The sequence below is a fragment of the Kitasatospora sp. NPDC058170 genome (assembly GCF_042883905.1).
Taxonomy (GTDB): domain Bacteria; phylum Actinomycetota; class Actinomycetes; order Streptomycetales; family Streptomycetaceae; genus Kitasatospora.
The window spans coordinates 1-49,221 of sequence record NZ_JBHVUV010000012.1 but is presented as its reverse complement, the minus strand read 5'-3'; the positions used below and the strand labels follow the sequence as shown (position 1 = coordinate 49,221).

Annotated in this window: 40 protein-coding genes and 4 pseudogenes; 18 read left to right on the top strand and 26 right to left on the bottom strand. The window is 68.2% G+C overall.

Features of this window, described 5'->3' with window-relative positions:
- The 3 genes from ACFVVX_RS15270 to ACFVVX_RS15260 form a co-directional block, all read left to right on the top strand.
- The coding region (locus ACFVVX_RS15270) for a WD40 repeat domain-containing protein (protein WP_387945487.1) at positions 1-870 on the top strand (870 nt) is incomplete at its 5' end.
- A 349-nt stretch (positions 871-1,219) separates the two neighbouring features.
- Positions 1,220-3,211 (top strand): ATP-dependent endonuclease, encoded by a 1,992-nt coding sequence (locus tag ACFVVX_RS15265; RefSeq protein WP_387945483.1) that lies wholly within the window; start codon positions 1,220-1,222, stop codon positions 3,209-3,211.
- The gene (locus ACFVVX_RS15260) at positions 3,195-5,054 is read left to right on the top strand and encodes an ATP-dependent helicase (RefSeq protein WP_387945481.1); all 1,860 of its coding nucleotides are present in this window, start codon (positions 3,195-3,197) and stop codon (positions 5,052-5,054) included. Before ACFVVX_RS15265 ends, ACFVVX_RS15260 begins: the two co-directional genes overlap by 17 nt.
- A 96-nt stretch (positions 5,055-5,150) precedes the next feature.
- Here ACFVVX_RS15260 and ACFVVX_RS15255 read toward each other — a convergent pair.
- Positions 5,151-5,357: pseudogene (locus tag ACFVVX_RS15255) on the bottom strand (DNA translocase FtsK); the annotation flags it as partial.
- Positions 5,358-5,361: 4 nt separating this feature from the next.
- Between ACFVVX_RS15255 and ACFVVX_RS15250 the strand changes: the two are divergent.
- A pseudogene (locus tag ACFVVX_RS15250) lies at positions 5,362-5,685 on the top strand (hypothetical protein); the annotation flags it as partial.
- Positions 5,686-5,739: 54 nt separating this feature from the next.
- On the opposite strand, the gene ACFVVX_RS15245 reads toward ACFVVX_RS15250, so the two are convergent.
- The 3 genes from ACFVVX_RS15245 to ACFVVX_RS15235 are packed head-to-tail and all read right to left on the bottom strand — an operon-like array spanning position 5,740 to position 9,619.
- Positions 5,740-7,680, bottom strand: a complete 1,941-nt coding sequence (locus ACFVVX_RS15245; RefSeq protein ID WP_387945479.1) for a hypothetical protein — start codon at positions 7,678-7,680, stop codon at positions 5,740-5,742.
- A complete protein-coding gene (locus tag ACFVVX_RS15240) occupies positions 7,680-8,255 on the bottom strand; it encodes a hypothetical protein (RefSeq protein WP_387945477.1) in 576 nt (191 codons plus the stop codon). Before ACFVVX_RS15240 ends, ACFVVX_RS15245 begins: the two co-directional genes overlap by 1 nt.
- Positions 8,252-9,619, bottom strand: coding sequence for a dsDNA nuclease domain-containing protein (locus ACFVVX_RS15235; RefSeq protein ID WP_387945475.1), 1,368 nt, complete (start codon positions 9,617-9,619; stop codon positions 8,252-8,254). Before ACFVVX_RS15235 ends, ACFVVX_RS15240 begins: the two co-directional genes overlap by 4 nt.
- Between ACFVVX_RS15235 and ACFVVX_RS15230 the strand changes: the two genes are divergently transcribed.
- Positions 9,551-10,651, top strand: coding sequence for an Arm DNA-binding domain-containing protein (locus tag ACFVVX_RS15230; RefSeq protein ID WP_387945473.1), 1,101 nt, complete (start codon positions 9,551-9,553; stop codon positions 10,649-10,651). The genes ACFVVX_RS15235 and ACFVVX_RS15230 overlap by 69 nt on opposite strands.
- A 574-nt stretch (positions 10,652-11,225) precedes the next feature.
- Positions 11,226-11,720, top strand: coding sequence for an NAD(P)/FAD-dependent oxidoreductase (locus ACFVVX_RS15225; RefSeq protein ID WP_387945471.1), 495 nt, complete (start codon positions 11,226-11,228; stop codon positions 11,718-11,720).
- Here the strand turns inward: ACFVVX_RS15225 and ACFVVX_RS15220 are convergent.
- The 20 genes and pseudogenes from ACFVVX_RS15220 to ACFVVX_RS15125 form a co-directional block, all read right to left on the bottom strand.
- The gene (locus ACFVVX_RS15220) at positions 11,603-12,343 is read right to left on the bottom strand and encodes a hypothetical protein (protein WP_387945838.1); all 741 of its coding nucleotides are present in this window, start codon (positions 12,341-12,343) and stop codon (positions 11,603-11,605) included. The two genes, ACFVVX_RS15225 and ACFVVX_RS15220, sit on opposite strands and share 118 nt — an antisense overlap.
- Positions 12,344-12,883: 540 nt before the next feature.
- Positions 12,884-13,960: an RICIN domain-containing protein gene (locus ACFVVX_RS15215; RefSeq protein WP_387945469.1), complete on the bottom strand. Its 1,077-nt coding sequence runs from the start codon at positions 13,958-13,960 to the stop codon at positions 12,884-12,886.
- A gap of 427 nt (positions 13,961-14,387) precedes the next feature.
- Entirely contained in the window at positions 14,388-14,528 is a 141-nt protein-coding gene (locus ACFVVX_RS15210) for a hypothetical protein (protein ID WP_387945467.1), read from the bottom strand.
- A 311-nt stretch (positions 14,529-14,839) separates the two neighbouring features.
- On the bottom strand, positions 14,840-16,291 hold the full coding sequence (locus tag ACFVVX_RS15205) for an NADH-ubiquinone oxidoreductase-F iron-sulfur binding region domain-containing protein (RefSeq protein ID WP_387945465.1): 1,452 nt from the start codon (positions 16,289-16,291) through the stop codon (positions 14,840-14,842).
- The gene (locus ACFVVX_RS15200; protein WP_387945463.1) at positions 16,288-17,112 is read right to left on the bottom strand and encodes a hypothetical protein; all 825 of its coding nucleotides are present in this window, start codon (positions 17,110-17,112) and stop codon (positions 16,288-16,290) included. Before ACFVVX_RS15200 ends, ACFVVX_RS15205 begins: the two co-directional genes overlap by 4 nt.
- Positions 17,113-17,158: 46 nt before the next feature.
- Positions 17,159-17,569 carry a hypothetical protein gene (locus ACFVVX_RS15195; protein WP_387945461.1) on the bottom strand — a complete coding sequence of 137 codons (411 nt, stop codon included), beginning with the start codon at positions 17,567-17,569 and terminating at the stop codon, positions 17,159-17,161.
- A gap of 50 nt (positions 17,570-17,619) precedes the next feature.
- Positions 17,620-18,720, bottom strand: coding sequence for a hypothetical protein (locus tag ACFVVX_RS15190; protein ID WP_387945459.1), 1,101 nt, complete (start codon positions 18,718-18,720; stop codon positions 17,620-17,622).
- Complete coding sequence (locus tag ACFVVX_RS15185; protein WP_387945457.1) at positions 18,717-19,430, bottom strand: DUF4142 domain-containing protein; 714 nt, start codon at positions 19,428-19,430, stop codon at positions 18,717-18,719. Before ACFVVX_RS15185 ends, ACFVVX_RS15190 begins: the two co-directional genes overlap by 4 nt.
- Positions 19,431-19,561: 131 nt before the next feature.
- Positions 19,562-20,440, bottom strand: coding sequence for a trypsin-like serine peptidase (locus ACFVVX_RS15180; protein ID WP_387945455.1), 879 nt, complete (start codon positions 20,438-20,440; stop codon positions 19,562-19,564).
- Between the two features lie 476 nt (positions 20,441-20,916).
- A complete protein-coding gene (locus tag ACFVVX_RS15175; RefSeq protein WP_387945453.1) occupies positions 20,917-22,314 on the bottom strand; it encodes a DUF1996 domain-containing protein in 1,398 nt (465 codons plus the stop codon).
- Between the two features lie 237 nt (positions 22,315-22,551).
- Complete coding sequence (locus ACFVVX_RS15170; protein ID WP_387945451.1) at positions 22,552-23,097, bottom strand: papain-like cysteine protease family protein; 546 nt, start codon at positions 23,095-23,097, stop codon at positions 22,552-22,554.
- 186 nt (positions 23,098-23,283) lie between these two features.
- Positions 23,284-24,474, bottom strand: a complete 1,191-nt coding sequence (locus tag ACFVVX_RS15165) for a hypothetical protein (RefSeq protein ID WP_387945449.1) — start codon at positions 24,472-24,474, stop codon at positions 23,284-23,286.
- Between the two features lie 189 nt (positions 24,475-24,663).
- Positions 24,664-25,095, bottom strand: coding sequence for an ATP-binding protein (locus ACFVVX_RS15160; protein WP_387945447.1), 432 nt, complete (start codon positions 25,093-25,095; stop codon positions 24,664-24,666).
- A 563-nt stretch (positions 25,096-25,658) separates the two neighbouring features.
- Positions 25,659-26,693, bottom strand: coding sequence for a helix-turn-helix domain-containing protein (locus ACFVVX_RS15155; RefSeq protein WP_387945445.1), 1,035 nt, complete (start codon positions 26,691-26,693; stop codon positions 25,659-25,661).
- Positions 26,694-26,982: 289 nt separating this feature from the next.
- Complete coding sequence (locus ACFVVX_RS15150; protein WP_387945443.1) at positions 26,983-27,327, bottom strand: WhiB family transcriptional regulator; 345 nt, start codon at positions 27,325-27,327, stop codon at positions 26,983-26,985.
- Between the two features lie 489 nt (positions 27,328-27,816).
- Entirely contained in the window at positions 27,817-28,872 is a 1,056-nt protein-coding gene (locus tag ACFVVX_RS15145) for a hypothetical protein (RefSeq protein WP_387945441.1), read from the bottom strand.
- Between the two features lie 527 nt (positions 28,873-29,399).
- Positions 29,400-29,900 carry a hypothetical protein gene (locus tag ACFVVX_RS15140; RefSeq protein WP_387945439.1) on the bottom strand — a complete coding sequence of 167 codons (501 nt, stop codon included), beginning with the start codon at positions 29,898-29,900 and terminating at the stop codon, positions 29,400-29,402.
- 1,047 nt (positions 29,901-30,947) lie between these two features.
- Positions 30,948-31,202 (bottom strand): annotated as a pseudogene (locus ACFVVX_RS15135) (IS982 family transposase); the annotation flags it as partial.
- Positions 31,203-31,324: 122 nt separating this feature from the next.
- Complete coding sequence (locus ACFVVX_RS15130; protein ID WP_387945437.1) at positions 31,325-32,587, bottom strand: hypothetical protein; 1,263 nt, start codon at positions 32,585-32,587, stop codon at positions 31,325-31,327.
- Between the two features lie 363 nt (positions 32,588-32,950).
- Positions 32,951-33,258, bottom strand: a pseudogene (locus ACFVVX_RS15125) (transposase); the annotation flags it as partial.
- 199 nt (positions 33,259-33,457) lie between these two features.
- On the opposite strand from ACFVVX_RS15125, the gene ACFVVX_RS15120 reads away from it, so the two are divergent.
- The 4 genes from ACFVVX_RS15120 to ACFVVX_RS15105 all read left to right on the top strand — a co-directional run bounded on the left by ACFVVX_RS15120 (position 33,458) and on the right by ACFVVX_RS15105 (position 38,336).
- Positions 33,458-35,239 carry an IS481 family transposase gene (locus ACFVVX_RS15120; RefSeq protein ID WP_387945435.1) on the top strand — a complete coding sequence of 594 codons (1,782 nt, stop codon included), beginning with the start codon at positions 33,458-33,460 and terminating at the stop codon, positions 35,237-35,239.
- A gap of 34 nt (positions 35,240-35,273) precedes the next feature.
- On the top strand, positions 35,274-35,813 hold the full coding sequence (locus tag ACFVVX_RS15115; RefSeq protein WP_387945433.1) for a hypothetical protein: 540 nt from the start codon (positions 35,274-35,276) through the stop codon (positions 35,811-35,813).
- Positions 35,814-36,540: 727 nt separating this feature from the next.
- Positions 36,541-36,726, top strand: coding sequence for a hypothetical protein (locus tag ACFVVX_RS15110; RefSeq protein WP_387945431.1), 186 nt, complete (start codon positions 36,541-36,543; stop codon positions 36,724-36,726).
- Positions 36,727-37,052: 326 nt separating this feature from the next.
- The gene (locus ACFVVX_RS15105; protein WP_387945429.1) at positions 37,053-38,336 is read left to right on the top strand and encodes a hypothetical protein; all 1,284 of its coding nucleotides are present in this window, start codon (positions 37,053-37,055) and stop codon (positions 38,334-38,336) included.
- Between the two features lie 331 nt (positions 38,337-38,667).
- Here ACFVVX_RS15105 and ACFVVX_RS15100 read toward each other — a convergent pair whose 3' ends face one another.
- Both ACFVVX_RS15100 and ACFVVX_RS15095 read right to left on the bottom strand, forming a co-directional pair.
- Positions 38,668-38,988: a hypothetical protein gene (locus ACFVVX_RS15100; RefSeq protein ID WP_387945427.1), complete on the bottom strand. Its 321-nt coding sequence runs from the start codon at positions 38,986-38,988 to the stop codon at positions 38,668-38,670.
- Positions 38,969-39,277: a hypothetical protein gene (locus ACFVVX_RS15095; RefSeq protein ID WP_387945425.1), complete on the bottom strand. Its 309-nt coding sequence runs from the start codon at positions 39,275-39,277 to the stop codon at positions 38,969-38,971. Before ACFVVX_RS15095 ends, ACFVVX_RS15100 begins: the two co-directional genes overlap by 20 nt.
- A 556-nt stretch (positions 39,278-39,833) precedes the next feature.
- Between ACFVVX_RS15095 and ACFVVX_RS15090 the strand changes: the two genes are divergently transcribed.
- The 8 genes from ACFVVX_RS15090 to ACFVVX_RS15055 all read left to right on the top strand — a co-directional run bounded on the left by ACFVVX_RS15090 (position 39,834) and on the right by ACFVVX_RS15055 (position 49,061).
- Positions 39,834-41,090: a hypothetical protein gene (locus ACFVVX_RS15090; protein ID WP_387945423.1), complete on the top strand. Its 1,257-nt coding sequence runs from the start codon at positions 39,834-39,836 to the stop codon at positions 41,088-41,090.
- Positions 41,080-42,054: a hypothetical protein gene (locus tag ACFVVX_RS15085; protein ID WP_387945421.1), complete on the top strand. Its 975-nt coding sequence runs from the start codon at positions 41,080-41,082 to the stop codon at positions 42,052-42,054. Before ACFVVX_RS15090 ends, ACFVVX_RS15085 begins: the two co-directional genes overlap by 11 nt.
- 177 nt (positions 42,055-42,231) lie before the next feature.
- Positions 42,232-42,804, top strand: coding sequence for a hypothetical protein (locus ACFVVX_RS15080; protein ID WP_387945419.1), 573 nt, complete (start codon positions 42,232-42,234; stop codon positions 42,802-42,804).
- Positions 42,805-44,375: 1,571 nt separating this feature from the next.
- A complete protein-coding gene (locus ACFVVX_RS15075) occupies positions 44,376-45,986 on the top strand; it encodes a hypothetical protein (protein WP_387945417.1) in 1,611 nt (536 codons plus the stop codon).
- A gap of 77 nt (positions 45,987-46,063) precedes the next feature.
- Entirely contained in the window at positions 46,064-47,086 is a 1,023-nt protein-coding gene (locus tag ACFVVX_RS15070; protein WP_387945415.1) for a hypothetical protein, read from the top strand.
- 451 nt (positions 47,087-47,537) lie between these two features.
- Positions 47,538-48,005: a site-specific integrase gene (locus tag ACFVVX_RS15065; protein ID WP_387945413.1), complete on the top strand. Its 468-nt coding sequence runs from the start codon at positions 47,538-47,540 to the stop codon at positions 48,003-48,005.
- A 3-nt stretch (positions 48,006-48,008) separates the two neighbouring features.
- Complete coding sequence (locus tag ACFVVX_RS15060; RefSeq protein ID WP_387945818.1) at positions 48,009-48,215, top strand: site-specific integrase; 207 nt, start codon at positions 48,009-48,011, stop codon at positions 48,213-48,215.
- Positions 48,216-48,431: 216 nt separating this feature from the next.
- Positions 48,432-49,061, top strand: coding sequence for a hypothetical protein (locus tag ACFVVX_RS15055; protein WP_387945411.1), 630 nt, complete (start codon positions 48,432-48,434; stop codon positions 49,059-49,061).
- Positions 49,062-49,221 lie beyond the last annotated feature (160 nt).

Below are 49,221 nucleotides of genomic sequence, written 5' to 3'. Positions count from 1 at the left end.
ACCGGCGACGATGGGACGGTGCGAATCTGGGACCCCGCCACCGGCACCCAGGTGGGCGAGCCCCTCACCGGCCACACCGACGAGGTGAACGCGGTGGAGGTGTTCACTGCGCCCGACGGCACCCCCCGCCTCGCCACCACCGGCGACGATGGGACGGTGCGAATCTGGGACCCCGCCACCGGCACCCAGGTGGGCGAGCCCCTCACCGGCCACACCGACGAGGTGAACGCGGTCGCAGTGTTCACCGCGCCCGACGGCACCCCCCGCCTCGCCACCGGCGGCAGCGACAGGACGGTGCGAATCTGGGACCCCGCCACCGGCACCCAGGTGGGAGAGCCCCTCACCGGCCACACCGGCCGGGTACGGGCAACGGCGGTGTTCACTGCGCCCGACGGCACCCCCCGCCTCGCCACCGGCGCCGACGGTTACGACGGGACGGTGCAGATCTGGGACCCCGCCACCGGCGCCCAGATGGGCGAGTCACCCACCGGCCACACCCGCGGGGTGTACGCGGTCGCAGTGTTCACCGCGCCCGACGGCACCCCCCGCCTCGCCACCGGCGGCAGCAACGGGACGGTGCGAATCTGGGACCCCGCCACCGGCACCCAGGTGGGAGAGCCCCTCACCGGCCACACCGGCGGGGTATACGCGGTCGCAGTGTTCACCGCGCCCGACGGCACCCCCCGCCTCGCCACCGGCGGCGACGACGGGACGGTGCGAGTTTGGAACCCGCGCACCAGGACCACACACACGCTCCTCCTGGCAGACCGAGTTCGTGCTCTAACGGAACACCGCGGACTCCTCGTCGCAGTAACCGCTTCGGGCTACCTCACGATCGACATCTCATCAGTACCCACTGACACAACATGATCGCCAGGACAGTGCCTAGTCCGGCCGCGCCGACGTCATCACGTAGGCCTGGCGTGATGCTACCCCTGCGTGGACGACCGGCCGAGCGTCTGCCTTGCGCTGCCCGGCGGATCGTAGCCGAAGTCGCTGGCGCGTCGAGCACCCGGTGCCCCACCCTCCAGCGGCCGGGGTCTTGCGGTCTTCTCCCGTTTGCCCGAGGGAGTGGGACGTCGGCAGCAGAGCACCCGCTGCTGTGCCCGGCCGCCGGGCCGATCCGAGTGAAATCGCGACCATGGAACTGACCTCAAGCCGCGCGAGTGTCTGGAATGCTGGTCCATACAGATCACGGCGGAGTCCAGCAAGGGGACGAATGGGCCTGCACATCTCGCGCATCGAGATCCAGAACTTCCGCAACTTTCGGCACCTGGTCATCGACGACTTCCCCGCCCACGCAGTGATCGTGGGAGAGAACGGGGTCGGTAAGTCGAACCTGCTGGAGGCTGTCCGGCTGGTCCTGGATCCCTCGCTCCCAGACTCACGGCGCCAGCTACGAGCCGAGGACATTTGGGAGGGGCATCCTGCGGGGCTGACCGGCGGGGCCGAAGTTACGGTCGTTGTCGACCTGCAGGGTTTCGACGACGACGTCGACGCCAAGAGTGTGCTGTCCGCCGCGACCATCGACTACAGCCCGTACACCGCGCGGCTGACATACCGTTTCGTTCGCCGCACGGAGATCGACGGCACTGCTAAGGAGATCGTTCCCGTCGATCGGCCGCTCACCGCGCAGGACTACGACTTCACGGTCTTCGGCGGCCACAACGAGAGCACCGGGGTCCGCACCATCCGCCGCGAGATCGCCCTGCGGGTTCTGCCGGCCCTGCGGGACGCAGAGGGGGACCTCCAGCAGTGGCGCCGTAACCCCCTGCGGGACCTCCTTGAGCGCCTCCCACTGGACACCGACAACCTGGAAGACACCGCGTCAGCTGTTGCCACAGCCGTGGACCAGCTAACCAAGGACGCCAACGTCGCGAAGCTTGAGCGGCACCTGACCGACCGGCTCGCCAAGATGTTCGGGCCCCGCCTGGCCATCGAGCCCACCCTCGGTTTCGCCTCCACCAGGCCGGATGAACTCATCAGGTCGATCCGGCTGTTCGTCGACGCGGCACGCCGCCGCGGAATCTCCGACACCAGCCTCGGCAGCGCCAACGTCATCTACCTCGGCCTCCTCCTGGAGGCCTTGAGTCAGCAACGGCTCGGCGAACAGTTCGTCGCGACCCTGGTGGCGGTCGAGGAGCCCGAAGCCCATCTCCACGTCAGTCTGCAGCGCCAACTCTTCGGATACCTGCTGCGCAGCGGAACAGCTCTGACCCTCACCACCCACAGCCCGCACATCGCCGCGGTCGCGCCCATCCGCTCCTTCGTCGTGCTCCGCAACACCGACGAGGGCACCGTGGGCGTCAGCACCGCGGGACTGCCGGTCACCGAGGATGAGGCGGCTGATCTGGAGCGCTACATCGATGTGAGCCGCGCCGAGGTCCTGTTCGCCTCGGCGGTCATCCTGGTCGAAGGCCTGGCCGAGCTGTACGTGCTACCCGCCTTAGCCGCTGCTGCAGAATTCGACCTCAACGCCTATGGGGCCGTCGTCGCCAGCGCGCACGGAACCGACTTCAAGCCGTACCGGGCGCTCCTCGGCCCGAGGGGCCTGGACACCCCGCACGTGATCATTACCGACGGGGACGCAGCACCGGATGCGCGTGGCGTGAGAGAGGCAGGCCTCAAGCGCGGCGCGAAGCTCAGCCCCACGGCGGCCAGTCGGAGGCCCCTGCGCACTCTGATCGATCAGCTGCCCGACGTCGACGCGGGTGACTACACCGAGCAACGCGACCCCCTGGTCGGAAGACTACGCGCTCGTGGGGTCTTCGTCGGGGCTCAGACCCTTGAGACTGACCTGTGTACCCTGTTCGGACAGCAGATCGTCGATGCCTTCAAGGAGCTGAGCAGCAGTCCCACGGCGATCAAAGAGGTGCGCGCGGGGGTCGCCAACGAGCAGGCCGCCTTCGTGGACGCCGATGCCCGCAAGAAGATGCTCACCCGCATCTCCGCCCTCGGAAAGGGCCGTTTCGCCCAACGCCTCGCCGCCCACCTCGGCGCCACGAACCTCCCCTCCGTCATTCGCCGTGCTGCGGGAGTTAGCGACCCAGCCGCCGACGTGGACGAGGCCGCTCTCGCCCGTCTCGGGACCGCCTCGTACTTGTTCCTGGCCTTGAACAAAATCTCCCACAAGGTCCGGAGCCAGCCGCTGTTCCCAGCGCAGACAGGAGACGGCGGCGAGCCGGAGGATCCTGATGCTGCAGGTCAGTGACACGCTGTTCAGCGAACTCGAAGACCTTCACCCCGACCAGCGCATTGCCGTCCTGCATCCCGGGAACGTGGTCATGCGGGCCGGCCCTGGCAGTGGCAAGACCAGGACACTCGTCGCCCGAGCCGCCTACCTCCTGGAGACTCAGGTGTCCGCTTTTCGCGGCATCGCCTGCATCACCTACACCAACCCGGCCGCCGACGAAATCCGCCGCCGAGTATTCCAGCGCGGTGTCCGCGCCGAGGGCCGCATTGTGTGCTCCACCGTGCACGCCTTCTGCCTGAACGAGATCCTGCGCCCTTTCACGGCCATCACCGGCGAGCCAGCACCGCAGGCCGGCAAGGTCCTCAGCGAGACGGCCTCGGGGAGGCTCCTGCAGCAATGCTTCGACCGGATCGGAATCGCTGAGGTTCTCGCCCAGCACCGCACGGCCGAGATCACCAGGATCCGCCGCGCTGTCGCCTGCGACGAGCCACTCGACGACTTCGACCCACGCGAGGTTCGAGCAGCCCGACTCTACGAGACGAAACTCCTTGAGCGAGGCGAGATCGACTTCGAGGCCATGGTGGTCCGGGCCCTGCGCATCGTGCGCGAGCACGGACCCGTCCGGGACCTCCTACGAGCGCGTTTCCCTCACCTGATCGTCGACGAGTACCAGGACATGGGCGGCGTCCTCCACGCCCTCGTCGTCGCCCTCCGCGACCTCGCTGGCATCTGCGTGTTCGCCGTTGGAGACACAGACCAGTCAGTTTTCGGATTCACCGGTGCGGACGCCAAGTACCTCACTGCTCTCGCCACTCGGGCCGACTTCCGCGATGTCCCCCTCGAAGTCAACTACCGGAGCGCAGAGGTGATCATCAAGGTCGCTGAAGCCGCACTCGGGATCACACGTGAACGCCGCGCACGGGAAGGAGCCCCAACGGGCGACTTCCGGGCCTGGCGCGCATTGGGCGGCCTGGACAAGCACGCGATCCAGGCGTGCGATCTCGTCCAATCCACCCTTCAGCAGGGTGTCCAACCTGAGCGCATCGCCATCCTCTACCCCAGGAAGGGGCCGCTTCTCACCGAACTCCTCGCTGAACTGGCGCGGCGCGGCCTCGACTTCCGCTTCGAGCGCGAGGACAAACTCCCCAAGGGCTCCCTATCCCAGTTCGTGCAGCGCTGCGCCAGTCGCGCCGCGACGAACTACCAGATCCACAGCGCCTCCACGTCCAAGCGGCGCAGCATGCTGGAGCGGGCCGAGGCCCCCACGCTCGCCGCCCTGGAGCAGTTCCTCAAAAAGCTGCGCGAAGAAGCCCGTCTTCCCCCGCCCGTATCGCGTCTGGCCCTCTTACGAGGTCTGCAGACCTGCCTCGACCCTGCCCCGCCCTTCCCTGCAGATGGCCCGGCCGCCGAATGGCTGGGTCGGCTGCGCGCGAGCCTCGAACTGGACCGAGTCGCCGAGACGCACCCCGACGCGGACAACCGCAGCGCGCTCGACGACCTGGCCAGCTTGTGCGACCGCAAGGATTTCGTGCTGCAGGACCTGGCGCAGGGGGAGACGCTCCTCGGCAAGGTCCTGCTCACGACCTACCACTCTGCCAAGGGTCGGGAGTTCGACACCGTGATCCTTCCCGGCCTGGTCAACGGGGTCATTCCATTCGACGTGCCCGACCGGGGCACTTGGCGTCCTCCCAACGGGAAGGAACTCGCGGAGCAGCGCCGCACGTTCTATGTCGCCGTCACCCGTGCAGAACGAGCCCTGCACTTGATCCACGGCCGCAGTCATCACACCGTGTACGGCAAGCCGCTAACAACAGGCCCGTCGGACTTTCTCAGGGAGATGGCCCAACGCCTGTCACCCTGATGCAGGCCGAGCTGCAGTAAGCCATTATGTCGGCGGAGAGCACTTATTCCTGAGCTGCTGAATTTCTCTGCTCGGTCTCGCGGGACCCGGCAATCCCGATGTGGCCTTTCCGATCATCAGGACGCCGCCCAGTTCGTCGGGCCTGATCAGCACATAGCGGTCCTTGGAGTCCTCGCTGGGGCCGACGGTGCCGCGCGACTCCATCAGGTCCATCAGTCGGCCGGCCTTGGTGAAGCCGACCCGGAGCTTGCGCTGGAGCATCGAGGTCAACCCGAACTGGTTGGTGACGACCAGCTCAGCGGCCGACCCCGACATCAAGCAGCGCACCACGCACGCCATCGCCCTCTACTGCAGCCGCGGCGCGTCCACCGAGGAGAAGCGCTCCGCGGTGATCGTGCTCGCGGGCATCTTGGAGGAGCGGCGCGACCTCATCCGCAGCGAACTCGGAAAGCCGGACGACGGGGCCCTGTTCGTGATCGCCAACAAGTTCGAGATCCGCCACAGGGACGCCTCCCAGCAGGAGGACTACGATCCGGCGTTCCTCGACTGGATCTTCTGGTGGTACCTCGCTACCGTCGAACTCACGACGACCCTCCTGAGTCGCCAGCAGGCGGAGGGCTCTCGCGTCTGACAGCAACGGTTCAGGCTTCGTTTGTCCGAGAGCGTGTCGAGGAGCTGGGCGTTGTCAGCTTTCGCGTTCGTCCTCCGCGCGGCCGGTGTGTCCGGGGCCGGGGTGGGCGACGCCGGGGACCATAGGGTTGTCGTAGTCGAGTTCGATCTTTCCGAAGGTGCTGCTGGGGACGGGAGCGGAGTCGTTGTCGGCGATGATCAGCTGGATTTGGGACCCGAAGGTCTCAGCGATCGCTTGGAGGCGGCGGTAGGTACGGCGGCCGCGTTCTTGGTCCTGTTCGTTGGTTCCCGATGCCTTGCGTGGTGAGTCGATGATCAGCAGGGACGGGACGAGGACGTCGGGGTGGGTGATGCCGAATTCCAGAAGCGTGAGGCTGTACGCGACGTTGATGCATGTCACGATGCCGCCACCGTCTGCCTGGAGAGTCTCGAATGAACCATTGTTGATCAGTGGCAGGTAGGTCGTTGAATCGATCGTTGCGGACTCGATCCACGGGGCTGGGCGGAGTTCGGCTACCATGGTGTCGAAGTTCCGGCTGAGATCGGTGACCAGCCCCTTGCGTGCGGCGAGCTCCGCGAGTCGGGCCTTTTGGTCGGCGGTGGCGCGGGTGCGGCGGGCTTTGATGTCGCGGACGGTCTGGTCGATCGCACGGGCTCTGGCCCAGGAGTCACGCAATTGGGTCACCGCGTCGATGCTCGCTCTGAGGGTGGCTCCGCGGGCACTGGCATCGGCGATCGCCTCGAAGTGCGGAGACACCATCCCCCGGGTCTGCGCGTCGAGTTGCCGGCGCAGGCTGTGCGTGAGGAATTCGGCCTGCTGAGCGCGTTCGCGGGCGGTGCGCAGGACCTCAGTGTCGGCGGCCAGGAGGGTTCGGGCCTCTTGGAGTTGCTGTTCCAAGGCGTTGCGGGTCTGCTGGACCGCGGCCGGGTCGACGTCGTCGTCGGCGGGGTCGGGCTGCAGGCACACCAGGCAGTGGCCTTCCGGCACCGGTCGTGCGTCGAGTCTCTGCATGCATCGGGGGCAGACGACGAAGTGGAAGGGCAGGAGCTTCTCGATGGCGGTGGCGGAGCGTTCCAGGCGGGATAGGTCGAGCTCGATCTGAGCGACGACCGCTTCCCGGGCTTCGATGAGTTCCTCGGCTGCCAGGAGTTCCTGCGTGGCCTTGCTCGCGTCCTCGATCGCCGTGCGGAGTTCTTGGCGGAGGACCGCGTCGGCCGCACTGCTTTCCTGCAGTTCGTGGCGCAGCGATGCGAGGGCTGTGTCGGCGCGCTGCAGCATGTCGCGCAGATCGGCTAGTTCGGCGCGGAGTTCCTCGTCGGTGCGGGGGTCGGTGGCGGCCAGAAAGCGCTGGACGCTCTCGTACTCGGCCGTCTTCGCCTTGAGTTGCTCCTTGAGCTTGCCCAGGAGTTTTCCTAGTTCCAGCACGGTGCTGTCGGTCAGTCCGAACATCAGCTTGAAGAGGTGGGTGCGCGCGGACTTGAACCAGGTGTCGAGGTGTCCGATGACCTCTTGGTCGATCCCTCGGGCGTCCCGGTAGACGTATGTGAAGAGGTCGGCGAAGGTGAGGTCGCGTTCGGTAGCTTTCCCCTCGCGGGTGGTGGCGATGCTCTCGCGGGGGAATCTCAGCGCTTCCAGGAGCAGGTCGGAGAGGGATTCTCCGCCGGCGGAGTCGCGGATGGGGAGGGTGCGGCGCAGCGTGAGGGTCTCGGGGTCGAGGATGTCGACGTGGCCGGTCCGGCTGTCGTTGATGGTTCGCTTGAGGGTCATGTGCTGCTCGCCGACGACCACCTCGGCCCGTACTGAGTGGACGTGGTTGCGGACGGCGGGGGTCAGCATGGCTTTGCCGCCGATGGCGTACTTGAGCAGCATGAGCAGGCTGGACTTGCCGGTGCCGCTGGCACCGCTGACGACAGTGGCCGGCTGGTCGAAGCGGTAGGTCTTCTCAGTGTCGGCCGTGGTGACGGTCAGGGAGATGAAGCGGAGGTGGGTTGCCATCAGATCTCCGTGCGCCAGGGCCTGTCGACCGCGTCGGGCAGGCGGTCGTAGATGAGGGTCTTCAACGCTGTCCCCGACTTGTTGAAGTGCCGCTTCAGGAGGGCGATTCGCTGGGCGACCACGGCCCATTCGTCGGTTGCCGTCAGCGCGGTGGCGGCGATCGCGCCGTTGGCGGTGATGCGGAACTCCGCGCGGTTCGCGCCGCTGTAGGTGATGAGGCCGCGGGCTGCGAGGGATCCGAGGACGCTGTAGTAGCGCTGGTCCCAGGGGCCGTACTTGTATCGGGTCATGCGGCTCTCGACGGCGAGGCGTTCGGAAGCGGTGGGCTGTGCTCCCTGCGGCCAGTGGATGTCGTCCTCTGTGAGAAGGCGGTCGAGCATGGCGGGGTATCGCAGCAGGAAGTCGAGCTTGGCGAGTTTGGTGAGCCCGTCCAAGCCCTTCTTCGCGGTGGTGAACTTGTCGATCAGCAGGAGGATGCGGGCTTCGTGGTAGCCGGCTTCGCGCATCTCCTGTCGGCGGGCCCGGTCCCTGACTCTCGCGATGGCGGCTGCGTGGTCGTCGCTTCGGCTTGTCACGACGCCTCCTCCTCGGAGGTGTCGAACGGCTCGGAGAAGTAGAAGTCGCACTGGTCGCAGAGTTCGTAGGCCAGGCCGCGCAGGTGTTGTCCGTTGACCGGGAACGCCAGGGACGACGAGAGGTTCTCGGGCAGGAGGTGCTGGGTGAGGAGCTGGTTCATGCGCCGGCCGTAGGGTGCCCCGTCGAGCGCTTCGTTCTCCGCCTGGTCGCGACTGGCGAAGGCAGCGTCGACCACTTCGAGGCTCACGTTCGCCAGGTCGGTGGTGTCGCCTGCCAGTCCTGATCGGTGTTCTTCCCAGGTCGTGTACCAGGCGGAGCGCAGACGTTCGGCGTGGGCGGCCTGGTCGGAAGGGACTCCGCCGCGCGCGAGCTTCTTGCGCAGGTTCGCCCCGCCCGGGGCTGTGATAGGGGTCTTCCCTCGGGTGAAGGTCTGCACGGCGGCGCGGCGTGAGATGAACTCGTCGCGGATCGTGCCTGGGTAGAGCGTGCGCCGGGCGATGCGCTGCTGGATTTGGACGTTGTGGCGGACCCTGCTCGGGTCTGCGATGTAGGCGGCGTACTGCGCGCGGTCGTTCTCGTCGCGGTTCGCCTTGTCAATGCGTTCGACCACAGCCAAGTAGGTGGCTTCGATGTCCACGTTCTCGCGCTGCAGGAGTTCGACCGCCGGTCGTAGGAGCCTCTGCAGGTTCACATCGGTGATGTCTCCGCGGGAGGGCAGCTCGGCGTCTATGTGGAGCACCGCGAAGAAGTCTTTGACCGTGTCGGTGAAGCCGGCCGGGATGGCGATGTCGGCGAGTTTGGATACGTCGGGGACCTTGGGGATGGTGGCGTAGGGCTGCTGCAAGCGGATCTTGAGGAAGTGCCGGCTGACCTTCTCTGCCATGGCGTCTACCCCGACGGTGGTCTTCGGGTCGGGCCCGCACATGGCGGCGAGCGCCGCTGCTCCGGTCATTCCTGTGGCGAGGCCGGCGTTCGTGGCCAGGCGCAGCCTGACGTTGCCCGCGCCGTCGCAAGCCCGCCAGCGGTCGAAGAGATGGGCCAGGCCGCCGTCCTTGCAGATCTCCTGCAGGTTCCACGGGGTTCGACTCTTCGCGCGGTGTTTGACCGAGACGAGTTCGACCGAGCCGTCCGTGTAGGCGACGACGAGGTCCTCGTGCCATTCGCAGACGACGTAGTCAATGTTGCCTGCGGTGAGCATGGCGATGCATGTCTGGGCAGTGACCTCGGTCTGGTAACGGTAGTTGCGCAGCGTGTCGGACCCGCTGTCCTCCTTCGGCGCCATCCGGAAAATCGGATGGACGAACTCTTCCTTGCCGGCTTCATCAGGTCCGTCGGCGGTCTCGGCCACGACCAGATCAACCACTGCCGCCTCCTGTCCCAGCGACCGCGCGCGACTGTAAACGGCCACGGCGCGGAGGATTCCCACAACTACCACACGGATTGCGCACCTCGTAACCGGTTGATCACATCCGTTATCGGAACGCCGCGGCCGACGGATGCCGAGCTGCACGCCTCCGACTGGAGCGGTCGCTGGAGCACAGACAGACAGCGCGTCTACCGGCGCTGCGGCTGCCGCGACGCCGCCGGACGCCAGTACGGCGCACGCTGCCCGATGTTGAACACCCAGTCCGACCACGGCCGTTGGGCCTACGCCGTCGACCTTCCCGCCACCTCCGGCAAGCGCGAGACCCGCCGCCGCAGCGGCTTCCCCGACGAGAACGCGGCCCTGACCGCCCTGCAGCGATTCCTGGCAGCCGAGCGCACCGGCATCGCACTGGACGAGACCCTGACCGTCGCCGACTACCTGACCGAGTGGCTGCTCCGTCCCAAGCGTGGTCAGGTGTACCGCAGGTGCGGGTGCAAGGACGGGAGCAGTGGGAAGCAGTTGGGTTCATGGTGTCCGCGATTGGCCGCCGACAGCGCGCATGGCCAGTGGACGTACACGGTGGACCTGGCGCCGGAGGACGGCAAGCGCCGGACTCGGCGGCGGGGTGGGTTCGCCAGCCGTGCGGAGGCGGCCCGGGAGATGGCGCGGGTGCTGGATGCCGAGTACCGGGGTGTGTACGAGGACCGCACGTTGCGCGTCGGGTTGTTCCTGTACGAGTCGTTCCGGCTGGTCACGCAGCCACCGCAGAGACTGTCGATGGACACCCTTGCCGCGTTGTGTGGATCCTGGACTGCTCGCCGGCAGACCTCATCCAGGTCCGGGAGGTACGCCGGCAGGTCGCGAAGCCGACCGCGTCGGGCGACCTGGACGGTCTGGCCGTCGCACCGCCGGCGAGGCGGGTGCGCGTTCGGCGTCCGGAGGGCCTGTGACCGGCCGGGCGGCCCCGCCGCCGGAGTGGGTGGAACTCGCCGTCCGCATCAACGCGTTCCTCCCCGAGCTGCCAGCTGAGGACGCGGCCCGGATCGTCGGCGGCATGACCCCGCCCGCCCGGACCTGGATCCGCGACCACCTGCGTCGCCGTCCCGACGCCCTGGTCAGCGGGGCCTCCGACGCACCGCGCTCGGTCCAGGCACTCATCATGTCCCTGGCGGCGGCCGGGATCATCGGGGTGAAGGCGCTGGCCTGCCTGCGCTGTGGGCGGGTGCGACCTCTGCGGCGCCCGGTGCCTGGCGGGCCGGTCTGCCTCGGGTGCGAGGGCGTCCTCGCGGCCCGCGGCAACGTCGGACCGTGCAGCGTCTGTGGCGAAACCCGGCCCCGGCCCTCTCACCAGAGGTGCGCGAGCTGCCAGCGAGCTCTGGTAGCCGCGTCCAGGTCATGCTCGTCGTGCGGCAGACCGGCGCACATGGACCCGTGCTCGGGTTGCCGGCCGCGCCCGACCGTACCGTGCGCACTCTGTGCGGCGAGCGCCGAGGTCTGTGCCCGCTGGCCGCTCGAGCGATCTGACGGGCGGTAGTGCGGTGCGGCGGAGGCGCCAGGCGATCGCGCGACGAAGCGCGACCTCGTCCGCCCTGCCTTGCCGACCGTGCTTGACACCGATCACCGGCGGCGTAGCATCTGCTCCGGCTCGTCATGCATTCGCCGGCGCCACGAAGCTCGCACCGACACGCGGGGAACCGTCCACCTGGCCCGGGCCGTGATCGTGGCCACCGGATCGTGCCCGCGCCGACTCGGGGTGCCCGGAGAGGACGAACTGTCCGGCCGGGGCGTCTACGTCAGCGCACTCTGCGACGACCACACGGTCCGTGACCGTGACGCCGTAGTGGTGGGCGGAGGAGACGGGGCACTGCACGAGGCGCTTCTGCTGGCCGACGTCGCCCGTACAGTGGGACTGCTCCGCCCGGCCGGTCCTCGGCACCCGACATCCGGGGCCGTCCGGCGGGAGCGGGTTCCCGGGAGCGTCTACGCCCCCGTATGGGAGGCCAGGCAGGCGGCGACGTCCTCCAGCCGGTCTTGCGGGTGGCCTGATCCGATAATCGGGAGTACCTTCCGTGGGATCACCCGGTCCGCGAGGACATAGCAGCACGAGGGAGCCGCCCCCGCCGGCACGCTGCTAGCCACGACGGCCGCCGTGGGGTGGGGCCAGGCGCGAGGGTCGTCGATCCAGTTGGGAGCGGCGATGATGATTGCCCACCAGGTGCCGGTGTCGTCCGAGACGTAGCGTTCGAGACTTCCCAGGGGAAAGACATCAGTCGGGGACAGCTGGGATTCGGGCTCCCAGTCGGCGGCTAGCGCGGGGTGGGCACGGTAGAACGCGTCGCGATCCGGGAAAAGTGCCGGCGGGGCGCCGGTGTGGCTGAGCACCCCGTCGAGCCATGCCCGGTACAGCGGATCGGTCACCGTCCGCCACCAGGTGAAGGCTTCGACGCCGGCCATCGACCGGAAAACGGCGCTCGCCCGGTCGGCAAGGTGCGTCAGGTCAGTCACTGCAGTCCCCGCCGCCGCCAGCTCTGCGCAGATGGCCCATTCGGCCCGCATGCTGCAGGTCGCGTGGACCCAGGCTTCCCAGTCGATCTGCCCACCCTGCGGACGCGGGCGGTCGCTCGGCCCGGTCCGGGAGACGGCCTCCCGGACCGCGCCGGCGAGCACGGTGGCGGCGTGCTTGGCGCCCCGCCCACACACCTGGTCGTCGACCGTGGCCAAGACGGGTCCGCGGTACTGCCCGCAGACACGGTCGGCCTCGGCGCAGAGGAGCTCTATACGGTGCAACCAGTAGAGCGCATCGGAGAGCCCGGGCCCGCCGTTCCCGGTGCCGCCGCGGTGTGTCCGCAGGTCCAGCGGAAGCCGGCGGAGCACCTCGTCGTGCGGGCTCCGATCGGATCCGGGTTGCTCGCCTCGGGAGTACATTCCGCGCTCCTCTTCCAGTTGCGCGCCGCCGGCCTTCCGGCCTTGCACCGTACGGTCCCCCGGTGCCTGGAGGCAGCGCGCGGCCGGCTCAGTGTGCCGACACGCGATGGCTGTCACCCTGGGCACCGGGCGGCCTAGGGGCGAGCCTCGGGATGAAGCGCCACGGTTGTCACCGTGCGCTCGCGCTGGTTGTCACCTTGGGGCTCGTCAGCAGCCTTTCTGTCACCGGCCGCCATTGAAGATCAACTTCGATGCCGCATAAGTCGGTGAGGCTGCGTGTTCCGGCCCTCACTCCCCGGGCCTGTTCCTGTGCGGCCCGGGGTACGGGGCGACGGGTCAGTCGGGGTAGGCGTCAGTGATGCAGGTGCCGGAGTCGCGGACGGTCCATTCGAGGATCTCGGTGCCGTCGAGGCGTTCCAAGATGAAGGTGTTGTCGCGGTACCAGATGGCTTCGCTGATCCGCTTGCCGGCCGGATAGCTGCGGGAGACGGTCTCGGTGCGCTGGGTCAACTCCGAGGTGCTGGAGTCGGTGGTGACCTGGAGCTGGTAGCTGACGGTCGAGCTCAGCGAGGCGGTGAGGCCGGAGAAGCTGAAGCCGGCGTTGGCGGTGACGGAGATGCCGGTGGTCGAATTCACCTCGCTGGAGTTGGTGGTGGTCAACCCGACCTTGATCTCCTGGGTTTTGGTGTAACCGGAGGCGCCGCTGTGCTCGTAGTAGTAGACCATCTTCCAGGAGCCGTATCGCTTGAGCAGGTAGTAGGGCGATCGCTGGGCTCGTTCCTGGGCGCTCATGCCCGGGTCGTCGACCAGGGGAAAGGGCAGGGCCACCTGTCCGATCAAGACGCGTTCGGTGGTCGACTTCGCGGGGCGGCGGAAGTCAGTCAGGCGCAGGATGTCGCCGATGTCGTCGGGGCCGGTGTCGACCTGCTGGAGGTCGAGGATGGTCTTGTACTCGTCCTCGACCTCCAGGTCCCACACCTGACAGGCGACCGGGTCGTTGATGAAGTAGTACTGCTCGGCCCTGGTGCCGCTCATGGTGTTGTTCATGTGGAGGTTGAGGTACAGGCCGCTTCGCTTGTTGACAATGTGGTAGCCGCCGCCGGGCGCTTCACGAACCATCCAGGACTGAGAGGCGATACGGTCAGCCTGAACGAAGGCCTGCTCGATCTCCTCGGAGGGGGCGGTGCTGTTGTCCCGCACGCTGACGACCTGGCCGCTGTTCTTGTTGGCCAGCAGGGCGCTGCCCTGATCCAGCGGGAACAGGTGCCAGACCTGGCTCGGTCGGCGGCCGTCCTGCTGGAGTTCCCAGGTGTCCAGGGTGGCACCCTGGTTGGTGCCGTTGCCCATGACGTTGAGCACGCGGCAGGAGCGCCTGTTCCTGATCACATAGCTGCGTCCGGCGGTGAATCCCATCAGATACCTCCGTGTCCGCCTGCCCGGCATGTCCGCCGAGCGGGACTCGTCTGCATGTACTTTTGCGTGGTTGACGTCGTTGACCGGCCCGGAAAGGTGAGAGCAGGGTTACCCGCCTGGTCGAGGCCGCCTGCGTCGCCGGACGGGTCTCCATGTACGGCTGGAGCGATCACCGGCGTGGGAGCGGCGAACGCCCGGGGCGGTCCGGGGCACTTATCTGCCGAATACCGCGGCGCGCAACCCGCACGCGTACCGGTAACCACAGGTCGTGACCAGAGCCGTGGCGGCTGGTTGAGGAAGCGCAAGCACCCCTTCCGCCTCCTCAGTGCATCGGGCGGCTACCGAAGTCGAAATGCAGGACGTGCTTCGATACGCTGGCCGGCGAGGATGTCCCCGCCGCCGTAGTGTGAGTGCGTCCGACGAGGTACTACAGCGGGGGACCTTGAAGGTCGCGCTGCGGCATGCCCCATCGCGCGCCCTGGCCGTCGAGGTTTCCGTAGAACGCGCAGTCCTTCAGCGTGACCACGGGCGCCACGATCTTGTCGTCGACGTAGATGCAGACATCCATTGCCGACCACCCTGGAACGGTTCGACTGGTCGGCGACCCGCTCTCCTCCGTGCCCACTTGTGTCGGGAGCACGGAATTGCACAGGGAGACCGCACCACGGGTGGCGGCGGTGGCCGGGCGCGCGCCAAGCTCAGGGAGACGGCGATAGTCAGGGTACCGGCCACGGCCATCCCTGTTTGGGATTTGGGGGAGCTCTCGGATCCGCGTGGATCTCCATTCGTCGGGCCCCGGGATTGGCGGCGCTCCCAGCCCGTCGTCGACCTTGCTGACAACAAGCGCGCTGAAGTGATATCCATGGCGTTCCGGCACACTCAACCGACGACTCTCAATGCGAGGGCGGGGCAGCGCCGAACAGCCCGCGCCGCATTCGCCAGGTCCTTCTCCCGGAACGGCATGCTCGCCGACGACGGGTAACCGTCGGGTCCCAGCTGGATGACGTCCGGGAGTACCTCCGCGCAGAGCCCATGCGCACGGCACAACGTCCAGTCGACCAGTAACCGCTGCTCGGCCTTGCCAACGTCGTTGCCGTCAATGGGAAGCACACCTACGACCGACCGACCGCATCCGCCTTCGTACACGTGCTGGCCGACGTCCTCCGGGAATGCCCTGAGCGCCGAGGACACGAATCGGGACGTGCCGTCGGGGTGCGAGCACGCGCCACGGCCGAGCACCCCCCGTGCGTGGGAGAGGACGGCGTCGTAGGCTGCTTGTCCCCCGTAGGTCGTCAGCGCCTCGAGTTCGTCGGCCAGCCGGGCCAGGCCCCAGACGCACGGGCCGCACTGTTGGGCCGACTCCCCCGCCATGTAGCGGGCCACGCGAGCGGTCTCGCCCACCGGACAGGTCTCCTCGGGCAGCGGCAGTACGGCTCCCGCGCCCAGCGTTGCCCCCAGGGCCGTCAGGGATTCGCGGGACACCAGGGCGGTTTCGCTCGCCCTGGGGTTCAGCCACATCCCGTGATACCCGCCCACGAGGAGGCCCTGGCCGATCGACATGCCGCACATCTGCAGGACGTAGTTCAGCGGCACCCCGGTGGGAACCTCGACGACGGCCTCCCCCGCAATGGTGAGCATGGCCGTCCCCGGCTCGTCGGGGAGGCCGACCTCGGCGTAAGCCGACGCACCCACCCGTGCCGCGACGGCCAGTTGGGCGAAGGTCTCGGTGTTGGAGAGCAGTGTCGGCCGGCCGTTCAGCCCTCGCTCACTGGTGCGGATCCTCCGTCCGGAGGGCAGAGCCGCGTTGTTGTTCAGGCCGTTGATGAGGGCCGATCCCTCACCGGTGACGAACCGCTCCGGGAGTTCCTCAACGCGCATCCTCACCGAAAGCGAGCGCCGGTCGTCCAGGGCCTGCTGTACTGATGCCTTCACATCACCGCGAGTGACACCGATCGCGACCTCGTCGGCACGGAGTGCGACTGCCGCGATCTCCGCACCGTCCAGGACGAGGTGCGGGGCGTTGAGGAGCAGCGCGGTGTCCTTGAGGCAACTGGGCTCGCCCTCGGTGCCGTTGACAACAACCGCCGGGTTCCCATCCGTGCTCCGTAGTGCGTCCATGACCGCCTGGAACTTGCGGGCGAAGGGGAAGCCCGCGCCGCCGCGGCCGCGAAGGTCGATGGTGCGTGTGAGGGCGACCACCTCGTCGGGGCCGAGGACCGGCATGGGGCCATGGACGGCGACGTGCCGCGTACGGTCGAGGCGGCCACGATCGGTACCGGCCAGGAGACGCGCCGGGCCGAAGGAGGTGACCGTGGGCCGGATGTCGTTCACGTGCCGTCGCCCCGTTGGACGGTGCTCGCTGCGGGCGGTTGGGGCGAACTACCGGGGCGGGGCGGTGTCGCTTCAGGCCGACCCGGCACGGCCGCCGGTCGGCCGCCGGGGAGTCGACCGTTCGAACGCAGCTTCAATACGAGTGCGAAGGCGACGGCCACCAGGCAGAACGTGTAGGAGACGGTGACCCACTCCTTACCTTCTCTGCCGGACCGCAGGCCGTGGACCAGAGCCGCTCCCCAGGCGAGGTAGGAGGTCATGTGCAGGACCCTCCAGACAAGCGCGCCGCGCTGCGAGGCGAAGCGGCTGCGGGCGGCCCCGGTCACCGCCACGCCGACGAATCCGTAGCCGGCGACCGTCCCCAGACCGACAAGGGCCGGTTGCGTGGCGTCACTGAAGGGCAGGACCGCGGCCACGCCCGTCGTGTGCCGCTCGGCAACCTTGATCCATATGTGCAATGCGAGAAAAGCGAGCCCGGCCACGGCGAGCACCCGGTGGACACTCTGGGCGATCAGGCGGTGGTCGGAGAAGAGGAGGAAGCGGTCGGTGGAGACCAGTCCCCACAAGACCGCCGAGCTCAGGCACACCAGGGCGAACACTCCCGCACCGAAGTCGAGGAACTGCCGTGCGCCGTTGGAGAGCCGGACTGCTCCCAGGTAGATCACCACGAAGGCGGCGGCGCCCACCAACAAGGCGAGGCTTCGAACCAGTTGCCAGCGGCGGCGGCGGCGCGGTGGTGTGCTGGCTGGCTGTGGCGCCGTGCCGGGGCGGGTGTCGGCACGTTTGGCGCGCGGCCGGGTCCGTCGATTGAAGGGGGACATTCGTCATGCCTTTCGTGATCAAGTCTTGTACGACCCGTGCCCAGGTTCAGCCGCCGTGCGTGTGCAGGTCGTCCTTCCCGTCAGCCGCGCCGTGTGCTGTGCCCGTCTCCAGGACGCCGCCCAGCCGACGCCGGAGCGGTACGAGGTACTCGGTCGGCCATGCCGCCACGACCCACTTGCGGCCGGTGAGGTAGGTCCCGCCATAGTCCTTCGCCAGGTCGAGCCACTGCCGACAGCCGTCGTCACTGGAGAAGGTGAGGATGCGGTACTGAACCGCTTCGGTAGTGCACATTGATTCGGTTATCTCCGTGGTCTCCGACGACGCTTCGGCCACGCAGCCCAGCCGGAGGGTCAGAGCGGCCCGTTCGGCGCGCATGCCCGGCCCGGCCGGGGCCACGAGGCCCCAGGTCTGCACGGCCGCGGTCACCGAACAGAGCACGGCGAGAGCGGCGTACATCGGGCGTGCGAGAGCCCAGCCGACCCCTGCGAAGGGGCGCGGCCGGACCATCAGCTCGCCTGCCCGGGTCCGGTGGACTGGCCCTTGGGGGTGATCGGCCACCAGCAGCCGTCCCTGCCGTTGCCCCTCGCATCGGTCGGTCCGGCGTCGGCCGAGAAGGTGAACACACGGTGTCCGTTGAAGGTGAGCTGGCGCGATCCGTCCTCCACCAGGATCTCCCCGAGGAGGCGCCGGTCGATCCCCTGGGCAACGAGTGCGAGGTCGATGATCGAGGACTGGAGCCAGTCCCTCAGGCACGACCCGACGCAGCGCCTGCTGGACCCCAGGGCCAGGCGATCCCCGTTGACGTAGAGGACGCGTCCGCCGAGGGCGAGGACTTCGCGGCCGATGGCGGGGACGAAGACGACCGTCAGGCGCAGGTCGGTCTTCTCCTCCTTCTCACGGGCGTCCCGCCGATCCGTCTCCCTGTCCGATGGCCTGTCGGGTGCGCGCGTGCCCCGGTCTCCGCCTGGCTCCTTGGTTCCCTGCCCGCCCTCCTTGCCCTGCCCGCCCTCCTTGCCCTCGTCGCCGCGCTTGCCCTCGTCGCCGCGCTTGCTGGCCTTCGTTCCGTCCGGTGCTGCCAAGCTCCAGTTGGCCACGGACTTCCCGTTGGTGTCGCCCGGCGTCACGTCCTTGAAGAAGCGGTACACGGGATGGCCGCCGACGGTCAGCTGTTCACTCTTGTCCTCGCGCGTGAGCTTCCCCACCTTCCCCGTGACTCCGGGCCACTGCTGGGTGATGTCCACCGGGGGGAACGGGATCCAGTTCCGGGTACAGGTCGGGTCACACGCGGACTTCGGGGGGCTGGCTGTGTCCTTGTCAAACACGTACAACGAGTTACCTAGGGCGTCCGCTAGGAACGGGCCGATCGTCCCGTCCTCCTTCACCACCAGGCCGCCCGGCCCGGGGGTGTCCGAGGCCCCCATGCCCGGCATACCGTCCTGCGGGATCAGCCCCGGACGGTCGGCGCCGGAGCCACCGCCATCGGATCGCGACGTTTCGTTCTGGCTCCCGCACCCGGAGGCGACCAGAACAGCGAGGACGGTCGTGCCCGTCAGAACGGACCGGGCGAATCGTGCGAACATCTCCGAGTACCTCCTGCGCAGTGTCATTTGCTCTGCTCCTCGCCCTTCCACAGCCCGGTCTTCTCCAGAACGTCCATGTGGTCCCGGACTGTGCGGTCAGCCTCGTCGGCCAGCCTGCGAACCTGGGTGTTCTGCGTGTTGGCCCGGGTGAAGGCGACGACCTGGAAGACCTTGCCGTGGGCCGCCCGGGTCAGCTGGACGAACTTCGCGTCGAAATCCTGCGGGGTCGCACCGAGGATCTCGTCCAGCCAGCCCTGCTGTTCGGGACTGGGCTTGTTCGGCATGGCGACGATTTGCAACACGTTCGCCGCCGCCAGGTCAACCTGGTCCAGGGTGCGGTGCCCGGTCACCATGTGCTCGCCGGCCTTCCGGACGGCGGTGGTCGTCCCCGCTTTGAAAGCCTGCTGGCCAGCGGGGCCCTCCCACAGGCCTGCGAGCTTCACCCTCCGCACGAAGTCCCGGTCGACCGCGGTGAGCGGGCCGAACTGCGTGTCCTGCACGCCGAGATTGTCGTCGGTGAACCCGGGAGGAGTCGCGCCCGCACGGTCGAACACCCCGCTGCGGCGGGCCTCGCTGAACAGCTTGACCGGGATCAGCAGGGCCGTGAGAGTGGCCGCCAGTGCGAGGACGATGCCACCGGTCACGATCCCCTTGGAAAGCTGCAGGCTGCCGATCAACCCCATTCCCCTGAAACGCGATCCGGACGGGGCCCGGCCCGTTCCCTGTGTGAAGGCCATGGGACCTTTCCTACCTTTCATCGGCGACAGCACGAATGACTGCCGCGTTGTATCGAGATGGAGCCGGCGCGCCTTTGGAACGGCTCCCGGATTCCTGGCGGTACCATCGCCCGTCGGCGGTGCGACGATTACTAGCGGGTGGGAAGAGCTCCGCTGAGAAACTGGAAGGCTCGGAGCGCCTCGGTACCCAGCGCGGGGCCAGCCAGCCACTGGGCCGGTGTGGGACCGATCGAGGTGTTGCTCACGAGAATCTGGCCCCGGCCAGGTATGTCGCTGATCCACCCGCCCCCGCTGGAGCCGCCGGTCATCGTGCAGCCGACGGCAAGCATGGTGGGGCGCGAGGCGTCGAACGACAGCCGGGTCGGACGCAACGGCGAACGGCAGACGTGAAGCTTGGTCCCGTCGAACGGAGGCCCCGCCGGGTAGCCGAACACGCTCATTGAGGGAATCTGCTCCCTCGGCACATCGAAGCCCACGTCCAACGCGCCACCGACCGTCTCCTCCAGGGAAGTCCCACCGTCGGGTGGTGCAACACGAAGGATTCCGAAGTCGAACTGGCTGACCGGGCCACCACGTTCGCTGCCCTCCGTCACCCACTGCGGCGAGACGATGGAGCGAATCCCGCTCCACATCCCGAGCGGGTGCATCGCCGCCTCGGTGGAGGCGTTCCCGTCGAAGGCTGGAACGAAGACGACGTCCCGCATAGGCCGACCGCCTTTTCCCTCGTGGAGGCAGTGGGCGGCCGTCCATACCAGGTTGCTCCGACCCGGCCGGGTGGGATCCTTGACGACCGTCCCCGAGCAGACCAGCGCGCCCGCAGAGCTCCGCATGAAGATCTTGCCGGAGGCCACGAGTCCGGCGCCGCGCGATCCGACAGCCACTCGGGCCGCGATGGCCACCGGCACCGGGTCGCTTTGGGCGTTTCCGACGGCCCCCGGAATCCGGGCGGCCGCGCCGGCCTGTCGCATGTCCGCTCCGCTCCACGAGCCCGCGGTCATATCGGCGCGCATGCCTTGGCTGTTCGCCCAGCGCTCCCAGTCTGCGGCGGTCCAGCCGCCTGCGTCCCGCGGATCGGGTGCCGCACCCGTACGGACTGACGGGTCACCGAACGCGGCACACGAAGCCGTCAGCAGTAGCGCGGTGACCACCAGAACGGCCCTCGTCCGTCGCCCCGGCCCCGGGGTGGCGTCACGTGCCCGCATCGAGCATTCCGTTCGCCGACGGAGGACCGACGTCATCGGCCGCCCTTCCGCCATCGGACGCATCGTGGATCCGCGGGCGGATCACGGGGGCCGGTCCGATCTGGCTGGTGCTTCGGTACCACGGCTGGAGCGCCGTTAGTGGGACAGCAGTCCGGGGTCGTGGATGGATCGTGGTTGATGAGGTGTCGGCCACGTGTGCTCCTGATCATGCGGGTGGTCCGCCGTGCCGGCGTCGGATCCGGCCGGGGTCTTCGGGCGGTTCCGCGCCTGGGTGTGGACAGGTTTCAGCAGTTCGTTCCGCTGTTGATGCAGGTCACTGCCCTCTGCATCAGGGACTTCGGCATGACGTTGATGAAGTCCGCGTGGTCGGTGACCGGCTTGTGGAGCTGTTCCGGGAAGGAGTCCACCGCGTAGAACGCACCTTGCGGGATGCGGTACGAGACCGCCATGACGAGCTGGGGAATCGGTTCGAACCCCTTCGGGCACTGGCCGTTCGACCCGGAAAAGGCCGTATGCGTCCGGTGATTTGCGCTGTTCGCCTGCCCGTTCGAGCAATTGGGGAAGGAGAAGGTCCGTATCACATTCGAGCCGCTCGGGCAGAGCGGGTACTTGTCCCGGAGCTGGACGGCTTCGAAGCCGGTGCAGCTCCAGGAGGCCCTGGCGTTCTTCAGGCCGTTGGTGAAGGCCTTCGCGTCGCCGACGACGGCCACCATTCCGTCGGGCAGGGGGTTGACCTTGCCGAAGGGGTTCCCCTTGAAGGTGATGCCGAACTCCTCCGGGGTGAGGATGGTCCCCTGGTTGCGGTCCAGCCCTCCACCGCGGTCCTTCGCGTCGTCCTCCTGGCGACCGTCGAGAAGGCGGACCACGGGAGCGTAGTACGTCGACAGGTCTCCGTTGCTACAGGTCGTGCTCGCCTTGCGGAGACTCTCAACGGTGGAGCGGAAATCCGTGGTCCTGTTGCCCACGTAGTCGTGCTGGTGGTGGGCAGCGGCGCGCTCTCCAGGGGAGATGACCACGTTGTCGGGGTTGATGTGGGGGTCGTTCCCGTTGTTGCCGCACTTGGAGGTGAAGGTGCCGGTCGATGCCTGGCGGGTGTTCGGCTGCTGTTGCCCGGTGTTGGGCGTGACCTGCGTGATGTCGACGTAGTCCCGCCTGGTCAGCCCACTGCCCCGGCGCTCGTTCCCGCCCTTTCCCTTGAGAACGCCTATCTCCTCTCCCGCCGGCTCGTGCGTGACGGTGCAGTCGGCCATGGCCATCATCTCCGCCTTCTGCTGCGGGGCTGCACCGGTCTCGTCGGCGAGCTCCGTGATGGTCCGACGGCGCAATTCGGCGACTTCGGCGAGGATCTCGGCTTCGCCCCTCGGAGTACCTCCAGCAGAGTCCGACAGGGTGTCGTAGGCGTTCGACACCTGCTGGTCGAGCAGGCCGAGTCTGGCCTGCGCCTGCGGGTTGTTCGGGGTGCCGCCGGAGAGACTGCTGGCGATGTCCGGGCAGCTGATGGTCCGGATGTCGAGCTGGGCCTGCGAACCTTCCTCCTCCGCTGCGCAGGAGGCCACACCGAGGCATCCACCGACGAGTAGGACGGCAAAGCCCATGGCGTGGACGGAGCGGTTCCCGAGACCAGGGCCGAAGCCACGGCGTATCGTCTTCACTTCCCTTTCCTTTCTGTCCGTGGTGTCCACCGACCAGGGAACTCTCCGAGTGCTGTTCCTCATGAACGGCAGACGTTCGTGGCCGGCTTCTGCTGTGATCGCCCTGCCGGACGTCGAACCGGTCGGGTACGATCTCGCCGTACCCGACCGGCGCTACGGGCCCTTACGACGACAGCCGGTACCGGCCGGTGCGGCCGGACACATCACAGGCGACCCGGCCCAGCAACCTCATTCAGGTAGTCGCCGGCCTGGCACGGTCCGTCCCGGTCATCCGACGCTGCAGACGAGGGACCTGACCCAGGTGAACGTGTCGTTCTCCCGGAACAGCTCGTACTCCATCGACTGGTGCCGCTCCGCGTCGGGAGCCGGGTCGCTGAAGATCAGGTGGTCGTCCCAGTAGCCGTGGATGACGAGGGCGTGGGCACCGCCGGATGCCAGGTTCACCCTGGTCAGCACCGGCCGCCCCGCGTCGATCTCATCCTTGACCAGGTCGAGGTCGATCGGTCCGTCGACGATGAGTCCCGGCTTGACCCCGAGCCCACGCAGGCCGCTCTGTACGACCTCCATGGTCGCGGTCGTGTCGGGGCAGGTGTCCCAGGTGTAGCCCGGGCTGGCGGCCAGGGAGCAGAAGTCACTCTGCGTCGCCTCCAGTCCTGCTCCGAAGTACTGGGCGATGCTCAGACCCGTGGCCGCCCAGCACCAGTTCGACTTCTCCTGGACCAGCTGTGTGAAGGCGAGTTCCCTCGAGTAGTCGGTGGCCGGCAGAGCCGCCGTGTGCTCGATTTCCACCGTTTCCTCGGATTCGTTGCGCATGCTTCAAATTCCCTTCACTGGCGGTTTCGTGAGGTTCATCTGCGTGTTTCAATCGTCCGGGCATCCGAGCCCCAGCCACAGGAGATGTGCCGAAATGCCATATATTTCGAGGTTGTTGCGCCGCCAGCACAGGATCCGAGCCGCACATTGCACGGAAGGCGCTTGATCATGGGGGAACAAGCCGGTTCAGGAGACCGGCTGCGGATTGTTCAGTCGGCGCTCGACGGCCGGGATCGTTCCCACCTGTCCGGCGTTGCGCAGGACATCGACGAGCTCGGCGCCCAGTTGTCGCCCTTGGGGCCAGCTCAGGTCCAGCTGGAACCAGCTGGCCTGAGCGTTACGCAAAGCCAGCTGGAGGGGCTCGGAGTCCGGCCGGCACCAGAGAGTGCGGTTGCGTGCGGTACTGATCCACAGTTGGACCGCGCGGGCGACGTTGCCACTGTCCATCGCGATCGAGGCCTGAGCCTCCAGGACGTCGCCCATGGGCATGGAATTCGAGCCGTGGCGCCGGATGATCTGGTGCTCCCACAGCGCGGCGAGTCTCGTCGCTTCGGTATGCTGTCCGTTCCTCATGGCGAGTACGAGGGCCGCACGGTGATCCGTTGCCACGGAGGCCGGACCGGAGGGTTGAGGACCGGAGAGCCGCGGTGGTGCGGCCCGAGGGTTCAGTGGGAAACGATCCACGTGCCGCGGAGGCCCTTCGGGAACAGGTAGAGCGGCAGGGTAAGGGCTGCCCCCGAACACCAGGGCGCCCGTCCCCAGGTTCGCCTCTGCCAAGGCCTCGACGTGCAGCTGTGACAGCGGTTTGGTGCCGCGTACACCGGCGAGCCTGGTCAGTGCTTTGGTGTAGGCGGGCACCGTCCAGGTGCGTCGGCGGTCCGGCCTCGCGACGGTCCCCCAGCGGTCCACGTGGGCCGGAAGTTGAAGGTCGTTGGGGTGAAGGTTCCCGCAGGACGGATCGCCGAGCAGGTCGAGGACGACCCGGGTGGTACCGGGCCTGCGTCCGGCGAGCTCCAGGTCGATCCACTGCCAGGGCAGAGCGGTGGTCCGCGTATTGCTTTCGGTGGTCTTCGCCAGCCGAAGGTGGACCTGCCGGTGCTTGCGTTCCCGAGTGATCTGGCCGCAGATGTAGATCAGGAGCGGCCCCTCGGCGACAGCTGCGGCGTGGACGCGGGCCAGCACCGACTGCGGTTCCCCGGGGTTGATGACCTGGATCACGTCAATGGGGCCGAGGCAGCCGGGGAGCAGCCGCCCTGTCGGAACCGTGGCCATCGCGGCGACCCCGACTTCGGGGTCGAAGCGCTGGTGCCGCTCGTTCGCCGCAGTGGCGAGGAGGAGGATGTGCCCCCGGGCCTCGCGGTGCACGGTGATCACCATGCGAATGTCCCGGCACTGCGCAAAACGACCGGCTGGGAACCGTTCGCCTGCACTATGTACGCCGGTCCGGGTAACAGTGGAGCACTGCGCGGGCTGAAGGTCGCGCGGATGGTAAGCATGATCGTTCTTCGTCCTTTCCTGGGGAGTTGAGGAGTCCTGAGTGGAGACCGTCGGCTGTCGGCGGGTGACTCAGGTCGAGGTGGTCCGCCGAGGCAGTGGAGAGGTACAGAGAGCCGTCTTAAGCTCGAACCACGCCCGCTTGCCCGAGCCCCGGGGCTCCACGCCCCAGCTATCGGCCAGCGCCTCGACCAGCATCAGCCCGCGGCCCGAGGGGGCCTGGTCGCCCGGCGTGCGGCGGGTCGGCCAGACGTCCGACTCGTCCTCGACCTCGACCCGCAGCCGGGCCCGGCCGCCATCGGCGGCCGGCTCCCGGTAGAGCCGGGCGGTGAGAACCGCGTCCCGATCGGTGTGCCGGATCGCATTGGTGACCAGCTCCGAGGAGAGCAGTTCGGCCGTGTCGATCAGCTCGGCCACCCCCCAGCGGCGCAGCACGTCGCGCAGCTCGGCGCGGACCTCGGAGATCCGGGCGAGGTCGGCCTGACCGATCCGGCGGCGCAGCACGGTTTCGTTGGGGCCTGGTCCGGGCGGAGTGACTGGGTCCTTCGGGGAGCCGGGTTCACCGTCACCGGCCATGAGACAAACGAGCACGACATACCGAGGTCCGGACATAGCGGGCACGTGGTGGTGCCGGATCGACACCGGATCCACCTCGCCGACGCCGGCGTCGGGTCGGGCCACCAATGCAGGGCAGGAATCGTGGGTGAGCGTCCCGTGCGACTGACTGGCAACCGCTGCGCTGCCCGTAGCCACGACTCCGAGCCGGTCGGTCCGAACGGGAGCGCCGGCGTGGTGGCGACGTAAACGCCGGGTGAGGAGGCCTGCGAGCCTGTCAGCGTCCTTGATGAGCCAGGTGATGAACGCGAGGTCGAGAGAAAGTCCGAGCAAAACTTCTACGAGCTTGAACGTCAAGCCACTCACGGTGTCTCCAAGTGAGATACTCGAGAACCTCTACGACGTAGCAGGGCATTGCGTCTTCGACCAGGTGGCGATCCGAAGCACCTCGATCGATCACACGGGGTGTGCGGGGCCAGCGCTCTTCGCACAGCTGGCGGGTGTCCCCCTGCTCACCGCCGGACGGTGCTGCTCCACTGGAGGGCTGGGGCGAGACGGTGAATGCGCAGGGCGATCTCCAGATCGAGTCTCGTCTGCGGGTCGTACAGGGCCCGCCCGAACAGCTTCTCCAGTTTCCGCAGCCGGTACCGGACGGTCTGCGGGTGCACGCCGAGTGCCTTGGCGGTGGCCGATGGCCCTCCTGCTTCCAGCCAGGCGGTAAGTGTCTCGCGGAGCTGGGTGCGCTGGTGGTAGGTGAGCCCTTCCATCGGTTTGAGGACCGTCTCGCGGGCGAATCCGGCCAGGGCTTCGTCCTGCAGCAGCAAGAGGGTGGAGAGGTGATCCTCGACGTACACGGCGCCCGCCGCGGACGGCTGGTGGGTCCGACAGAAACCGAAGAGCCGACGGGCCCAGCGGAGCGAGGATCCTGCTTCGCTCAGGGCCACGACGGGACTGACGACAGCCAAGCGGCCGTCGAGGACATACCTGAGGATCGAGGGTCCCCGGTGGGTAGGTTCGCGCACCAGGATGTTGAGTTCCCCGGGGCCGGCCGTGACTATGAGGGCCTCCGTAGGGGCCACGCGAGGCATGGCGCGACCTTCTGCCAGTGCGATCAGCTGCACCTCCTTGGGTAGACCTGGCCACCCGATCACGGCGGAGAGGGACCGGACGGCATCCGTGGAGACTGCGATCCTTCCTGTCAGGACATCGAACAAGAGGCGGCGGGCCTGCGCCGGGCTGCCCGGGGCGTTCTGCTCGGCTGACGATGGGTAGGGCGTGTGCGACGGGGGAGGTTCGCTCTCGCTGGCCTCCGGGTCCGCAGATGCCGTCCCGTTCCCGCCCGGCCAGCCGTTCTCGAGGGAGGAGACGAGTGCCTGCCTAACCGCCATCCAGCGTTCCTCCCTGGGGGGCCGCAGCTCGGCCGGTTCCTCCTGCCGGCGGTGTTCCACGATCTCCATCAGGTTTCTGACGAGGGACTCGACGACTCCCTGGAGGGATCGGTCGACCCCCTGGGGCAGCTGCTTAAGCTGCGGAATCATTTCGTTCATGGTGCTACCTCTTCAGGATGGTTGTGCGTTTCCTCCGCAGCGTGCAGACCGGGGGTCTGCCATCAGTGCGGTGTACGGGGCCTGCGGCGTGTTCGGGGCGCAAGCGCCAAGATCCGAAAAGGACCTAGTGCCGCGTCAGGCAACTTTTGCCCGTCAAGGAGCGGCGTCCGGTGCGTGCTATCGGCGTGCCGGCCGGAAGCCCTCGTACTGGACGTACTTGGGCTTTCGGCCGGTGCGGCGAGAGTGCGTGCCGGGCGTTGCGACGGGGCGAAGGTTGCCTGACGCGGTACTAGCCCACGGCGGCGGCCGGTTCGCCTGCGAGCTGGCGCTCGAGCGCGCTGGCCAGTGCCCGGGGTATCCGCTTGCCCTGCACGCGCAGCCGAATCAGTTCACGCCGTTGTGCCGCTGTGGTGCCGCCGACCACTCCGTTCTGCTCCGTGATCCCGTGGGTGATCTGACGCGCCAGACACACCTCACGCACCCTCGGGTCACAACGGGCGCAGTACGACAGGGCCACGCGCTCGTCCTGGCTCGGCCGCAAGACATTACGACTCTCGTGGTACGGGAAGAAGATCTGCAGGGAAATCCCGGTACACGGTTTTCCTTCCGTCGTCTGCGTCAGGTCGCTGGCCACGGGCGTTCCTCGTCTCACTTCGGGACCCGCCAGGTTGGTCACGCGGTCCGTGGAGCCTGGCTCGCCTGCACACGGCACGCCCCGGAGCCGTTCCTCGCGGGGTACAGGATTGAGGCCATCAGTCCGTTCCGAAATCGACCACAGCAGTAGCCGATTTCGAATTACCAACCGAGCAGCCAGAATCGGCGAAAGCGCATAGCGGACAACGGAGTCAACCACTGGCAAATCCGGGAGAAGCTTCTACTCCACTGCGGACGTGATTCCTCTCCGACACTCCACTTGTCTCAGAGTAGGTCCACGGGCGCGCCTCCGGCGAGCGTTCATCGTATTTGCACAAAGCGAAAACGGTAAGGTGTTTCGGAATGACAACGGGCGAGGTGGACGCGCGGGCTCGTCGGCCCGGTCGGTCCGGGGTGCCGGCGAAGCCGACCTCTCACGGCCGCACCTCGTCGAACCCTTCGCGGACGGAACCTGCCGGCCACAGAACGGCTAGTCAACGACTTCCCGCGCTCTGTGCGGGCAGGCGGCCCGCCGCACGTCGACCGCGGCCCGTACCAGCGCCCGGGCGTCGGCAGCGCAACCGGTCCGTCTGTGCAGTCGCGCGAGACCCTCCAGGCAGGCCCCGATGGCGAACGGCACGCCTGCGGCCACTGCGGCTCTCACCGCCAGCAGGTGGTGTTCCTCAGCATCCGCGTCCTGCCCCAGTTCCTCGTGTAGCCAGGCGCCGAGGCTCGCGACCCGCACAACAAGCAGAAGAAGCCTACTGGCGGCTCGGCACCCGTGCCCCCATCCCACCGTGACCGTGGCGAGAAGACACAGCTCCCCTGCCACGACCGGGCACAGCTCCTTGGAGCCCGTGAAGTCCGTCATACCTTCCAGGGCGTCGACCCTTCGCTCCAGGGCAGCTGTCACGCCCGGCGTTGGCGGCCGATCCTGACCTGCCGTCGCGGAAGGAGTCAAGAGCGCGGTCAAGGCATGGCTGAGGAAGGAGGCCAGGAGCGGGCCCGAGACCACGGGCGAAGGCCCGTCCCCCGTGGTGAACGCGACCTTCCCCGCTCCCGGCCCTAGACTCCGGAGGATTTCGATCATGCTCCCCGAGTTCCAGGGCACCGCGGTCATCGCCGTACGGCGGACAGCGGGGTGGAGCCAGACCGGCCATCTGGTGCGATCCACCTCACGGGGAGGTACCCGGTGGATTTGGGCGATGGCCAGCTGAGTGGTGCGCTCGGGGGCGGCATAGCCATTCTCCCAGCGCGAGACCTTCTCCGGCCGGGCCGCGAGGTGGCCGTGGCCCATCGCGGCGTGCGTCCTGGCCACCAACTCAGCGTACTCGGTCTGGTTGAGGCCAAGACAGGCACGGAGGATCAACAGCGGGTGTCGCGTTCCTGTGAAGACGCGGGACCGTTCGCGCGGCCGCCCCAAGGGACGAGGAACGTCGGCAACGTGCTCGCCGACATCCACCGCCGGATCGACGTCACGGCCGTCGTTCTTGTTCGGAGCGGGCTCCCGTCCGACCGTAACAGGAGCACCATCACGGAGGCTCACCGGGCCCGGACCGTCGGGCCGGGATTCGGCTCCGCACCCGACCGGGAGGAGCCCCCCGGGCCCCCGGCTGCCAGGGGGTGTCGGCAACCTCCAGCCCCGCCCGACGCGACTCTGCCAACTCCCCTCAGCCGCAAGCATCCGGATTCAGCCGGACAATTCCCCGGGATCCACCTTCCGTCGCACCAGGAGGTGGCCTTGTGGCAGCGCGGGCGAGTACACGCGGAAGACGGCGGGGCAGAGCAGGCTCGACGACAGGCCGCGCGCCCGTTCCCGCGGGCCGCTCTTCCGTCGAGCACCGACTTCGCGGACCTCAGCTGCAAAGAATCCGTGGAATGTCGTAAAAGTGCCAGCAGGTGCCGCGTCATCGCGGGTTCGTCCCCTTCCTCCGGGAGGGCGAGGTCATTCATCGCCCTCTCACACCAGGGATGGTAGGGATTGCTTATCGGTCCATCCATGACAACTGTCGGTCAAGGCACACCAGAAGCAACTCACCCCCCGCCGGGCCGTGGGCGGGTCCAGGCACCGGGTCAGGCAGGGAGATCCCCGGAGGGTCCCGACGCCTTGGGGACGTCCGCCAAGTGCTCCAGTGCGCGCTGGACGGCTGGCTCCTGCGCGTGGTAGGCGATCCGCTGACGGTACTGGCGGGCGAGCCCCGGCGATAGCAGCCCGGTAACGTTGATGGCGCGGTGGACGGTATGGGCGGCGAGGTCGATCTCACCGAGCGTGAGGTGCATGTCGGCGGCGTACAGGAGCCAGAAGGCGGTCCGGGGCGACGGGTCGGTGGTCCGATGTGCCAGCAGCGAGCCCGCGAGGGCCTCGAAGTAGGGCTTCGCCTTGTGCCGGGCTCCAAGGAACAGCGAGACCCCTGCGCGGACAACCGTGACGGCATACGCGTGAGCCGTGATACCGAAGGGTTCGTTCGAGGCCGGATGCAGACCGGCGGCGGCCTCGTCCGCGTGGTCCAATGCCCTAGCGGCACCAGCGGCGTACCCCCGCCGTGCGAGGGCGAGAGCCTCCACCAGCTGCATCACGGTCGCGGTGCCCGGAGTCGGCGCCGCGGGCCGCTCGGACGAGGGCCAGGGCGTCGGCCGGACCCCCGACGACGAGGTGGCTCAGGGCGAGCTCGGTGAAAGCCGGCGCGGCGACCGCAGGTTCCGCCGCGGCGGCGGCAGCCCTGACGGCAGCGAGGGCTGTGCCGCTCGGCCCGGGTCGCTTCGCTAAGGACGGTGCTCAGCCAGGCGCAAAGCCGCGCGGTGCGGGCAGCGAGGACGAAGAGTCGACGGGACGCCGGGGCGTCCTCGACGCCGAACTGCCGGACGACCAGGCGGTGTTCGGCGTGGGCCGCCTGGAAGAGCGCGGCGGCAGGGACGAGCGTGCCGGCCTCGTACCGTTCGAGGGCCTCGATCCGCGCCTCGCACCACTGGACCTGCTCGGTGAAGGGGGACCGGCCCTCAGGACCGGGACGCTGATCGGGTGCCGTGATCTGCGCGAGGGCGGAACGGGTCTGGGCGGCGAGGCCCCCCGCAGGAGGAGGGCTCGGGTGCGCGGTCCTTTCGGCAGATGCTGTGCGCTGTGCAGAGCGAGTTCGGCTCCTCCACTCGTGTAGGGCTGCTCCAAGAGCACGGCGTCGCTGATGACCAGGTTCAGCCAGTTGGGCCATCCGAGTCGGTGCACCTCGTGGTCCGGGACACCGTGGATGTGGGCCATGGTCAGCTGCGCGCTGCGCTCCGGGAGTGTCCGTCCGGATTCCCAGCGGGATACGTTCTCCCGGCGGGCCGCCATCTGCCCGAACCCCAGCTCGGCATGGGTCTGGGCAACGAGGCGGGCGTAGTCGGGGTGAACCCGCACTCCGCACCCAGCTGCGCGCCGCGCTCGCCCGGGTCGCCGAGCCCTGGGGCGAACCGGCTCGGTCGGTACCGACCCAGGCGACGAGCAACTGGACTGGCCCGAGGCCCGGACCGCTTCGCTAGAACAGCATCACCACAACGGCACATTCACACCGGCCGCGCACCTGTCTACCGCAGCCCATGCCGAACACCGACTGGCCCTCGGCCTGAACGACAACTTTCCCGCCCCTAGATGAATGATGCGAAGGGGTAGTGGTCGTAGGCGGTCAGCGAGTGCATGACCGTCTGGCCGGTGTGGTCGTTGTGCCAGATCACGCTGGTCAGGGCGAGGACGCGTTGAAGGACGCGGACCATCACTCCCGCCGGGGCACGGCCCTGGTGGCGTTCGAGGTCGAGTTGGGCCTTGAAGGTCTGGTTGACGGACTCGATGATCTGCCGCAGCGGCTTGAACAGCGCGGAGCCGGCCCGCAGGGGCTCGCCGCGAGTACCGCCAGCTCCTCACTCCTCACCGGCGCGTACCCCTCATCCAGGACGCTCTCGACCACCTGCACAACACCGTGCCGCCAGACGGGGTTGCGGCGGCAGCCCGTTCCTGCCGAGTCGCATCAACCCGGGGCATCGAGGTCCGCCCACAAGCTCCGGACGATCCGTTCGTGACGGTGGACGGCGAACTGCTCCTTGACCTGGCGACCGAGCCACTCGGGGAACCACCCAAGGAGGGAGAGAGCTCGGCGGACCTGCCACACCGCCGCTTCCAGATCGCCCACCTGGAGGTGTGCCTCGACCAGCGGGTGCAGGAGCCAGACCGGGGCTCGGAAGGGTGAGGCAGGAATGTCATACCCCAAGATGCTCTCGAACTCCCGGGTGGCACGGCGAGGCTCCTCCAACTGAAGCCACATCAGCGCCTTGCTGACACCCAACCAGTCTTCGTCCACCTCACGGATGACGGCAAGGTTCGGCCGATTGTTCGTCGACAGCTCCGCAAGCGCGGCAGAGGCCAGTTCCATAGCCCGGACAGCAGCAGACCGCTCACCGAGCCGGGCATGGACACGCGCTTCGCGCGATTTGGTCACGACCTCCAGCCGACCGGACAGGCCTGGCCATGCCGAGCGGGATGCGTGCAGGAGGAGATGAGCGTCCTGCGGGGAACCGGCACGTAGGTGACAGGCGGCAAGGTTGGACAACTGGGCCGCCAAAGACTCGGCCGCCCCCAAGGAGGCCGTTGCCGCCGCTGCTTCGAGCAGGTAAACCTCGGCGCCGGCATGGTCTCCGGAGGCTGCCGCGAGCCGGCCGCACAGGTCTGCCGTCCGGGCGTGGACGGCAGCGGTGCCTGCACCGTCGGCCGACCACCGGTCAAGGCGGGAGACGAGCACCCTGACCACACCAAGATCTCCCTCCACGGCGGACAGCAGCACCTGCGGGTTCGCATCGAGGCGTAGCGCCTCTGCGGCCCCGACCCGGGCGTCGATCCATGCGGCCAGTCCCTCGGGTGAAGATGGCGGTCGTGACGACGTCACAGTGTCCAACAGTCGCTGCACGTGCGAGGCCAGGCGGGAGCCTGAGAATGTGGTGATGCCATGGCAGACCGGCCGAAAACCCGTGGATCCACCAGCGCTCCAGCCCGGCAGCCAGCGAGGCCAACCGAGGCGCAGGACGTCAGCGAAGGGAACGTCATGGATCTCTGCCATCGCCCGTTGCGTGTCGAGGTCAGGCGTGACCCTTCCGGATTCCCACCGCGCGACCTTCTCCCGGCGGGCTGCCATCCGCCCGTTGCCGTGCATCGCTCTTCTGTCGCTGACCAGTTGGACGTAGGCCGACTGGGAGAGGCCCAGAGCGGTGCGTAGCACTGCGAGCGGATGCCGCGTCATGGGAATGAGCCACCAGTCTCGTCGAGGTGGCGGCAGGCGCGCCTGCCGGTGACGACACGAAATCGTATGGCGGGCTGCGGATTCTGAACCTCTCAGTGCACACGGAGGCACCTGCGAGACACGGCACTCTCCTGTCGCAACGATTCCCAATCGGGCCCGTCAGGAGCGTTGGTGACGCTTGGCGGACGGGCGATGCCGTTGGCCTTGATCTTTCATGACGGTCCGTCGGTTCATCCTGCGGGCCGTTTCGGCTTTCGTGGCCGATGGTGAGCGTACTTGCGGCCCGGCTGTCGCGTCGGGTGGGCGCCGGGTTCCAGTGATCCGACCGGAGGATGACTCGTCGGGACAGGAGGTCGTTGCTGCTCAGTCGGGGTTCGGCAGGGCCTGCAGGCGCTCGAACGCGGTAGTGATCGTCCCGGCCCAAGGCCAGTGGCGGGCCAGACGGAGTCAGCGACGACGGCCGGTGGTCACCAGTTGGGCGGCGGCGGAGAACAGCCGCAGTCGCAGGCGCTTGGGCTCCCACCGACGCGCGCGGGCCCGTCCAGGGCGAGCATGGGCATCCAGGCGAGCAGGTCGAGTGCGAGCTGGACGATCTCCAGCCAGACCTGGTTCTGGGCGGCGTCGTGCAGGGGCAGGTTGCGCAGGCCGGTGTCGCGGGCGGCGCGGATCCGCCCCGGAAGTCCTCCGCCGCCTCCCCACCGCGCCTCCCTCCGGCGTGGGGACCGGCACGGGCGGCGGCCTGCGAATACCTGACGTGCTCTACTGGCTCCACCGGATCGAACTCTGTGATGTGAGGGCTCAGGACATAGTTAACGTGATGTTCTCGGGACACCCTTGACAGTTTCTGATGGTCATTCAGATGCTTCGGGTGTGACTCAAGAGGCGGAGAGCCAGCAGCAGAGCGACTGGTTGGTCGAGCAGAGGTACCGGGCGGTGCTGGAAGTACTTGACGGTTCGCCGATCACGGAGGTCGCCCAGCGGTATGGGGTCTCGCGGCAGTCGGTCTACACGTGGAAGGCGAAGTACGCCGCGGGTGGCTTCGAGGGTCTGCGGGAGGCATCGCGTAGGCCGCGGACGAGTCCGACCAGGTTGCCGGCTGAGGTGGAGGCCCTGGTCTGCGAGATGCGCCGGTCCCATCCACGCTGGGGAGCGCGACGGATCGCCTTCGAGATCGAGCGGACCGGCACGAAGCCCGCTCCGTCGCGGGCCACGGTCCACAGGGTCCTGAACCGCAACGGTCTCGTGCGCCCACAGGAACAGCAGCACCGGCGCAAGTACAAGCGGTGGCAGCGCGAGACCCCGATGCACCTGTGGCAGCTCGACCTGGTCGGCGGGATCTACCTCGCCGACGGGCGCGAGTGCAAGATGCTCACCGGGATCGACGACCACTCGCGCTTCATCGTGGTCGCCGAGGTGCTCACCGTCCCCTCCGGCAGGGCGGTCGCCGACGCGTTCGTGCGGGCCATGCGGATCCACGGGGTGCCGGCCGAAGTGCTCACGGACAACGGCAAGCAGTTCACCGGCCGCTACACGCGGCCCAGGCCCGCAGAAGTGCTGTTCGAGCGGGTCTGCCGGGAGAACGGGATCGGCGCAAAGCTGACCAAGCCGTACTCACCGACGACCACCGGCAAGATCGAACGTTGGCACCGGACCCTGCGACGGGAACTGCTCGACGACTGCGGGCCGTTCGCGTCCCTCGCGGCAGCCCAGGCCGCCATCGGCGAGTGGGTTCAGACCTACAACCACCTCCGCCCGCACCAGGCCCTCGACATGGCCACACCTGCCAGCCTGTTCCGCCCCAACCCGCAGCCGGAACCCGTAAAGGTCGTGCCTGCCCAGCGGTCCGAGGCCGCGCCCGTGCCCGCTGAGTCGGCCCCGCCGGCGCTGGTGATGACGCCGTCGGCTGGCGCGGTCGAGTTCGACACCGTGGTCCCCGCTGGCGGGCAGGTCAGCATCATCCCTTCAGTCCAGCGCATCCGACTCGGCGCCGAGCGGGCCGGCCTGCGAGTCCAAATCTGGGCCGACGAGAACACCGTCCACGTCCTGGTGAACGGCGAGGTGGTCAAGACGGTGGCGTCCAACCTCGATGCCGAGCACCTCCACCAGCTCAAACTCCGCGGAGCGCGCCCGGCCGGGCCTCCACCGGCTCTCCCTGCCGTCGACCGCCTGGGTGACCTCCCAGCCGGCCACGCGCTGGAGCTCGAACGCACCGCTGATCAGGACGGCTGGATCGCCCTGGCCACCAAACGCGTGAAGATCGGTCCAGAGCTCGCCAACCGACGGATCACCGTCCGTCTCGACGGGCACCTCCTCCATGCGGTGCACAACGGGCAGCTGGTCAAGACCCTGCCCTCGCCCTTCACCGGCGGCGAGCACCCACGGCTCCGCGGCGCCAGGCTCGCCACGACCCAGCTGCCGCCGGCCCCAGCCGCCGTCACCGTTGAGCGCAAGGTCCCGAACGACGGCGTCGTGATGGTGGCCCGCCAGCGCCTGCGCGTCGGCCGGACCCACGCCGGGCGGATCGTCACCATCTACGTCGAGGACACCCACTTTCGCGTCACCTACGAAGGCGCCGAGATCTCGCTCCACGCACGCCAGGACCAACACCCCGTGACCCGATGGAAGGCCAAGATCCACGCACCGAAACTCTGAGCGCGCCAAGACTTCGTGCTCTACGTTGATCGACATGAGCGCCTTGGGCCGGACCTACCGCTATGTCGGGCCGCGCCATGTGATTGATGCTGTCCAGCCAGCGGACGGTGGCGCCACCGTCCGCACGGCCGCCGACTTCGCGGACTGGGTGGCAGCCCAGACCGTCGAGGGGCTGAACGAGCCCTTCACCTTCGTCATCGACACGGACGGCGCTCTGCGGCTGGCCCCACGCCGCAGCGAACACGTCGCCTGCGCGAGCGGCGACCGGGTACTGGGCGCTGGCGAGGTCAGCTTCTGCACCGACGCCGGACGCTGGGCGGTGAACGAGGTCAGCAACCAGTCGACCGGCTACTGTCCGGACGTTGCCTCATGGCCGGCTGTCGCGAACGCACTGGATCAAGCCGACCTCGACCACCCGGACTACTTCACCCACGCAGTGGTCTTCCGTCGATGTCTTACTTGCCAGGAGCACAACATCGTGCGAGAAGACCACTTCGTCTGCGTCTTCTGCGACGCCGACCTACCCGGGCGCTGGAACGTCGATCCGAACGCGTCACACCCAGACGGGCCCTGATCTCGTCCATCGCAGCACTGCCACCGGCTCGGCGAACCGGCTTCGAAACACGATGCCCGGCCATGTCCAGTAAGTCTTGAGCCTGTCAAGGATCTGATGAGCCGGAAGTGTCAACTGAGTCCTGAGACCTCACACCACAAACTCCTCCACCGCAGCTGCGCTCGCGCACGAACCGGACATGAGGCGCCACCTCACGGTGCCCTCCAGTCCGACGCCTGCGCTCAGACGACGGGGCACGCCGTCGCCGTCCTGACCCGCGCCGTGCGACAGGCGCTCGTGCGCGCTGGCAGTCAGCCGCAACCACGGTTCCAGACCGGTGAGATCGACTGGGAGTACTGGATCCACGCCACCTGCAGCCTTCGTGCGGAATCGGCGATCTGCGCGACGCCCGCCGCTGATGCCTGTGCCGAGTACCACGCGCCGGCCGAGCAAGCCCCCACCCTCTAGGAGGACATGGCGAGCGTCGAGGTGTTCGGATGGTGGCTGGCCACAGCGGACCCGCTCTACCGGGCCTGGCTCGAGGGTCCGCTGTGCGGGGCCCGGTGCCCCGGCGCCGCTCCTCCCGGACCGTCATGCCTTTTACGAGGCCCACCCGGCGCCGACTGACGGATGGGACCTCCGGGCCGAGCTGTCCACCTCCGGCTGCTTTCCCCTGGGCAGCCTCGAACGGTACGTCCCGCACTCCCGCGGAGACTGGTGGGCCATCATCATCGCTACCCCCGACTTCGTGGACGATCCCCGGGACTGGCCGGAGCCGACCGCCGCAGTGGTGGCGAGCAGGGTGCCCTCCGGTTCGGCCTCCGGTTCGTGCTGCTACGTCCTGGCGAACGCGGTCCACGCCCGCCAGGCCCTGGCCACCATCGCTCGCGGGCGGGAGAGCAACCGTCTTGAGGACCTGGCGACCCTGCTGTAGGAGAAGCGATGAGCTCGACCGCCGCCAGCATCACCCGGTGCGGTATGGCCGCGGGTGGCGCCGGACAGGTGTCCGGCCGCGGGCCGACCGGCATATGCCCTCACACCTCATGTGAAGAGTCAAGGCCCGATGGGGTGTCTACCGTGTTGCCTCTTCAATTTGAACCCTCGAACAGTACATGCCAGATTTATTCACTGTTCAATAAGAAATCTCCGATCCGCTAGAGGCAGGCCCTCGTGGACATATCTGATGGGCCGACGTGGCCAAGACACCCGCTGGTATTGCTGAGGGCCTCGACCGGCCTGTCGCAGAACGCATATGCGCAGTTGATCGCTCGCACCGCCGCGGAACTCGGGCTTGGACGGATGGCTGCACGCAGGGAGAAGGTGTCCCGCTGGGAATCCGGCCGGATCGTCCCGGAGTTCAGCGCCCAACTCTCCATCGCCCACATCCACAACATCGACCAGGACGTCGTGCTGCGCTTGGGCTGGCCGCAGTGGCTCACGGCAGCCAACGGCGACCGCGACATCCCGGAGCAGCAGCCATGGAGCTGGCAGGCCGCCATCACCGTGTCCCGGCAGACTGTGGCGATGGGAGATCCCGGTCCCGGACTGATCGCCCCCGGACCATCCCTCACCGCCCAGATCCGCGGCGCCATCTCCGCCCTGCGCAGTGGCTCCCGTCCCCTCGACCGGGACGGCCCTCAAATCACCCCCGATGTCGTGACCTGGGCCGAGCACCGTATTCGAGCCCTCGAACTACTTGAGGCCGGCAGCCCCCTCACCCCGGACATGCTCCACTACTCCGCCCGCGCCGAGCACCAGCTGATCAGCAATCTCTTGACCCGCTGCGGTTACGACCGCACAACCGGTGCCCGGTTGCTCCGGCTCGCCGCTCGCAGCGCTGCCCTGTGCGCCTGGACGAGCGCGGCGCTGGGGGAGGAACTCAAGGCCGAGCGCTACGCGCTTGCAGCGGTCCGCGCCGCCTCCGCCGCCGGGGCGCCGCGGCTCACCGCTGCCTGCCTCGGACTGCTCGCCAGCGGGTCCATGCGCCGCGGCCAGACCCAGGACGCTCTCGCCCTGCTACAGGCGGTCGACGTGGTCTTCCCCCGCCCCACCCCCCGACTGGCCGTCATCCTCCATTCCACCCGAGCCATCGCCTTTGCCTGGTGCGCCGACCCCACCGCCGCGCGGGACTCCCTGCGAGAAGCCGAACGCGCCCTCATCGCAGCCGATCCAGAGTGGGACGAGGAAGCCGATCCCCACGCCGGCAACATCGACGAGGTGTTCCTCACCCTCGCCACCGGCTACACCTGGCTGCGCCTGGGGCAGCCGACCCGTGCACTCCCCTACTTCAAGGGCTTCCTCGATGACGGCACACCCTCAGACCGGCCCCCGACACCCTACGACGCCGTCCAGCTGTGTGCAGCTGCGGAGATCCAGGCGGCCGCCGGGCAGATCGAGGAAGCCGCAGTCACCCTCCGCCGCGCCGTCGACCGCACGGGCGGTCTGCCTCCAAGGCTCGCCGACCAGTTCAGGCGGCACCTGGCTCCCCACGCCGAGACTCCGTTCGTGCGAGAGTCGCTCGACTATCTGTCCGAATGGCATTGATGACTTCTCAGACGCCCCGGTTTGTTTGTCGGCACCTCCTGGATGCCCTGATCGGTGAACGCATCCAACGGGCCCTCATCACCACTGCGCGACCTCCTCGACCTGGAGGATCACGCCGAGGAGGTCGCACGGTTCGCACGGCCATTCCGACGCTGGCGCCCGGTCGGAGGTCGGCCCGCTCCACCGACGCCACCGCCGGTGCAGCCAAATCGGCCGGAACCGCCCCCCTGGCGGCGCCTCGCCCGCCGCCGGATCCTTGGCTAGGACACCGTTGCCGCCAAGGTGGACCTTCAACCCCTCGTGGCCCGGGCGGCCTCCGAACCGGTCGGGTTCAGCCCTGGTCGGCGTCGAGATGGTTCCCGACCTCGGCGCCTTCGACGGCGAGGCGGACCGTGGTGGATGTCCACGGGAAGGTCGCGAACGCGGAGTCCACGGTGGCGGCGCCGTGCGTGGCTCGCCGGATCCCGTCGGGCGTCACGATCCACGATTCGTTCGTCCCGGGGTCGAAGTCGGTGACCAGCTTCCCGTCCGAGGACATCACGAGCATGGAAGCGGTCTCGGCACCCAGCAGGCCGGCCATTCCGCTGGCACTGAGGTAGGACAGCAGTCCTACCTCCCGTAGGTTCGCGGCTTTACCGGCTGCGATCTTCACGGAGTGGTGCTGGACGACCTCGACGACAGTGCGGATGGCGGCGGCAGCTCAAGGTGCCCAATCCCGGCGTGCTCGCCACCTTGAGGAACTGCACCAGGTCGCCGAACGTGGTGATGGTCTCCGGCAGTTCCATGGCACTGGTGGCGGCCTTTGTCTCGGTCACCCCGACCGCGAGCAGCACCACGTCGGTGGCCAGGTCGGCGAGTGCCCAGCCCGGACGGGGCACGGCCATCACACGGATGCCCTGGCCGACTTCATTGGTCAGGTGAATCTTCTTGTCGAGCACCACGGCGTGAACTCCGTTCTCAAGCCGGTGCCGCCCCGCACCACGCGCGACTGCACTCGGTCGCGACGCGGTGCGGATACCGGATTTCTTCGTGCCTCAAGGCTGCTGTCGCGGCCGAACGGGAGAACAGCGCATTGTGGAAACGTGAGTGGTGATCACGGGAACTCGGTCACGATCGGCACGAATTCGTACCGGACAGTCGGGTGAGATTTCCTATTGCCATGGAGGGTTGCGATCGAATCGGCCGCATTGCTGCCGGGTTCGGATTCTCCTCCCGTCTTTCGTCGGGAATCCAAAGGGATGGGCGGGGCCGTGCCGCTCCTCCGTGCAGTCAGTTGCGTTCGTAAGCGGGGAGGCTGGAAGCCGCCTTCGAGCCTGGTCGTGGACCGCCGCTCCGTCCGCGCGAGCGGAGGACCGCGCGGCCGCGCAAGTCTGTTCGAAGTGCCTCCTGGTGCCTCTTCGCGGACGCCGCAGGCCCGAACCATGAACACTGGCTACGATTCCGTTTCGTGATGAGGCAGGCCTTCATCCCTTCCCCGAACGAAACCGGTGGCTCCCCATGACGCGGCATCCGCTCGCACTGCTACGCGCCGACATCGGCATCTCCCAATTGGCGTACGCCCGGCTAGTCAGCAATACCCGAGCCGCTCACGGCAACGGCCGGATGGCGGCGCGCCGGGAGAAGGTCGCACGCTGGGAATCCGGCAGGGTCACACCCGACCTCGCCACCCAACAGGCGATGGCGGAAATCCACCGTGTCTCCGTCGCAACGGTCCAGCGCCTCGGCTGGCCCCGGTGGCTCCACGTGCCGGCCCGCAAGGAACTCGCCGGTACGCGCCCGATTCCCCAGGGCACTGTCCTCGACAGCTCCCAGCTGGCCGCGCTCGTCCACCGGCTCTTGGACGATGCGGGACGCGCACGGCCGGGAGTCCCGCCCACCGGACTGGCCGCACGGATCGACCGCCGGGCCACGGCCGCGGAGGCTCTGCGTCTCGATGTGAATCCGCGCGCACTGCTCCTCGCTGTCGAAGGCGACTGCAGCCTGCTCAGGACGGCTCTCGCCGGACTCGACCCATCGACGGCCGAGCACGCGGGCACCGCCCTCGTGTACGGCCGGACGGCAGACCTGTGTGGTCGTCTCGCCGCCGCTACCGGGGATCACGCCAGAGCCGAAACGTACCTGTGGATAGCGGCCCGCGTGACGGCCTCCGTCGGATGCCTCGACGCCCTCGCCCTTCAACTGGCCAACCTTGCCACCTGTCACCTACGGATCGGCTCCCCTCACGACACCCGGTTCCTGCTCCGGGCATCACGTGCACTCGCAACAGGACCGTCGTCCCGAATAGAAGCCGTGATCGAGTCACGTGAGGCACGCGCCCACGCTTTGCTGGGCAACCGCCCGGCCGCTCTCCGGGCCCTGGAGCGGGCCGCCGCGGCGCTGTCCGGGCGTCCGATGGACATTCGACCGATTCCCGCCACCGTCCGTGAGGTCGATGAGGACTGGCTGGGTGTGAGCGAAGCCCTAACCTGGCACCTGCTGGGAGACCCCCGTCAGGCCGCGCACGGCTTCGCGCCGATCGTGGCCCGCGGAAAACCCATGTCGCCCTTCCGGGTACCAATCTGGCTCCTGCGGCCCCTCGTCGGCGTGCACCTCCAGGTGGGGGACCTGGAGACTGCCGTGCGCCAGGTCCGCCGCGGCCGTACGCTCTTCGGCCCGCTTCCCGAAGAGCTCGTCGCCCACCTCCGGAAGGAGTTCGGGGCCTACCGCCACGAGCCAAGCGCCCGGGCTTTACTGGCGGTGCTCCGTGACCGGTGACAGCCCGTTCGGGACGGAGCCGTCAGCCACCGCGGCACGATGCTGCGACGACCGCCTCCAGCCGGGTTGCGGCGATCCCGGTGCCTCGGTGAGCGTCCGACACCCGCTCACCATCCTGCGCCTCGGCCTTGCTCTCTCCCACGCCGACTACTCGCGGCTCGTCGCGCGAACCCACCTGGAATTGGGCCACGGTCACATGGCCGCGCGACGCGAGAAGGTGTCCCGTTGGGAGAGCGGCCGGGTCGTGCCCGAACGGAGCGCCCAACTGGCCATCGCGCGCATCCACAGCGTGCCGACCGCCGAAGTCGGCTTCCCCTGTTGGCCCTTCTGGCTCTACCCGTACAGTCGCTTGGTGCTGATGACCACTTGGCCGTGGCGCTGCGGCGACGTCGTCGACACCTTCCGGGGCCCTGGTCCGGGCCGGGGGCTCGGTCCGGCGCATCAGAGCTCCCTCGCGGTGGCGGGCAGTGGTCTCCGAAACTTCCTGCTTTACGCCATGGCGGCGCTCGCGGACCGTTCGAAACCCCGGGAACCCCCGACCGCATCGAGCGTCCGGGACGTTCTCGAAGGACGCGTGAGTGATCTGGAGGGCATGCACCGCGAAGCGATGGGCTTCGGCCTGGAAGCGGCCGTCGCCGGCGAATTCGGCTTCCTGACCGAGATCTTGGCGGGTTCCGGGAACGACGGCGTGACGCAGTCCGCCATTCTGGCCCTGCTCGTACGGGTTGCCGTCGTCGGCGGAGCGGTCCACCAGGAGCGGTCGCAGTTCACGGCCGCGGAGGAGTATTTGCTCCTCGCGGTGAGAGCGGCGGTCGCCATCGGATCCGAGCCGCTCGCGGCGAGTTGCCTGACGAGCCTAGCGGCCCTGCACGAACGGGCAGGGGAGTTTACCGGCAGCCGCACCCTGAGAGCGGCTGTCTCCGCGGCGTTTCCCAGGGACGCAGCAGCCATGTCCCGGCTCTGAGATCCTCCGCGCCGGCGTCGGGGCCGCCAGTCCTCATCGCTCGCGGACAAACCGGCGCCGCTGTCTGCTCGGCATCCCACAAGGCGCTGGGTCCTCGGGTCGTGGGCTGGTGGAGTTGTCCCGCGAACGGGCAACGCCCAGCCGGGCAGTGCTCGACCGGACAAAGGGAAGTGAAACATGACGCTCGGCATTTACAGCAACGTGCACGTCGCCAACCACATGGATGAGGCCATCTACGTGATGCCGATGGCCGATCCCGGCTGGACGCTGGCCGACGTGATCGTCGACTCGGCGGTGGTCACGGCGATTCTCGGCTTCTCCGGCTTCTCCGGGATGCCGGCGGCGTCGGTGACCTTCGGCAACCTGGTAACGGTCCTGAGCGGTATGGGGACGATGGGGACGTTGGCCGCCGCTCTCAAGAAGTGCTCGATCGTGATCCCCGCCGGGCGAGTCGAGAATGTCTTCAGCCGCTTCCGGGTCACCGCGACGTTCATCGCGAGTTCCATCGCCGGAATGCTCGACGCGAAGACGGTCGACCTGCTCATCGTGGCGGAGGACGGCCGCACCGTGCACCTCACCACCAATCCCGACCACTCGTGGATCGCCACCGACAAGGGCATCATGCGGGCGGTCTACGGAACCCTCAACACGGAGGACGAACAGGCCGGTTTCGTCCCGTGGGTCACCCACGGGACGGAGGACGACACCGTGGAGCTCCCCGTCATTGGCAGGCAGCAGGAGGGGGCCTGACCCGGCGCCCGGCGGCCCGTCTCCCGGCACCTCAGGTGGGCGGTCGCCGGGGTGGATGACTCCGCAACCGCTGTAACCAGTCGATCGACAATGATCCACATCCACGTCAGTGACGACATCATGAAAACCGCCCCGCATACGGCAACCGGCATCGACCCTCGCCGGGGCCAGGACCTGGCGATGACCGCCAAGCTCCCGTACCACTGGCACCTGCGCAAGGTGATGGCGGACCGAGGGATGCGCCCTCAGGGTGATGGTCGGCAATGCCAAGGTAGTGGGACTGGGCGAGGAGGCGCACGGGCAGCCGGTCGCGGTGCCCGCGGTATCGGGCAAGGGTGCACCAGTTCTTCAGGTGGGCGATGCCGCGCTCAACCGGGATACGGCGTGAGGAGTCTTCGAAGCGGGCCCGTTCATGATGGGCCATGGGCCATTGGACCTGCTCGAGATTCTTCCCGCGACATTTTCTCGGAGTGCGCCACGACCAGCACCCGTCGATGTCAACGACCACGTCGCCGCCCGCGGCCGGAGCGAGCCTGGACGGCCAACCGCCACACCCGCTAGCGGACTTCGGCCCGGGACTGTCGGATGGCCGCCGACGCGCGAGGGCCGGCTGCGGCAAGGGCGCGGACCGGCCGAGAGACCGTCGGATCCGAGGCCACCGGCCCGAACACATTCGAGCGACTGCAGGCCCCTGCCGAACCCCCGACCGACCAGCAACGACTCCCTTTCCCGACGAGCCATCCTCCGGCCGGAGCAGTGGAAATCCGGCGCCCACCAGACGCAACAGCCGGGCCGCAGGCATGCCCGCCACCAGGCCACGAAGCCGAAACGGCCGCCGGATGAACCGACGGACCGCCACGAAAGATTGAGGCTAGACATGACGCCCTGGCCGCCTTGGGGAAGCCACCAGCTCGGCCACGGGGGCTCAACAAACGGGAGGATCGTCGGAGCGCAATGGCAAGGACGGCCCGGGGCGGGACGCGGAACCTCAGACGCCCCGCTCCAGGCTCCGCTTGAGGCTGCCCCAGCTGACCGCAGGACGTCCGTCAAGGAGGTGCTTACCATGCGCCTTGGATAGGACGTGGGTGAATCCACAGACCAGGACGAGGTACTTTCAGTACACGTGCCGGGAGCAGTAGGAAACCCTCGATGAGGCGCGCCGAAATTTTCTGCCGCGACGTGACGGAATTGTTGGCGCGAACTCACTCAGCAGCTCCAAGGGTCGAGCGCCGTCACATGATGAAGGTGTATCAATTCGAGTCGCGAAGACTTCTCGAATCTTTAACCATCCACTTCAAACCAACGGGAGCGGCATTGCTACCGAATGACTTAAGCTGCGAAGAAGAGCAGACCACAACTCTCCTCCCTGTGAGCAAAACCATCGGCGCCCTTGTGATCAGTTCAGTCGATTCAATTCCTCCGCCGCTGACACCGTTCACGCCCAGCCGAAAGGCTCTTCGCCGGAAGGACCCGGTCACTTGATGGAGTACCACGAGCGTCGGCGTGCCACGGCCTGGATGCGGCCGGTCCCCGTAGCCGCGGCGGGGGCCCTGCCGCTCGGCAGCGACGGCGTGCTCTCGGACGTGCCCGACGGCGTGCCCGGCGAGGTGCGCGACGACGGGTGCGGCGCCGACGCCGCGAGCCTGACGGCTGACCGGCTCCACCGCCGGGTCATCGGCGTCGACCCACAGGCAGCGCCGATGAACGACGGGGAGCTGGCCGCGCTGGGCGATCCCATGGCGGTGCTCTTCTTCCGGCGGGGTGTCTTCCCCATGACGGTCGGGGAACTGCTCGCCGGCCTGCCGCAGCCGCCAGGAGGCCTGCCGAACGCCGTCTACCTGATCGGCGAGGCCGGGCAGGTCCCGTTGAACGCCTCGCCGCCCCCGTTCCGTGACTTCCGGTTCGCAATCACCCGCACGGCGCTGCAGAGCAAGGATGTCGACCTGCTGATCAGTACCGGCGCGGGCGATGACCCGGCCACCACGTTCCTTCAAGTGGCGGCCTGGGACGCGGACGCCGGTGTGTTCAACTACTACTCGCGCATCAGCCCGAGCTGGGTCTGGTCGGGGGACTCCTGGGCGGCGCTGGCGGAGGGCTCCCGCGGCCGGGGCTGCTTCGACAGTCACATCAACGGCAGCGTGGTGATGAAGGAACTGGCCCTGCCATGGAGCAACTGGCAATCCCAGGCCGCGACGATCAACCTCCCCGCCAACAGCCCGGTACGGGCCGACCCGCTGTTCGCTCAGGTCGTCGGCGCGGAGAACCTGGAGTTGACGGTCCGCGCGCTCGTCGGCCGGTGGACGGCGGCACGGCTCGCGGCCGTCACCCGGACCGGCACCGTGGAACGGCCTGATCACCTCCTGCGACAGCTCTTCACCACAACCTCGGTCAACCTGTCCAGCAGCGCGGTCCAGAGCGCCGCCGTCACCCCGGCGAGCCAGGACTTCCCGCTGCCGGTCGGCTTTTGGTTGAACGGCGACGCCCTGATCAACGACCTCGCCCTGCCAGTCACCGCGACCGTGCCCCGGGCGCCTGCGGCGAGGTATCTGGCCGGGCTGAGGACGTTCGGCTTCCGTCTCCAGGAAAAGGCCACCGGCTTTCGACGGTCTGGGGACACCTTTTTCGCGTTCGTGGTGCCGGAGGCCGCCTTCGAAGACAACGACGTGGTCCGCCGGATGGTGCAGAGCGGGCTCCTTCCCGCGAAGTTCGCCGCGTGCGCGCTCATGGTCGACTTCACCAACCCCATCTTCAGCACCGACCGGGCCCGCCTGATGGCCTACGTGCCGACGGGCCCCGCCCCGGCCGCCGGCCTCGCCGAGGAGATCGCCCGGGCGATCACCAAGGCGGCAGATGCATTGCCGGCCACCAGCCCGGAGGCCCGGTTCGCCGCCGACTGGGCCCTGCCCGACGCCGACTGGCCGCAGACCTTCGCTGGCCGCATCGACGCCTACCTGGGGGAGGTTTCTGCGCGCATCGGCACATCGTCGGGATTCGAGGACTACCTGCGCCTGGCGGAGTCCCGCCGCCGGGACTTCAAGACGATGCGACTCAACGAGTTCGAGCTCACCCTCCCGGCAACCAACATCCCCGCCAATGCCGCCCGCCTGGCAATGCTGGCGAACGCCACCGTCACCCCCGCCCCGGTCCCTGCTCCCGACCCCACGCCCACCCCTGGTCCCTGACGCCCGGCCCAACCATCCAGCCCACCCCGTCCGGCCGGGACCAGCTCCGAGGCCGGACCACCGCAAAGGAAGCACCCATGAGCAAGCTGCCCTCGTACAACCCGCCCGGCCACCTCACCGACCTGGACGGCGCCGGGTTGAAGGCCTGGAGCACGCAGATCAGCGACCTCATCGACACGTCGATCAACGTCCCTGACCCCGCCGTCAGCTCCCGAGGCCAGTTCTACAACCTCACCCGGACCGACACCGCCGCGGACGCGACCGAGGCCACCGTCACCTGGACGGCGTTCCCCCGTATCATCAAGCTCACCTCAATCGGGGACCTCCAGCGTTGGAAGCGCGCGGACGCCAGCCGCGACGTCCAGGACGAGTACTGCGAGTGGAGCGTCACCCGCGACACCACAGGGAAGATCACCAAAGTCACCTTCACCTGTGAGGGGCCCGAGTACTGGTCCCTGCTGGCACAGACCAACCCCGCCGCCGTCCTCGCGCTGTACCGGACGTTCGTCGACCCCGCCGTACAGCAGGACGACCTGTTCGGGGTGGACGGCAGCTACAACCCGCTCAACCGGTGGAACGACTCCACCTCGCACGGCGCGATGCACCTGATCCAGAGGAGCAACACGCTCGGCGCAGAGATCGAACTCGCTGCTGCTGCCACCATCGTCCGGATCATAGACGGTGAGGAACTCACCACCGAGCAGCAGCTGATCCAGTGCGGCATGTACGGAGTGCCGGAACGCAACAGCGACCCCCACATCGGCGGCGCGGTCAACGAGATCGCCCGCCAGAAGGCCGACATCTCGCTCGCCGACCCGGTCGGTCTCTACTTCAACGACCTCTCCACAGACGGCTGGGCCACCCCCGACGGCTCCGACCCGAAGGCCTACTGGACCTACGTGCGCGGCGACGCCAGCCACCCCGTGCGTGCCGTCTATGAGGTCCCGCAGGACCAGGGGTTCACCGTCGGCGACATTACCATCAACGGCAAGCCGATCCAGTTCGGCGCCCAGATCGCCGACTTCATCACCATCAAGCTCACCGCCGTCGCCTGCCGCTTCGGCCTGAGCACCACGGCACCAAGGACTACTTGTGGTTAGTCTGCTCAGCCTGCGCTTGCCGCACCGAACACCACCCCACTTGCGGTGTCAGGCCCTTCGCCTCACCGAGTCACCCGCCTCAGTCCCCGCCCCTGACTGACGGCAAGCACCCTGCGTCTGTGGCCGGGGCCACCATCTGATTGTCCAGAATAAGAACGGACTCGTGTGGCGGGGCCCGCCGGCTGTGCCGGCCACCCCCGCCACACGGTGACGTTGATGGCGCCGGATAGCTTCTGGCTGCGTAGGTGAGACCTGGTTCTGGTCCAACTTCTGGGCTCTGTCGCTATTTCGGGGGTGGCAGCCTCGTGATCATGGTGAGAGCAAAATGCGGCGCCGCAGGAGATCGAAGTTGGCACGCCCGTACATCTGCCTCTTCAACAGCTTAAAAGTTACGTGGAATCCGCCGGGGTGATCATGTCTCTCCGGTGCAACCACGGACTTGGGAGATGTGTTGAGCGGCACGACGGTGCTGATGGAGAAGTGGCCGGTGGTCGGCCGGTACGAGCAGGCGGCGGCCTGGTTGACGATCTGGACGGATCTCGGCCGTGCGCCCCGCACGATCAATGCCTACGCCCGCGGGCTGGCCGAGTACCTGCTGATGTGCGAACGGGAGACCATCGACCCGGTCACGGCGAACCGCGCGCATATAGCCGTCTACGTGCGGGAATTGACCTCACGGCCGCATCGTCGAGGGGCCAATGTGGTTTCGATCGACTCGGGGACAGGACTGGCCAACGCCACCATCCAGCAGCGTCTGGTGCCGGTCCGCCTGTTCTACGACTTCCTCATGGAGGAAGGCCTGCGGGAGTCGAACCCGGTCGGCCGGGGCCGCTACACCCCGGGGCGCCAGAGGGGTGGGCAGCAGCGCGGGCTGGTGCCGCGGCTGACGAAGCGGCCGTGGATCCCCAGTGAACAGTAGTGGCTGGGGATCCTGCAGGTCGCGCGGGAGAAACCGGTCAGCACCCGGGCGATGCTGGCCCTGGCCTACGATGCCGCGCTGCGGCGGGAGGAGCTGTGCTCACTTCGGACGGACGACCTCGATCCGGCCCACCGGACGCTGAAGGTGCGGGCGGAGACGACGAAGAACCGGCTCGAGCGGGTGGCGTCGGTGTCGTCGGCGACGGCGTAGGCGGCGCGGGCGCCGCTCGGGGCGGGGCCGGTCTGAGGGTTGGGTCTCCGCCGACGCCCTGGAGCTGGCGGATGACCGCGACGACGGGGTCGAGCCCGCTTCCAGCGGATCTCCAGGAGGCGTTTGATGGAAGCCAGTCCGGCCGTGACGTCGGCCATCTCCTTGTCCAGAGCTGCACGCTCCCTTAGCGGAAGCGAAGGCCGCAGGTGCTCGGAGATGAACGTCAGCAGGAAGTCGATGCAGCCGCTGCTGCGGGCGAAGAAGAAGCGCCGACCGCCGGTCGGCGGCCGGCCGCATCCACATGACGTGACCTGGCGCTGCCGTACCCATGCGGAGTTCGGGACCTGCCCGAAGTCGGGTTACGGCAACCTCGAACACGTCGAGGAGCACATCGTGACCTGGCTAGAACAACACGCCGCTCCGCCGCCGGACCTGGAGCAACGCATCGCACGCGCCCACCGGTCGGTCCCGGTATCGCTGCCGGTGCGAGCCAGCGCCGCAAGCGTGCTTGCCGAACTCGATCGCCAGGAGGACAACCTCGCGAACGCCGTGTCGGTTGGTGCGATCAGCATCGAGGCGGCCCGGCGCAAACAGGAGAAGATCACCGCGAGGCGCCTGGAGACCCAGGAGAGGCTGACGGAAGAGCACATGTCCGCCGAGGTCCACGGGGCGGGGCAGAAGGTGCCCTCGGCGAGTTTTCTCGGGCTCCGCGCCGAATGGGAGCTCGCCAGCCCCGACCAGCGGAACCGGCTGCTGCGGACTGTGGTGAAGCAGGTGCTGGTCCGGCGGGGGCGCGGAACCCCGTCGGCGGACAAGTACGAGATCGTTCCCGCGCGGGCGGCGTAGGCGATCGAGCGATCTGACAGGCGGTAGTGCGGTGCGGCGGAGGCGCCAGGCGATCGCGCGACGAAGCGCGACCTCATCCGCCCTGCCCTTGCCGACCGTGCTTGACACCGATCACCGGCGGCGTAGCATCTGCTCCGGCTCGTCATGCATTCGCCGGCGC

Coding starts and splice junctions, on each gene's coding strand:
- ACFVVX_RS15265 (WP_387945483.1), top strand. CDS start 1,220: ATGGGCCTGCACATCTCGCGCATCGAGATCCAGAACTTCCGCAACTTT.
- ACFVVX_RS15260 (WP_387945481.1), top strand. CDS start 3,195: ATGCTGCAGGTCAGTGACACGCTGTTCAGCGAACTCGAAGACCTTCAC.
- ACFVVX_RS15245 (WP_387945479.1), bottom strand. CDS start 7,680: ATGGCAACCCACCTCCGCTTCATCTCCCTGACCGTCACCACGGCCGAC.
- ACFVVX_RS15230 (WP_387945473.1), top strand. CDS start 9,551: ATGGACGAACTCTTCCTTGCCGGCTTCATCAGGTCCGTCGGCGGTCTC.
- ACFVVX_RS15215 (WP_387945469.1), bottom strand. CDS start 13,960: ATGGGATTCACCGCCGGACGCAGCTATGTGATCAGGAACAGGCGCTCC.
- ACFVVX_RS15210 (WP_387945467.1), bottom strand. CDS start 14,528: ATGGATGTCTGCATCTACGTCGACGACAAGATCGTGGCGCCCGTGGTC.
- ACFVVX_RS15200 (WP_387945463.1), bottom strand. CDS start 17,112: ATGTCCCCCTTCAATCGACGGACCCGGCCGCGCGCCAAACGTGCCGAC.
- ACFVVX_RS15195 (WP_387945461.1), bottom strand. CDS start 17,569: ATGTACGCCGCTCTCGCCGTGCTCTGTTCGGTGACCGCGGCCGTGCAG.
- ACFVVX_RS15190 (WP_387945459.1), bottom strand. CDS start 18,720: ATGACACTGCGCAGGAGGTACTCGGAGATGTTCGCACGATTCGCCCGG.
- ACFVVX_RS15185 (WP_387945457.1), bottom strand. CDS start 19,430: ATGGCCTTCACACAGGGAACGGGCCGGGCCCCGTCCGGATCGCGTTTC.
- ACFVVX_RS15180 (WP_387945455.1), bottom strand. CDS start 20,440: ATGCGCGCCGATATGACCGCGGGCTCGTGGAGCGGAGCGGACATGCGA.
- ACFVVX_RS15170 (WP_387945451.1), bottom strand. CDS start 23,097: ATGCGCAACGAATCCGAGGAAACGGTGGAAATCGAGCACACGGCGGCT.
- ACFVVX_RS15165 (WP_387945449.1), bottom strand. CDS start 24,474: ATGGTGATCACCGTGCACCGCGAGGCCCGGGGGCACATCCTCCTCCTC.
- ACFVVX_RS15155 (WP_387945445.1), bottom strand. CDS start 26,693: ATGAACGAAATGATTCCGCAGCTTAAGCAGCTGCCCCAGGGGGTCGAC.
- ACFVVX_RS15140 (WP_387945439.1), bottom strand. CDS start 29,900: ATGCAGCTGGTGGAGGCTCTCGCCCTCGCACGGCGGGGGTACGCCGCT.
- ACFVVX_RS15130 (WP_387945437.1), bottom strand. CDS start 32,587: ATGACGCGGCATCCGCTCGCAGTGCTACGCACCGCTCTGGGCCTCTCC.
- ACFVVX_RS15115 (WP_387945433.1), top strand. CDS start 35,274: ATGAGCGCCTTGGGCCGGACCTACCGCTATGTCGGGCCGCGCCATGTG.
- ACFVVX_RS15090 (WP_387945423.1), top strand. CDS start 39,834: ATGACGCGGCATCCGCTCGCACTGCTACGCGCCGACATCGGCATCTCC.
- ACFVVX_RS15080 (WP_387945419.1), top strand. CDS start 42,232: ATGACGCTCGGCATTTACAGCAACGTGCACGTCGCCAACCACATGGAT.
- ACFVVX_RS15070 (WP_387945415.1), top strand. CDS start 46,064: ATGAGCAAGCTGCCCTCGTACAACCCGCCCGGCCACCTCACCGACCTG.
- ACFVVX_RS15055 (WP_387945411.1), top strand. CDS start 48,432: ATGAACGTCAGCAGGAAGTCGATGCAGCCGCTGCTGCGGGCGAAGAAG.